The organism is Streptomyces sp. NPDC059092 (genome assembly GCF_042756365.1).
In the GTDB taxonomy this organism is placed as follows: Bacteria; Actinomycetota; Actinomycetes; order Streptomycetales; family Streptomycetaceae; genus Streptomyces.
Window position 1 is genome coordinate 112860 of the sequence record NZ_JBHZEJ010000009.1, and the last position, 46671, is coordinate 159530.

The window sequence follows — 46671 nt, forward strand, 5'->3', positions numbered from 1 at the left end:
GGCGTGCACCCACGGCGATTCGCGCTCGGTGTGCCCACGGAGGGTGTGCACTGGGTGACCGCCGCGGGCGCCAGACCCGGGGTGGACTCGGTCATGCTCGCGGACACGGACGCGGTGGCACGTGCCATCCTCCGGGCCGCGACCAGCGACGGCGCTTCATACACGACGCGAATTGATCCCCGACAGAATGTTGAACTTGCAAGCATAGATTAGGCCAGCCTAACGTTGCGGGACGTCACTCGTCGGTCCAGACCTCGCCCCACGCCGTGGTCCAGACCTCGACCGAAGGAGTACAACCCCCCATGTACACACGTCTGAACGCCGCTCAGCCCTACGCCCTGGGGCTGTTCCGCGTTGTCGTCGGGCTCCTTTTCACCTGCCACGGCGCCGGCTCCCTCTTCGGCGCCTTCTCCCGCGAGACGGTCGCCGCCGGCACCTGGCCCGGCTGGTTCGCCGCCGCCATCGAGCTGGTCGGCGGCGCTCTGGTGCTGCTGGGTCTCGGCACCCGCGCCGCCGCCTTCGTCTCCTCCGGCGCCATGGCGTACGCGTACTTCACGGTCCACCAGCCCGAAGGGCTGTTCCCCATAGCGAACAACGGTGAGCTGGCCGCCATGTTCTGCTGGTCGTTCCTGCTGATCGTCTTCACCGGCCCGGGCGCGTTCGCCCTGGACGGGTTCCTTCCGTCGCGGGGCTCGGCCACCGCGGCCGAGGAGGAGAAGCGGGACGAGCGGACGACGGTCGCCGCCTGACCGTCCCGTTCCAACCTGTCCGTCCGCCCGTCCCGTCCCCCGCCACCTCCCGTCCCGCCCCCTCCCGTCCTGGTGACGGTCCGACGCCCCGGCTCCTCCCGTTCCGATCACGTCGTCGACCAGTCTCTCGATCACGTCTTCGCTCATGGGTCCGGGGCGCCGACATGCCGCCCCGGGCAAACGCTCCGTACCGCACACGCGTACGCTGTGTGGCTCAGCAGCCGCTGCCGCCCACCATGCGACATCGAGGTGCTGCCACGGGACGGTCGGGGGAGTCGGAAAGTGCTGGAGAGTCTGGGGTCGCTGACCGGCAGCCCATGGATCTACGCCGTGGTGGCCCTCTCCGTGCTGCTGGACGTGTTTCTGCCGGTGCTGCCCAGCGGCGTACTGGTGATCACCGCCGCCACGGCCGCGGCGGCCGGTTCCACGACGGCGACGGTGGCGGGCGCGGCCGGAAAAGTGGCGCAAGTGCCGCAGGAAGTACCGTCGTTGATCCTGCTGATGCTCTGCGCGTTCAGCGCGTCCGTGCTCGGCGATCTGGTCGCGTTCCGGCTCGGGCGGCGCGGCGGGGACCGGCTCGGCCGGGCCATCGCCCGCTCCCGCCGGCTCACCACCGCGCAGGAACGGCTCGGCAGCGCGCTCAGCGGGGGCGGCGGCATCCTGGTGGTCATCGCGCGCTTCGCGCCCGCGGGGCGCTCGGTGGTCTCCCTGGGCGCGGGGGCGGCACACCGCAAGGTGAAGGAGTTCCTGCCCTGGTCGGCGCTGGCCGCCGTGGCCTGGACCGGATACAGCGCGGGACTCGGCTACTTCGGCGCCCAGTGGGTCGGCTCGTCCTGGGTCGGCGCGGCCCTCTCCGTCCTGGCGCTGTTCGCGGCGGGCTCGGTGGCCGCGTTCGTGATACGCCGCCCGGGGTCCGGCCGGGGCCCCGCCACCGCGTAGAGTCGCACACCGCGTACGCCCGCTCCCCGCGTAGCCCCGGGCGCCGTGTAGACCCGGCCCCCCGGGCTGACCGGAGCGGTCAGGAGGCCGTGCGGGTGGCGGCGCCCCGTACCTCCAGGTCCTGGAGCAGCCGTGCGGTCGCCCCGGCGATCTCGTCGACGGCGCGGTCGAAGGCGTCACGGTTGTGCGCGGCGGGGGCGCGGAAGCCGGAGACCTTGCGCACGTACTGGAGCGCGGCGGCGCGGATGTCCTCCTCGGTGGCCTCTTCGGGGAGGACGGGCGGACGGAGGGTCTTGATGCTGCGGCACATGCCTCCAGTGTGACCCCGGGGCCGGGTGCGAGGCCAGGGGCGGCGGCGACGGGGCACCGGCGACGTCAGGGGCGCGGCGACGGGGCGAGCGGCGCCGTGCTGTCCCGTACGACCAGCCGCGTACCGAACTCGATACGGGTGTCCGCCTGCTCCGCCTGCCCTGCCTGGTCGCCCTGCCCCTGGTCGGCGCGGCGCAGCCGCAGCAGCATCCTGGCCGCCTCCTCCGCCATCTCCACCAGCGGCTGATGGACGGTGGTGAGCGCCGGGCTCGACCACTGGGCCAGCGGGATGTCGTCGTACCCCACCAGTGAGAAGTCCTGCGGGATCCGCAGGCCGAGCACGCGCGCCGCCTCCAGCACGCCGAGCGCCTGGAGGTCGCTGCCCGCGAAGATCGCCGTGGGCCGGTCGGGGCCCTGGAGGAGTTCCACGGCGTGCGCGTGACCGGCGCGGACGTGGAAGTCGCCGAAGCGCACCAGCGCCGGGTCGACCTCGACGCCCGCCATGCCCATGGCCGAGCGGAAGCCGTCGAGGCGCGCCAGGGAGCAGAGCATGTCCTCGGGGCCGGTGATGACGGCGATCCTGCGGTGGCCGAGGTCGAGCAGGTGGCGGGTGGCGGCGAGGCCGCCCGCCCAGTTGGCGGAGCCGACGGACGGTACGTCGGGCTCGGGGTCGCCGGCCGGGTCGATGATCACGAAGGGGATGGCCCGGGACCACAGCTTCTTCTTGAGGTCGTCGGGGAGCGTGGAGAAGACCAGGACGACTCCGAGCGGGCGGCGCCGCAGGACGCCCTCGACCCAGTCGGCGCCCGGGGAGTGCCGGGTGCCGGTCTCGGTGAGGACCACGCTGAGGCCGGTCTCCTTGGCGACGTTCTGGACGCCCCGGATCAGCTCCATCGCCCAGGTGCTGTCCAGTTCGTGGAAGACGATCTCGATGAGCGGGGCCTCGGGGGCGGTGGGGGCGGAGCGGCGGTAGCCGTGGGCCTCCAGCAGCTCCTCGACCTTGCCCCGGGTGGGTGCGGAGACATCAGGGCGCCCATTGAGCACTTTCGAAACTGTCGAAAGAGAAACCCCGGCTTGCGAAGCCACCTGAGCCAGGGTGACCCGGCCTGCACTCGTCTCATCTCGCATGGACTGAAGGATAAGGCACCGGATGTCGGGCGGAAATCGGTAACGGTTTGGCTGCGCGCCGACCGCACTGTTGACCGCTCCGTAGCGGAGTCCTACGGTCACACGCCAGATACTTTCGGCAATGTGGCCGATACTTTCGAGAGGTCGACCGATGAAAGCGATGAAGGCGATGAAGACTCGCACGACCCGCGCACGGTTTTCCCGGACCGTCGCCGGCGGAGCGGTGCTCGCCCTGGGCCTGGGCCTCACGGCCTGCGGCGGTGGCGGCAGTTCCTCGGGCGGTGGCGACGAGTTCCACGTACTCGTCTACGGCGATGCCACCAACAAGGTGGAGAAGCAGATCATCGAGACGTTCAACAAGACCTCGAAGGTCAAGGCGGTCCTGGACACGGTCCCCGGCGCCGACTACCAGAAGAAGCTCCAGACCACCATCAGTACCCCGCAGGCGCCCGATGTCTTCTTCAACTGGGGCGGCGGTTCCATCCAGCCCTTCGTGAAGTCGGGCCTGCTGCTGCCGCTGGACGGCCTGGTGGCGAAGAACCCGGAGCTGAAGTCCAACTTCCTGCCGTCCGTCTACAACACCGCGGAGATCGACGGCAAGGCGTACGGCGTGCCCATGCGCGGCACCCAGCCGGTACTGCTCTTCCACAACAAGAAGGTGCTCGCGGACGCCGGGGTCGAGGCGCCGAAGACCTGGGACGAACTGCTCGGCGCGGTCGCGAGGCTCAAGGCGAAGGGCGTCACGCCGATCGCGCTGGGCGGCGGGGACAAGTGGCCGACGCTCATGTGGTTCGAGTACCTGTACGACCGGGTGGCGGGCCCGGGTCTCTTCAAGGAGGCGCTGGCCGGCGACAAGAAGGTCTGGGAGAGCGCCGACAGCAAGAAGGCGCTGGGCATGCTGAAGGAGTTGGTCGACGCGGGCGCGTTCGGCACGAACTACGACTCGGTGAAGTTCACCGACGGCGGCTCCCCGGCCCTGGTCGCGACCGGCAAGGCGGGCTTCGAGCTGATGGGCTCGTGGGTGTACTCGACCCAGCGGGACACCAACCCGGACTTCGCCAGGAACGACCTGGGCTACACCTCGTTCCCGACGGTCACCGGCGGCAAGGGCGATCCGGCGGACATCGTCGGCAACACCAACAACTTCTACTCGGTGCTGAAGAAGACCGAGCACGCGGACGCGATAGCCGAGTTCCTGAAGCTCATGTACTCGGACGAGTTCGTCAAGGCGCAGCTCGCCATCGGCAATCTGCCGACCACCACGACCACCGAGAAGTTCCTGGACTCGGCGGACAACCCGACGTATCTGAAGTACCAGCTCGACATGGTCAGCAAGGCGCCCTCGTTCCAGCTCTCGTGGAACCAGGCGTATCCGCCGGCGGCCGACGCGCCGATGATGCAGGCCGTCCAGCAGTTCTTCAACGGCTCGATGGACGCCGACGGCTTCATCAAGGCCATGCAGGCCCTGTCCACCGACTGACCCGCACAACCGACTGCCCCCCGACTGACCACCGGCCGACCACCGGCCGACCACCGGCCGGTTGCCGACCGATCCCGACCGATCCCGACCGAGAGTGGACGTACGACATGGCCGACACAGCCGACATGGCGGCTCTCACCGACCCGGTCCCGGTGAAGAGCGGACGCACCGGGGCCGGTCCACGGGGGCGCGTACGGTCCGCACCGGGCCGGGGCCCCGCCGGGCATACGGTGGCCAGACCCGGGCTCCTCTGGGCGCTGCCCGCCGCCCTCTTCTTCGCCCTGTTCGCGATGGTCCCGCTGGTGCTGGTCGCGGTCCTCTCGTTCGCCGAGTGGAACGGGCTCGCGGCGCCGGGCTTCGCGGGGTTCGACAACTGGACCGCGCTGGTCCACGACCCGGTGATGATGAAGAGTCTGTGGCTGAGCCTCCTGCTCACCGTGCTCGGTGTGGTCACCCAGACCCCCCTGGCGATCCTGCTCGGGGTCTGGGCGGCCGGGCGGCAGCGCAACCGGGCGGTGCTCTCCGCGATCTTCTTCGTGCCGCTGCTGCTCTCCGCCACAGCCATCTCCGTCCTGTGGCGGGCGCTGCTCGACCCCAACTTCGGGGTGCCGGCGGAGGCGAAGTGGCTCTTCGGTGACGGCAATCTGCTGGGAACGCGGACCGGGGCGATCTGTGTCCTCGTCGCCGTGGCCACGTGGCAGTTCACCCCGTTCCACGCGCTGATCTACCAGGGCGCGGCGCGGGCGGTCCCGCGGGTGCTCTACCAGGCGGCGGCGATCGACGGGGCGGGGCGGGTACGCCAGTTCCTCCACGTCACGCTGCCGCAGCTCCGTAACTCGGTCGTCACGTCGGTGATCCTGATGGTGGTCGGCGGGCTCACCACCTTCGACACCGTACTGATCCTGACCCAGGGCGGCCCCGGTACCGACACCAGTATCAGCGCCTACTACATGTACCAGAAGGGGTTCCGGGAGTTCGACTTCGGCCAGAGCGCGGCCATCGCGCTGCTGCTCGTCGTGGTCGCCACGGTGATCTCACTGATCATGGTGCGGCTCTCGGGCTACGACAAGATGGCCGGCACGAAGGAGGGAATGTGACGGGCCTTCCGACGCCCCGCCCCGTGGCGGAGGACCGTCCCGTGACGCGGGGCCGTTCCCTGGCCAGGGGCCGTTCCGTGACCCGGGGCCGCCCGAACCATCTCGCGGGCCTGGGCGCCCTGCTGTGGCTCGGGCTGGTCGCCCTCCCCCTGTACGTGATGCTCGGCGCGACCGTCCAGAGCCGCACCGAGTACAGCGCGAACGGCCCGCTCGCCTTTCCGCGTTCCTTCTCCCTCGACAACTACGCGCAGGACTTCTCCAACGGCTTCGGCCGCTACTTCCTCAACACCGTGGTCGTCACCGGGAGCGTGGTGGCGATCGTGCTGCTGCTGGTGCCCCCGCTGGCGTTCTCGATCGTACGGAACCGGGGCCGGGGCACCGTCCGGATCTTCCGGCTCTTCCTGCTCGGGCTCGCCATCCCCGCCCAGGCGGTGATCGTCCCGATGTTCTACGCGATCAGCAAGGCGGGCCTCTACGACAACCTCATCGGCGTCATCCTGCCGACCGCCGCGTTCTGTCTGCCCGTCTGCGCGCTGATCCTCACCGGCACGATGCGGGACATCACCAACGAACTCTTCGAGGCGATGGCCATCGACGGGGCGACCACCCGGCGCGTCTTCTTCCAGCTCGTCGTCCCGCTCTCCAGGGGCGGGCTCGCGACGATCGTGGTGTTCTCCGCCCTCCAGGCGTGGAACGGCTTCCTCTTCCCGCTCGTGCTGACGCAGTCCGAGGAGACCAAGGTGCTCACCCTCGGGCTGTACAACTTCCAGACCGAGCACGGCGTCGACATCCCCGGTCTGCTGGCCGCCGTGGTGCTGTCCACGCTGCCCGTCCTGTTCGTCTACCTGTTCGCCCGCCGAGCCCTGGTCCAGGGGCTCATGGGGGTCGGAGGAAAGTGATCGACAACGTGAGCGCCGACACCGACACCACGACCGTCCCCACACCAGCACCCACACCCAGATCAGCACCGGCACCGGCACCGGCACCGGCACCGGGGATCCTCGCCCGCTCCGAGGCGCGGGCGCGCCGGGTCGAGGAGCTGATCGCGGCCATGACCACGGAGGAGAAACTGGCGCAGCTCTACGGGCTGTGGGCGGGCGCGTCCGCCGACGGCGCCGAAGTCGCCCCGCACCAGCACGACATGGACGCTCCGCCCGCCCTGGCGGACCTGCTGCCTCACGGGCTGGGCCAGCTGACCCGTCCGTTCGGCACCGTACCGGTGGATCCCGCGCTGGGCGCCCTCTCCCTCATGCGTACGCAGGAACGTGTCGTGGCGGCGAGCCGCTTCGGGATCCCCGCCATGGCCCACGACGAATGCCTCGCGGGCTTCGCCGCCTGGGGTGCCACCACGTACCCCGTCCCGCTCGCGTGGGGCGCCTCCTTCGACCCGGAGCTGGTACGGGAGATGGCGGGCGCGATCGGCCGCGACATGCGGTCGGTCGGGCTGCACCAGGGGCTCGCACCCGTCCTCGACGTGGTGCGTGACGCGCGGTGGGGGCGGGTCGAGGAGACCATCGGCGAGGACCCGTATCTGATCGGCACGGTCGCGACGGCGTACGTACGGGGCCTGGAGTCGGCCGGCGTCGTGGCGACGCTGAAACACTTCGCGGGGTACTCGGCCTCGCGCGGCGGACGCAATCTGGCCCCGGTCGGCATGGGGCCGAGGGAGCTGGCCGATGTGGTGCTGCCGCCGTTCGAGATGGCCGTACGGGAGGGCGGCGTACGGTCCGTCATGTCCGCCTACAACGACATCGACGGAGTGCCGTGCGCGGCGGACGAACGGCTGCTGACCGAACTGCTCAGGGACACCTGGGGGTTCGAGGGCACCGTGGTCGCCGACTACTTCGGGATCGCCTTCCTCAGGACGCTGCACGGGGTGGCGGGCGACTGGACCCAGGCGGCGACGGCCGCACTGACGGCGGGTGTCGATGTCGAGCTGCCCACCGTGAAGACCTTCGGGCAGCCCCTGCGGGACGCGGTCGCCGACGGGCGGCTGCCTGCGGAGGCCGTCGACCGCGCGGTGCGCCGTGTCCTGACCCAGAAGGCCGGGCTCGGGCTGCTCGACCCGGAGTGGAACGCACGGCCAACCTCCCTGGCAGACAAGGACCTTGAGGACACGGAGCGGCTGCGCGGCACGGTCACCCTGGACTCCCCCGCGCACCGCGGCATCTCCCGCAGGCTCGCGGAGCGTTCGGTGATCCTGCTGCACAACGACGGGACGCTGCCGCTGACCGGGCGTACGGGCGGCTCCGGCCCCGCGGGAGCCGGGGGCGCGGGCCCGGCGCGGATCGCTCTGATCGGCCCGCAGGCCGAGGCGGCCACGGCCGTTCTGGGCTGCTACTCCTTTCCGGTCCATGTCGGCGCCCACCACCCGGCCGTCCCGGTGGGCGTCGAACTGCCCACGTTGCGCGCGGCGTTGGCGTCCGAATTCCCGGCGAGCGAGATCGTCACGGTCGTTGCCACCGGCATCGACGACCCCATCCCCGCCCACTCCTCCGGTGACTTCCCGGAGGCGGTACGGGCGGCACGCGCCGCCGACGTCGTCGTCGTCGCGCTCGGCGACCGCGCGGGGCTCTTCGGGCGCGGCACCAGCGGGGAGGGCTGTGACGCGGAGACCCTCGATCCGCCCGGCGCCCAGGCCCAGTTGCTGGACGCGGTGCTCGACGCCGTACGGGGTACCGGGACGCGGGTCGTGGTCACCCTGCTCGCCGGCCGGCCGTACGTACTCGGCCGGGCGGTCACGGAGGCCGGGGCGATCGTGCAGGCGTTCTTCCCGGGGCAGGAGGGCGCCCCGGCGGTGGCGGGGGTGCTCAGCGGCCGGATCAACCCCTCGGGCCGCCTCCCGGTGAGCGTCCCCCGGCTGCCCGGGGCGCAGCCGTCCACGTACCTGGCGGCGCCGCTGGCCCACGCGAGCGAGGTCTCCAGCATCGACCCGACGCCGGCCTTCGGCTTCGGCCACGGGCTGACGTACACGTCGTTCGCCTGGTCGGAGCTGACGGGCGCCGCCCCGACGGCCACGGACGGTGCTGTGGAGCTGTCCTTCACCGTCAGCAACACGGGCGGGCGTGCGGGCGCCGAGGTGGTCCAGCTCTATCTGCACGACCCGGTCGCCTCGGTCGTCCAGCCCGTACAGCGCCTGATCGGCTACGTACGGCTCCCCCTGGAGGCGGGCGAGCGGGCCAGGATCGCCGTGACCGTCCCCGCCGACCTGGCCTCCTTCACCGGCCGCGACGGCCGCCGGATCGTCGAACCCGGCGCGCTGGAGCTGCGGTTGGCCGCCTCCAGCACCGACGTACGGCTCACCGCCGCGCTCACCCTGACCGGCCCCGTACGGTACGTCGACCACACGCGCGCACTGCACGCGACATTCACCGTCCACAGGTCACCGGCCACGGACGGGCGGGCGTGACGGCCCTGTAGCGCCCCGATCCCCTCCCCCACCGTGTGTCGCCCACCTCCACGAGGAGCTGGGCGACACGCGCCCTCGCTGGGAAGACGACACACCGGCCAGGGGCGTGACCCCCCGGGCGCCCGCTCGCCGCCGCCCGCGGCGCGGATGACACCCGACGACACCTCCGGCCGCCACGCGAGAGCTCCGAGAACGCCCCAAGCGGTGATCTTGCACTGGGTAGGGTGAACAGCCGGGCGCCGCACGACCGTTCGCACGCGCTGCCCGCACCGGTGACGTACGTACGGGCCGCCCGATGACGCGGGGGCCGGAAAGTGGGCAGACAGATGCAACCGACGTTCGTACTGGTTCACGGAGCTTTCGCGAACTCGTTCTCCTTCGCACCGCTCCAGGCCGAACTCGGCCTCCTCGGACACCGTTCGGTCGCCGTCGACCTGCCCGGCCACGGATTCGGAGCGGCCTTCCCGCGCGCCTATCAGGCACCCCAGGACGTCGAAGGGCTCGCGACCGCGCCCGGCTCGATCGCAGGCGTCACACTGGCCGACAACGCCGCGCACCTCATCGGGATCCTGGAACGGGCCAAGCGGAACGGCCCCGTGATCCTCGTGTCCCACAGCCGTGGCGGTATCACGGCCACCGCCGCGGCCAACGCACGGCCGGACCTGATCGACCGGCTCGTCTACGTGTCGGCCTGGTGCCCGGCCGCCCTCGACGTCGGCGACTACTACGCCGAGCCGGAGATGGCCACGGTCGACGCCGCCTCCCTGGCACTGGCGATGGCCGGCAACCCGGCCGAACTCGGGCTGCTCCGCTGCAACTTCCGCACCGCCGACCCGGGCGTTCTCGCGGCGTTCAAGGCGGCCTTCCTCGCCGACGGCACCGACGAGGAGTTCCTGGCCTTCCTGAACACCTTCCAGCCCGACGAGAACCTGGACGCCGGCACCTCCACCGACCGGGCGCAGGCCGCGACCTGGGGCCGCGTCCCGAGGACCTTCGTCCGCCTCGCCGACGACACGAGCCTGCCGCTCGCCCTGCAGGACCGGCTGATCCGCGAGGGCGACGAGCTGACGCCGGACAACCCGTACGACGTCCGCACCCTGGAGGGCAGCCACCTGAAGTGGCTCGTCGCCCCGGCGCCGGCGGCGCGCGTCCTGGGGGAACTCACCACGCTCCTGGACGCGCCCGCCCCCTCGTAGAAGATCCCGGCGAGCGCGACGGACCCCGGCGAATCATGGTGGCGCTCACGCCACCCTCCCCGGCGACTGGACAGCCCGGCAGGGCGTCGGTCGGTGCCCGAGCCACGACCACCGGAACCCGGCTACGAGTATCGATGTCAGTGCCTCCTGCCAGGATGACCGCCATGACGACACCATTGCTTCTCACCGACATCGAGCAGGCCCTCCGCAGCAGTTGGAGCGCCGAGACCTGCACCCCGGAGTTCCGGTCCCGCTGGAGTACGGACAACCCGGCCAGGGACCAGTGCGGTGTGACCGCCATGGTCCTCAACGACCTGCTGGGCGGTGAACTGATCCGCGGCGAGGTCCACGTCGACGGCGAGCGCACGGACTACCACTGGTGGAACCGTCTGGGCATGGGGATCGAGATAGACCTCACCCGGGAGCAGTTCGGCCCCGAGGAGATCGTCACCGGCGGCGATGTGGTCCCCCGCCCGCCGGTGGCCGAGTGGCGTCGGCTCGTACCGGAGTACGAGCTTCTGAGCTCCCGTGTCGCCGAGAAGCTCGACCGCTGAAGCCTCCCACCGGATCTCCGGGGCCCGGCGCTCACGCCGAAGGCCCCCGGCCATGATCGGTCGGAGGCCTTCGGACTGGTGGGCGCGGACGGTTTCGAACCGCCGACATCTGCTTTGTAAGAGCAGCGCTCTACCCCTGAGCTACGCACCCGTGGATGAGGGAACAGCGTACATGGCCCAGGGGACCAGGTCGCAAACCAAGGTCGCGGACCGGAGCCGGCTGCCCCGGTCGCGGACCCGGGCAGTGAGCCCCGGGCTCTGAGCCGCGCGGGAAGATCGCGGGCCGGGGCGCGAACTAACCGGCCCGTGTGTTCGTCATTACAGGTGGGAGAATGAACGAGGGCAGGGCGAACTCGGCACGGGAGAGTGATGTGACGGCGACACACGCACGGCCGTACGCGGGAGCCGACGGACGTGCCGTCAGTGGCGCCGGTGGATCGGCGGAGAGTGGTGCGGGCGCTGCGGGCCGTGGGGCGCTCGTGGGCCTCAGGGACGCGCTGACGCTGGTCCTGCTGCCGTTGCCGCTGCTGGTGGCGGCCGTGCCCGGGGCGTTCGCCGGTGGGGGTACGCGGCGCTGGTTCGGCGGGCGTGGCGAGAGTCTGCGGGCCGACGCGCAGGCGGCGAAGGACGCGGCCGCCGCCTCCTTCTACGAGCTGGACACCGCCCAGCGCGACCTGCGGATCTCCATAGAGACGATCACGGCGGTGGACAGCTCGCCGGGCGCCCGCAAGGCCGTGGCGGACTTCGCCGCGCTGGGGCAGCGGATCGACGAGGTGAGCCACGGCTACATCACCGCCGTGGACGCCCACGACCTGGACAAGGACGATCTGGAGCCGTCGGCCGCCTCGAAGGCGCGCGGCGAGCTCACCAAGGCCAAGGAAGAGCTGGACCGGGTCAAGGGCGATCTCGACCGGTTCGAGCAGGGGCTCGGGCCGCTGCTCGACAAGGCCGAGACACAGCTCGCCCGGCTGGCGCCCGCCGTGGAGCGGGCCCGGCAGGCGCTGCTGGCCGCGAGCAACGCGCTCGACGCGGTACGGGAGGCCGGGCTGCGGGCCGACGACCTGGCGGCCCGCCTCGCCGCGCTCGCCCCCGAGCTGACCAAGCTCAACCAGGGCGCGGGCCGGCACGGCGTCGCGGAGACCCTGCACCGCGCGGACCAGGTCAAGCGCGACGCCGGGTCCGTACGGTCCGAGGCGGAGCGGCTGCCCGAGCGGGCCCGGGAGATCGACCGGCGGCTGGTGTCGCTGCGTACCCGCGCGCAGGCCCTCACCACCCGCGCCGGGACGGTGGACCCGGTGCTCAGCGAGTTGCGCAGACGGTTCGCCGCGGCGTGCTGGCAGGACCTCCAGCAGGTCCCCGACCATGCGGCGGGCAGCGTACGGCAGGCCGAGGAGAAGCTCGCGGAGGCGGCGAAGGCGCGCGAGGAGCAGCGGTGGGCGGACGCGACGTCGCTGCTCAGTACGGCACGGGCGCTGCTGAACGGTACGGACGAGGCGGTCTCCGCCGCCGGTGACCGGCTCCAGCGGCTGAACGCGGTGTCGAAGGACCCGCAGCAGGAGATCGACCGCACACGGTTCGCGATCCGGGACGCGCAGCGCCTGGCCATGTCCGGCCGGTCCACCCCCGAGCCCCGGCACGCCCGCCCGCTGGACGACTCCGTGGCGCGGCTTGACCGGGCGGTGTCCTCGCTGGAGGGCCGCCACCCGGACTACTGGCACTTCCTGACCGAGACCGAGGCGGTACGGCAGCGGGTGGCCCAGGTGGTCTCGGAGATCCGCGAGGAGCGCGGCGCCGGGCAGGGCGGCTGACGCGAGCGGGGCCGCCGGGCTGGGCGGCCGGGCAGGGCGACCGGGCAGGGCGGCTGACGCGAGCGGGGCCGCCGGGCGGGACCGGTCGAGTTGTCGGGCCGTCCTGGTGGGCGGAACATGGTGACGCGTACGGATGCGTACCACAGCGTGCCACCCCATAAGGAGGCCGCCCATGGCCAGCCCAGTGATCCGCCACTCCCCCGGCGCCGTGCCCAGGAACCGGGAAGCCGGCCGCCGGAGGACCGGTCGGCGGAAACCCGGCCGCAGGCACGTCAGGCTCGACGAGCAGCTTCCGCTGGACCACCGGCTCAACCAGGTCTACCGGGTCGGCGCCGGGCTGATGGGTCTGGCCCTGATCGCCTTCGGGATCCTCGGGCTGATGGACCGGATCGGCTTCTTCGGTACGGGCGGTCAGCGCGTGCTGGGTCTCAACGCCAACGGCACGCTGAGCGTCCTGTCCATCTGCGTCGGGGTGCTGCTGCTGGCCGGCATGGTGATCGGCGGGAACACCGCGTCGACCGTCAACATGGTCCTCGGTGTCCTCTTCATCCTCAGCGGTTTCGTCAATCTGGCGCTGCTGGACACCAGTTGGAACTTCCTCGCCTTCCACCTCCAGAACGTGCTCTTCAGCTTCGTCGTCGGGCTGCTGCTGATGTTCTTCGGGATGTACGGCAGGGTCAGCGGCAGCCTGCCGCACGACAACCCGTACTGGCGGGCCCGCCATCCGGAGGAGGCGGAGCGCGAACAGCGGCACAAGGCCATGGGTGACCACGCCCGTGGGCAGCTGGACGTCGGATAATCTGAGACGTATGCCTCGCTACGAGTACCGCTGCCGCTCCTGTGGTGACACCTTCGAACTCAGCCGCCCGATGGCGGAGTCCGCGGCCCCGGCGTCCTGCCCCGAGGGGCACGACGACACCGTGAAGCTGCTCTCCACCGTCGCGGTCGGCGGTACGGCCAAGGGCGGCGCCCCGGCCCCCGCCGCCGGTGGCGGAGGGGGCGGCGGATGCTGCGGGGGCGGCTGCTGCGGCTGAGCCCGTCAGGAAGGGCGGGGCGCCGTCAGGAAACGGCGGCGTCCAGCAGGCGGCGCAGGATCTCCTCGCCCGCCGCGACCCCCGTGTGCGGAACCACGTCGACGTGCGGGGCGTGCCAGTTCCCGTCGGCCAGTTCGCCGTGGCCTGGGCGCCAGGCGCGGTCGGCGGCCAGCAGCAGGTCCGCGTCGAGCAGTGAGTCACCGGCGGCCAGGGTGAGCCCGGCTCCGGCCCTGCGGGCCACTTCCCGCACCGCGGCGCTCTTGGTGAGCGGGCGCGGTACGGCGTAGATCTTGCGGCCCTGGAGCGAGACCGTCCAGCCGCGCTCCCCCGCCCAGCCGGCCAGTTCCTTCACCCAGCCCTCCGGCAGCAGGGCGCGGTCGACCACCAGATAGGCGAACAGGTCCTCGGCGACCCGCTCCTTGAGCAGCCACTCCGGGGCGGCGGTCGCGCTCAGGTGCGCGCGGACCTCGGCGAGCGGCGCGCACTCGGCGGCCAGCCGCGCCGCGACCTCGCGCCGCCAGTCCGGATCGGAGACGCCGTCGACCAGCAGATGTCCGCCGTTGGCGCAGATCGCGAACTTCGGTGCGGGGCCCGGCAGATGGATCCGGCCGTACTGCTCGCGCGTGCGGGTGGTCGTCGGTACGAAGACGGTCGTACGGGCGAGCCGGTCGAGGAGCGCCGCGGCCGTCTCCGTCAGATACGACAGCGGCCGGCTCTCGTACACCTCGACGCAGAGCAGCCGCGGCGCCTCGGCGTCCGGCATCGGTAGCTGGAGGGCGGCGGCCGAGTAGATGAGGGTGCGGTCCAGGTCGCTCGCGACCAGGGTCGGGACACCCGTGGAGGCGGTGGTCACGCGGTCGCCACCGCCTTGCCGTCCGTGCCGGTCGCGCCCCGCGTGTACCGGGGGTGGATCAGCCCGACGCAGGTGTACGGAAGGCCGTCGACCTCCTCCACGGGCACCCCGCGCTGCTCGGCCAGCAGGCGCACATGGTCGAGGTCGGCGCCCGCGCCGCGCCGCGCGAGGATCTTCCAGGGGACGCGGCGGAGCAGGACGCGGGTGGTCTCCCCGACGCCCGGCTTGACCAGGTTCACGTCGTGGATGCCGTACTCCTCGCTGATCCGCGAGACGGCCGCCCACCCTTCCCAGGTGGGTGCGCGGTCCGCCGCGAGGAGTTCCTTGGCCTCGGCGGCCACGGCGTCCGCGACCTCGTCGAAGCGGGCCGCGACGGTGTCGAGGAAGTGCTGCGAGACATCGGCCCCGGCCAGCTCCCGGTAGTGCTTCGCGCCGTGGAAGTCGTCCGGGCCGACCAGGTCGGCGCGGAGCACCGTACGGGAGATCAGCCCGGAGACCGTGGAGTTGAGGCAGGCGGACGGGATGAGGAAGTCCTCGCGGGTGCCGTACGTCCGGACGCAGCCGCCCGGGTCGGCGAGGACCGCGATCTCCGGGTCGAAGCCGTCGAACCCGGCCAGGGCCTCGGCCAGTTCGCGGGTGATGGCGCCCTTGCCGGTCCAGCCGTCGACGAAGACCACGTCGGCCGGGTCGTGGTGGGCGGCGAGCCAGCGCAGGGCGTTGGCGTCGATGCCCCGGCCGCGCACGATGGAGACGGCGTAGTGCGGCAGGTCGAGGCCGTGGCGGTGCTGGGCCCAGCGGCGCATCAGGACGCCGACGGGCGTGCCGGCGCGGGCCAGTGAGACCAGCACGGGGCGGGGCGAGCGTTCGGCGAGGACCGTTTCGGTGACCGTGCCGACGGCCTGGGCGACCCGGGCCGCCGAGATCTCCAGGGCGGCGGCGAACAGCTCCTGGTACCGCTCGCTCGGCTGGTACTCGACGGGCAGGGACTCGGCGTAGTGCGCGCCCCCGTTCTGGATGGCCTCCTCGCGCTCCTCGATCGGGGCTTCCAGCTCGACGTCGGAGAGGTCCTGGAGGAGCCAGCCCACGTCCTGCGGGGCGTACGAGGAGAAGGCGGGGCCCCGGAGGGGTTCGGGCAGCATGAGGGGGTCCTGCCGTTCTGAGAGGTGCTTCTCCGGGCCGGGAGCCTCCGGGCCGGGAGCGGGTACGTACGAGGGGACGACCGCCAGGAGCACGCGGGGCGTGTGCTCGGCGAGGCGGGCGAGCAGGCCGTCGGCGACGTGCAGCGCGGGGGTGTCCGCGACGGAGTCGACCACGGCGACGACGGCGTCGAAGCCGCCGCCCGCGACGTTGTACGCGTACCGGTCGGCGCCGTTCTCCTCACCCCCAGGGAAGGCGTCGGTGTCGTGGGCGGGGAAGACGAGGCGGCTGCGTATCGCGTAGCCGGGGTCGTCCACGGCCAGCACGGGCGAGCGCGTCGTGGTGGAGTAGCGCACCTCGGGGCGCGCCTCGGGACGCCCGTCGGGGCGCGCCGCCGCGCGCACGTCCGGGGCCGCCTCCGTGCCCGCCTGCGGCCCTGCCTCGCCGGCCGCGTACGTACGCTCCAGCTCCCCGGCCAGCCGCAGCGGCGCGTACATCAGCTCCTCGAAGCCGAGGACGAGGACGCGCCGGGCGTCGCCCAGTTCGGCGGCGAGGGCGCGCGCCATCGCGGGCAGCGCCGTCTCCAGCTCCGCCCGGTGGGCCGGGGTGAAGCCGTGCCGGCCGCCGTCCGGGACTCCTGCGGGCCACTCCAGGGCGACCCTGGCCGGCCCGGACGCGCGCTCGGACGTACCGGCCGCCGCACGCTGCCCCGGCACAGGCACAGGCATGGGCGCGGGAACGGCCACCGGCACAGGCGCAGCCACCGGCGTCTCGTGCCGTGCCACCAGCTCCTGGCCCTTCGCCAGGACGCCCTCCGGGAGCCGGACCGTACCGGAGGCCAGGGTGACGAGGTCGACGCGTGCCCCGATCTCCTGGGCGAACTCGGCGAGCCGCCCCTGATCGGCCGGCGACCGCATGTCGACCAGGGCGACGATCACGTACCAGTGCCGGGGATAGCGGTCGTGCAGGGCGCGGATCGTGTTCTGGACGGTGTTGCCGGTGGAGAACTCGTCGTCGACGAGGACCAGCGGACCGGCCGAGGCCAGCAGCCCGGGGTCCTCGGGCAGCAGCAGGTGGGAGGTGGCGTGCGAGTGGGACTCCTCGAAGCCGCCCGCGCGCGCGACGCCCGCGACCGGGCGCCGCGTGGAGTGCAGGTACGGGGCTTCGCGTACGCCGTCGGCGACCGCGTGACCGAGCCCGGTCGCGGTCTCGGCGTAACCGAGCACCACCGCCCGCGCGACCTCAGGGCCCAGCAGCTCCCGTACGCGCTCGCCCAGTTCGACGCCCGTTCCGTGGACGACGGCGGGGCTCTGCGGCACGTGCTTGCCCAGCACGTTCGAGACGAGGAGGTGGGCGCGCTTGGGGTTGCGGCGCAGGGCGAGACCGAGCAGGTCCCGCAGCCCGTCGTCGCCGGTCAGCTCGATGCCCAGCCGCTCGGCGACCCATGTGCCCGACCAGACCATGCCGGTGTTCTCCTCGGTGTCCGTGATCTTCGTAGTGGTGGTGAGGGTGCGCCGTGGTCCGCGCGTCCGTCCCTGCCCGCTCACTGGGCGAGTCCGGCCGTCAGCAGCTCCACGAAGCCGACGTCCTCGCGGGCGACGCCGAAGACCTCGGCCCGCAGCAGGGTGCGCTCGGCCCAGGCGCGGTGGGGCTTCACCTCGTTCATCTTGTTCGTGTACGCGGAGCGCAGCACCCCGCCGCCGTCCCGTTCGGGGCGCAGGATGTCCTGGGCGTCGCTGAACTCCTCGTGGCTGACGACCGAGAGCGCGTGTACGGGCGGGACGTGCGACGGGTGGATGCACGTCTTGCCCATGAGCCCGTTGGCGCGGTCGAGTTCGATCTCGCGCAGCAGGCCGTCGAGGTCGTGCTCGATCAGGGCCGTGCGCAGCTCCTCGGCGCGCCCTTCGAGGAAGGGGCTGCGGCGGAGCTGCGGTTTGAACATGCGTTCCTGGAGCCGGAAGTACTCCCAGACGGGGCCGGTGATCGTGAAGCCGGTGCCGTCGGCGCGGCCGAGGACGTTGACGACGTCCGCGATGACCCCGGCGACGATCCGTACGTCGTACGCCGTCATGTCGGGCGACCGGCGCAGTCCGTACGCCGAGCAGAAGTCGGTGACGCCCAGGCGGAGCGCGAGGACCCGTTCGCGGTACTTGTCGACCGCGTTGGCGATCCCGGTGAGCGTCTCCGTCCTGGTCTCCAGGTGGAGCAGTTCGGGTGATTCGAGGACGGGCATGGCGTAGAGCGTGCGCCCGCAGGCGGCCTCCGCCTCGGCCAGGGCCTCCAGGAAGGCGGTGCCGCGCTCCTCGGTGAACTTGGGGAGTACGAATCCGGACAGCAGCCGGACCGAGCCGCCCAGGCGCCGGACGAGGTCGGGGATCTGGTCCGGTTCGCGGACGCGGACGAAGAGCAGCGGCGTCTCGGCGCCCCGCTCGTCGAGGTCGGCGAACTGGCGGACCAGATTGGCCTCGGCATCCTCGACCTCGGCGTCGTGGATGGAGTCCTCCAGGCAGAGCACCATGGAGACGACTCCGCGCCCGGCCAGCTTCCGTACGTCGTCCGCCAGCCGGGGCCGGGTCGCCGGGCTGTAGAGGGTGGCCCCGAGCGCGGCCGAGAGCAGCCTGGCAGGGGACCCGGCGGTGAACTCGCACGGTTCCTGGTGGAACAGGCCCTTGCGGGCAGCGGGCGGGATATGCCCGAAATGACGCATGTAGATCCCCCGTACCGCCATAATGGCCCGTTGGTCATGTGGCCGGTAATAGTACGTATGGGCGGGTGTCAAGAGTTCCCCGGGCGCATGAAATCCTGGTAACTCGTCTGCTTCTCGGTGGTTCCACCGGCGTACCGGTCGTACGGCCGGCAGGACGGAACGTGGCGGAGGGGCCGCCACGTTGTCCCCGTGGGCGGTGGGAAGGCAGGATGGCCGGTATGACGCACGCGATGCTCAAGGGCTCGAACGTCCCCCTCGACGCCATGGCCGTACGAGCCGTGCTGCGCTGGTCGCCCGGCGCCGGGGTGCCGGACGTGGATGCCTCGGCGCTGCTGCTCGGCTCCGGCGGCCGGGTCAGGTCGGACGAGGACTTCGTCTTCTACAACCAGCCGAGGCATCCGTCCGGGGTGGTGCGCAGGCTGCCCAAGAAGCAGCTCGGCGAGTGGCTGACCGACTCGGTCGAGGCGGACCTCACCGCGCTCGACCCTTCCGTCGAGTCGGTCGTGCTGGCCGCCTCCTCGGACGGCGCGAGCTTCCAGCATGTGAGCGATCTGCGGATCATGCTGTACGACGCGGGCGCGGCCGACGGGGAGCCGCTGGCCGTCTTCGACGTCCAGCCGGAGACCGGCGAGGAGACCGCGATCATCTGCGGCGAGCTGTACCGGCGCGGGGACTCCTGGAAGTTCCGCGCCGTGGGCCAGGGGTATCCGACCGGGCTGATCGGCCTCGCCACCGCGTTCGGCATCTCGGTCGACGACACCGAAGGGGCGGAGGAGGCCGACGGGACGGCCGAGCCGGAAGAAAGCACGGTCTTCACCGACCCCGGCGCCGACACCGTGGTCCACGCGGGTCCTGACGCCACGGCGGCCACCCGGCCCGCGGCCCAGCTCCCGCCGCCCCCGGTGCTGCCTCCCGCGTACGGCTATCCGCAGCCCGACCTGCCCTCGGCCCAGCCGCCCTACGGCTATCCGCAGCCCGTGTCGGCGCCGCACCCGCAGCCCGCGTACGGCTATCCGCAGCCGGCCGCGGCCGCGGCGCCCGCCCCGGACCCGCACTTCCGGCTGCCTCCGATGGGCCCGCAGTTCGCCCACCAGTAGCCCGCCCGGCGACGGTCCACCGGCGGCCGGACGGCCCACCGGCCGTCCGGGGCGCCCGCACCGGTCCTTCCGGCTCAAGGCCGCCTCAGGTCTTCGCCTTGTAGCCGCGGCCCCACTGGAGGCCCCAGCCGTACAGCCGGTCCAGCTCGGCCTGGAAGCCGTACACGTACTTCACCTCGCGGCGCACGACCAGATCGCCCTTGACGTTCTGGAGCGAGAACACCGCGCAGGACCGGGCCTGCGGCTCGTCGTCGTCGAGGTCTATCTCGATCCGCGGGCCGTTGCTCGGGTAGAGCGTCACATGCGCGTGCGTACGGTTGAACGCGGGCGTCTGGTCGTAGATGTAGACGAAGAACAGCAGGCGCTTGATCTCGTCCCGGTTGTCGAGATTGACATAGACGGTCTCCCCCGAGCCCGCCCCGAACCGGTCGTCGCCGCTGAGCTTGACGTACGGCGGGTCGTTGAGGTCCCCGAGGAAGTTGCCCAGGGGCTGGACGACGCCCTTGCTGCCGTCCATCAGTTCGTACATGCAGCCGAGGTCCAGGTCGACGTTGACCACGCCCTGCGTATGGGCCTGGACGACCTCGGGCTTGAAGAGCTTGAGCGGGTTGCCCAGGAGCTTGCCGCTCTGGCGCGAGCGCTCCCCGATGTCGGAGGTGCGCATCTGCCAGGAGAGGTTCACCCGGAGATTGCCGGTCGCCGCGCCCTGCTTCGAGAGCGAGATCGTCGGGCGCCGTTTGGTCAGCTCGATGGAGTTGGACGCGCTGCCCGAATCGAATTGCGATGCCCTTTGCCCTTGCCACAGGTTGTCCCAGAAGGCCATGCCCCCACCCCACTTCTGTCGTCCACTTGACGTCTACTCGCCAACAAACCGTCATATCGGCACGGAAGAACGGGGCGACCGGTAGGCTCCCGCCTCTTGGCCGCCCCGTTCAACAGGGTTCCCTGGATCCGCTCCGTGTCACACCCCTGAGCACCGGCTCACGGGAGGGCTCACCGGAGCATGCGCTCAGACGTGGAGCGCCGTCTTGTCCCCGTCGGGGTCCTTGCCGCCGCCTTCCGCTTCGAGCGCCTTGTTACGGCGCACGGAGGACCAGAAGGAGGCCGCGATGAGAATGACCCCGACCAGACCCGTGATGATCTCGTTGATGGAGTGCTCGATGGTGATGAGCAGGATCGCGGCCAGCGCACCGATCGCGTAGTGCGCGCCGTGCTCCAGGTAGACATAGTCGTCCAGGGTGCCCTGGCGGACCAGGTACACCGTCAGCGAACGGACGTACATCGCGCCGATGCCGAGACCCAGCGCCATCCAGAAGATGTGGTTCGTGATGGCGAAGGCGCCGATCACACCGTCGAAGGAGAAGGACGCGTCCAGGACTTCCAGGTACAGGAAGAGGAAGAACGCCGCCTTGCCGGCCAGGCCGACCGCGGAGACCTGCTTGCCCTCGGCCTTGGCCTTTTCCTCCTCCTCGTGCTCGCGCTCCTCCTCCTCTTCGAGTTTGTCCTCGAAGTAGCTGGAGAGGCCGCCGACGATGAGATACGTGATCAGACCGGCGATCCCGGCCAGCAGTACGGTGGCCGACTTGTCCGCGTACCCGGTACTGGTGTGCGCGTTGGTCGCGAAGGTCATGGCCGTGACCAGCAGGACGATCAGCGCGACGCAGACCGACAGCATGTCGACCTTGCCGAGCTTGGCCAGCGGGCGCTCCAGCCAGGCGAGCCACTTGATGTCCCGGTCCTCGAAGATGAAGTCCAGGAAGATCATCAGCAGGAACATGCCACCGAAGGCGGCGATCGCCGGGTGGGCGTCGGTGACCAGGTCCTCGTAGCGGCCGGGGTTGTCCATGGCCAGTTGGACGGCCTCGATCGGCCCGACCTTGGCGCTGATGGCCACGATGACGACGGGGAAGACCAGTCGCATACCGAACACGGCGATGAGGATGCCGACGGTGAGGAAGATCTTCTGCCAGAAGGCATTCATCTTCTTCAGGATCCCGGCGTTGACGACCGCGTTGTCGAAGGAGAGCGAGATCTCAAGGATCGACAGGATCAGTACGATCCCGAACGCCTCCCACCCCCACTGCCAGGCCGCGAAGGCCAGGCCGATCGCCGTGATGGCGAACGACCAGCCGAAGGTTTTCAGGATCACTGGCTACCCCATCTGGTGATTAACGGGTTTTCCCCCGCGCAGCGTACTGCTTTACGAAACGTTGACCCCGAAGTCTAGAGCGATGCCCCGCAGGCCCGACGCGTACCCCTGTCCCACGGCCCGGAACTTCCATTCGCCGCCGTACCGGTACAACTCACCGAAGATCATCGCCGTTTCCGTGGAGGCGTCCTCGCTGAGGTCGTAGCGGGCGAGTTCCTCGCCGTCGGCCTGGTTGACGACCCGGATGAAGGCGTTGGCGACCTGGCCGAACGTCTGGCCGCGATTGTCGGCGTCATGGATCGAGACCGGAAAAACGATCTTGTCGCAGTGGGCCGGAACCTGGGAGAGATCGACGATCAGCGATTCGTCGTCGCCCTCGCCCTCACCCGTCAGGTTGTCCCCGGTGTGCTGGACGGAGCCTTCGGGACTCGTCAGGTTGTTGTAGAAGATGAAGAATTCGTCGCCGAGTACGCGCCCTGACTGGCAGAGCAGCGCGCTGGCGTCGAGGTCGAAGTCCGCTCCGGTGGTGGAGCGGGCGTCCCAGCCGAGCCCGACCAACACCTGGGTGAGGTTGGGTGCGGCTTTGGAGAGGGAGACATTGCCCCCCTTGGCGAGTGTGACGCCCATGATGGTGAGTCCTCCCCGAGGTGATGTTCGTGCCGTGCTGACAGGCGGGACGCGCCTGACGTCCTGCCCGATCCGTACCCGGACATGCCGTTCGTGCCCGTACCGAGATCATGCCGTCCCCGCCCGTATGCGCACACCCACTCTCCAGGACCGGTACGAACCCGGTACGCGTCCGGCGCCGCACGGAAGGTGCGGCGCCGGAGACGGAGGTACGGACGTGCGAAGTACGACGTTACGGAGGGGCCTGGCCGGTCAGACGTTGACGCCGAAGTCCTGGGCGATGCCGCGCAGACCCGAGGCGTACCCCTGGCCGATGGCGCGGAACTTCCACTCCGCACCGTTGCGGTACAGCTCGCCGAAGACCATCGCGGTCTCCGTCGAGGCGTCCTCGCTCAGGTCGTAACGCGCCAGCTCGTTGTTGTCGGCCTGGTTCACCACGCGGATGAACGCGTTGCGCACCTGTCCGAAGGACTGCTGGCGGCTCTCGGCCTCGTAGATCGAGACGGGGAAGACGATCTTCTCGACGTCGGCGGGGACCGTGGCCAGATTGACCTTGATCGCCTCGTCGTCTCCCTCGCCCTCACCGGTGAGGTTGTCACCGGTGTGCTCGACGGAGCCGTCGGGGCTCTTGAGGTTGTTGAAGAAGATGAAGTTGCCGTCGACGGTGACCTTGCCCTCGGCGTTCGTCAGCAGGGCGCTGGCGTCGAGGTCGAAGTCACTGCCGGTGGTGCTGCGTACGTCCCAGCCCAGACCCACGGTGACCGCGGTCAGGTTGGGCGCGGCCTTGGTCAGCGAGACGTTTCCGCCCTTGCTGAGGCTGACTCCCACGAGTCCTCCCTATGGTGTGAAGCGTTGGCATCCGATCAACGACTGGATCCTAGTGACCGGTTCCCGGCCACGGCGCGTTTTCGGCGCTCGGTACGGGATGTCGCGCCCGGTACGGGGTGTCGCGTTCAGCCCGGGACGTCGCTCTGTACGGGATGTACGGGACGCCGCGTCAGAGCGACGCGAGGGCCTTGACGTACTCGTCGAGGTCCCGGGCGTCGGGCAGGGCGTTGACGACGCTCCAGCGCACGACGCCCTCCTTGTCGATGACGAAGGTGCCGCGCACGGCGCACCCCTTCTCCTCGTCGAAGACGCCGTACGCGCGCGAGACCTCGCCGTGCGGCCAGAAGTCCGACAGCAGCGGGTACTCCAGGCCCTCCTGCTCGGCGAAGACCCGCAGGGTGTGGATGGAGTCGTTCGAGACGGCGAGCAGCTGGGTGTCGTCGTTGACGAACGAGGGCAGCTCGTCACGCAGGGCACAGAGCTCGCCCGTGCACACACCGGTGAAGGCGAAGGGGTAGAAGAGCAGCACCACGTTCTTGGCGCCGCCGGCCGCGTCGGCCCCGCGGAAGTCGGACAGCCGCACGGTCCGCCCGTGGTTGTCCTTCAGCTCGAAGTCCGGGGCAGGGGTGCCGACCTCGATCGCCATGGATGCACGTCCTTTCGAAGGGCTCGGCGGAGCGGTCCTGATGCCAGGGGCGGCATCAGGCCCACACGCCTGTGTGCGTCCGAGCCTACGCAAAACCGCCCGCCGACGGGATCGGCGGACCCGGGGACCGGTGGACCCGGGCGTACGCAAAGGCCCCCGCCGACGAGATCGGCGGGGGCTTTCATGGTCGCGCCGCTGGTGCCGGTGGTGGCACGAGGGGCTACCGCTTCATTGCGCGCCCGAGGCGGCGCGGGGGTCAGCGCTTGCTCTTCGCCGCCTTGGGCGTGACGAGCCGGCTGCCGGTCCAGTCCTTGCCCGCGTTGATGCTCTTGGTCTGGGACAGGCCGGCGGTCTGGGACGCCTCGTTGATGTCGCTCGGTTCGACGTAGCCATCACGGCCGGTCTTGGGCGTCAGCAGCCAGATCACTCCGCCGTCCTCGATCAAACCGATGGCGTCCACCAGCGCGTCCGTAAGGTCGCCGTCCTCGTCACGGAACCACAGGACGACGGCGTCGGCCACGTCGTCGTAGTCCTCGTCGACAAGATCCTGGCCGGTGATGGCCTCGATGGACTCGCGGAGATCCTGGTCGACGTCGTCGTCGTAGCCGATCTCCTGGACCACCTGTCCGGGTTCGAACCCAAGCCTCGCGGCAAGGTTGGTTCGTTCCTCCGCGTGGTCCGCGGTCGCGCTCACGGATTGCCTCCTGATCATGTTTCGAATAAACGCTTCGGGCCGCGCGCGTACGCGGGGCGTTGGCCGTAGTCCACACGGGCGGGGCGGATCGCGCAAGTACCCGGCCGCCGAGACCGCCGAAACGGTGACGTTCCGGGCGCCTTCGCCGCATCTCCAGTCACTTCGACCCTGCCGCGCGTGACCCGGGCCACACGTTTCCTCCTTCTTTGCCATGTTATGCCGTTTCGGTACGTCAATCCGGCCCGAACGACCGAACGAAACGGATGGTCGGGATGGGCGTAAAATTGCGATTTGATGGTCGCGGGAACCCGTCCCGAGCGGCTCCGGACCCAGGAATATCCTGGGGAATCCGGGTTACCCCTCGGTAGAGATGACGTTTCCGTCGTCGCGGTAGCACGATGGATGCGGCGTACGTACCCCCGCGCAGGAGCAGTATCCCGACGGAGTGCACCGCATCGATGCCGTGCGGGGCACGACACGACCCGACCAGCGAAGGACAAGCGTGGCTCCCGGATCCGATCGCAATCCGATCATCATTGGCGGCCTTCCCAGCCAGGTCCCGGACTTCGACCCCGAAGAAACCCAGGAGTGGCTCGACTCACTCGACGCCGCTGTCGACGAGCGGGGCCGCGAGCGTGCCCGGTATCTGATGCTCCGGCTGATCGAGCGGGCGCGCGAGAAGCGCGTGGCCGTTCCCGAGATGCGCAGTACGGACTACGTCAACACCATCGCCACCAAGGACGAGCCGTTCTTCCCCGGCAACGAGGAGATCGAGCGCAAGGTCCTCAACGCGACACGCTGGAACGCCGCGGTCATGGTCTCGCGTGCCCAGCGCCCGGGGATCGGCGTCGGCGGCCACATCGCCACGTTCGCCTCCTCCGCCTCCCTGTACGACGTGGGCTTCAACCACTTCTTCCGGGGCAAGGACGGCGGTGACGGCGGCGACCAGATCTTCTTCCAGGGCCACGCCTCCCCCGGGATCTACGCCCGCGCCTTCCTGCTGGACCGCCTCAGCGAGACGCAGCTCGACGCGTTCCGCCAGGAGAAGTCGAAGGCGCCGTACGGGCTGTCCAGCTATCCGCATCCGCGCCTGATGCCGGACTTCTGGGAGTTCCCGACCGTCTCGATGGGGCTCGGCCCGCTCGGCGCGATCTACCAGGCCCGGATGAACCGCTACATGGAGGCGCGCGGTATCGCCGACACCTCCGGCTCCCACGTGTGGGCCTATCTGGGCGACGGCGAGATGGACGAGCCCGAGTCCCTGGGGCAGCTCTCCATCGCCGCCCGTGAGGGTCTGGACAACCTGACCTTCGTCGTGAACTGCAACCTCCAGCGCCTCGACGGCCCTGTACGCGGCAACGGCAAGATCGTCCAGGAGCTGGAGTCCCAGTTCCGCGGCGCGGGCTGGAACGTCATCAAGCTGGTCTGGGACCGCTCGTGGGACCCGCTGCTGGCCCAGGACCGCGACGGCGTGCTCGTCAACCGGCTGAACACCACGCCGGACGGGCAGTTCCAGACGTACGCCACCGAGACCGGCGCGTACATCCGCGAGCACTTCTTCGGCGACGACCAGCGGCTGCGCGCCATGGTCGAGAACATGACCGACGACCAGATCCTGCACCTCGGGCGCGGCGGGCATGACCACCGGAAGGTCTTCGCGGCGTACGCGGCGGCCAAGGCCCACCAGGGCCAGCCCACGGTGATCCTGGCGCAGACCGTCAAGGGCTGGACGCTGGGGCCGAACTTCGAGGGCCGCAACGCGACCCACCAGATGAAGAAGCTCACCGTCGCCGACCTCAAGGGCTTCCGGGACCGGCTGCACCTGCCGATCACCGACGGCCAGCTGGAGGACGGGCTGCCGCCGTACTACCACCCGGGCAGGGACTCGGAGGAGATCCAGTACATGCACGACCAGCGCCGGTCGCTGGGCGGGTACGTACCGACCCGGGTCGTCCGGGCGAAGCCGCTGGCGCTCCCCGACGACAAGGCCTACGCGGCGGTCAGGAAGGGCTCCGGCCAGCAGTCGATCGCCACCACCATGGCGTTCGTCCGGCTCCTCAAGGACCTGATGCGGGACAAGGAGATCGGCAGGCGCTTCGTGCTGATCGCGCCCGACGAGTACCGCACGTTCGGGATGGACTCGTTCTTCCCGAGCGCCAAGATCTACAACCCGCTGGGCCAGCAGTACGAGTCCGTCGACCGTGAGCTGCTGCTCGCGTACAAGGAGTCGCCGACCGGGCAGATGCTGCACGACGGCATCTCCGAGGCGGGGTGCACGGCGTCGCTGATCGCGGCGGGCTCCGCGTACGCCACGCACGGCGAGCCGCTGATCCCGGTGTACGTCTTCTACTCGATGTTCGGTTTCCAGCGGACCGGCGACCAGTTCTGGCAGATGGCCGACCAGCTCGCGCGCGGTTTCGTCCTGGGCGCGACCGCCGGCCGGACGACGCTGACCGGCGAGGGGCTCCAGCACGCCGACGGCCACTCGCATCTGCTGGCCTCGACCAACCCGGCCTGTGTCGCCTACGACCCGGCCTTCGGTTACGAGATCGCGCACATCGTCCGGGACGGCCTGCGCAGGATGTACGGCCCGGAGAGCGAGGACGTCTTCTACTACCTCACCGTCTACAACGAGCCGATCCGGCACCCCGCCGAGCCCGATGACGTCGATGTCGACGGCATCCTCAAGGGCATCCACCGCTACCGGCGGGGCGACCGGGGCGAGATCCCGGCGCAGATCATGGCGTCCGGCGTGGCCGTGCCGTGGGCGGTGGAGGCGCAGCGGATCCTCGCCGAGGAGTGGAACGTCCGGGCGGACGTCTGGTCGGCGACGTCCTGGAACGAGCTGCGCCGTGAGGCGGTCGAGGTGGAGCAGCACAATCTGCTGCACCCGGAGGAGGAGCAGCGCGTCCCCTACGTGACGCGCAAGCTCTCCGACGCGCAGGGCCCGTTCGTGGCGGTCTCCGACTGGATGCGTTCCGTGCCGGACCAGATCGCGCGCTGGGTGCCCGGTACGTACCAGTCGCTGGGTGCGGACGGCTTCGGCTTCGCGGACACGCGGGGCGCGGCCCGCCGCTTCTTCCACATCGACGCGCAGTCGATCGTGCTGGGGGTCCTCACCGAGCTGGCCAGGGAGGGCAAGGTCGACCGTTCCGCGCTGAAGCAGGCGGTGGACCGCTACCAGCTCCTGGACGCGGGGGCGGCGGACCCGGGCGCGGCGGGCGGCGACGCCTGACCAAGGGCGCGCGCAGGAACGTACGGAGGGCGGCGGGGCCGGAAGGGGTCCGCCGCCCTTCGGCGTACGGCGGAGCCCGGTCATCGCTCCCAGATCTTGAAGGCCCTCACCCGGTACGGCGAACTGGGCAGCCAGGTGCCGGTGCCGGGGTAGGTCTCGAACTCCCCGGTCTCCCCGCAGGTGCCCGACTGGTACGTCGTCACGGGCCGGCCGGTGCGGTTGGCGAGGGAGTGGGCGGTGGTGCCCTCCGGGAGGGGCACACAACTGTCGATGTCGGTCCCGGAGAGTTCGTGGGTCTGCCGGGCGCCCTTGAAGTCGTCCTTCGCCCACAGACACAGCTCGCCCGCCGCGCACGCCCCGAGGCGTGGCGGCGCGGCCGGGGCGGCCGGCGCCGCGGTGACGGTCCGGGGCAGCAGGACGGCGAGGGTGAGCGCCCCGACGGCGGCGCCGACGGTCGCGGTCGTACGGCGGAAGGTGGTCGTGGTGGTACGCGGCTGAGTCATGTCGGTCTTGCCCCCGTGTGTCGTGTCGTGTCGGTCAGGTCGTGCTGGGTGTTGTGTCGTGCCGTGTCGTGCTGGGTGTTGTGTCGTGCTGTGTGTCGCGCTCGTGTCGTGTCAGTCGTGATTCGTGTGGTGCCCGGGTCGCGTGCTGCGACCCCGGCACCACCACTCTGACCTGCGGCCGAGGGCCGCCGGAAGGGGTGTGGCCGCCCGCCACCCGAATAGGCGACAGCCCCGCCGGAACCTTCCGGCGGGGCTGTCGTGGGCGTGGAATTGACGCCGGGTCACCCGGCGGCTGACGTCAGATGTGCACCCCGCCGCCCGCCGCGTCCGCGTTGTCGCCGCGCTTCGTCAGCAGGGCGACGAGGACCGCCACGGCCGCGACCCCGGCCGCGACCAGGCTGGCCAGGCTCATGCCGGACATGAAGGTGTCGTGCGCGACGGTGGTGATCTGCTGGGCGACCGCGGGCGGCATGTCCGCGGTCACCGGGGCCGCGCCGACCTGGACGGCCTCGGTCGCCGGTCCAGCCTGGGCGGCGGTCAGCGGGGGCAGCCCGGCGGCCGTCCAGTTGCCCGGCAGGTCGCTGGAGACCTTCGAGGCCATCACGGCGCCGAGTACGGCCGTACCGAGGCTGCCGCCGATCTGCATGGCGGACTGCTGGATGCCGCCGGCCACCCCGGACAGCTCCATCGGCGCGTTGCCCACGATGACCTCGGTCGCGCCGACCATCACGGGGGCGAGGCCGAAGCCGAGCATGGCGAACCAGACGGACATGGTGAGGCTGCTGGTGTCCGTCTCCAGGGTGGACATGCCGAACATGGCCGCGGCCGTGAACACCATGCCGCCGGCCAGCGGGATCCGGGGGCCCACCTTGGTTATCAGGAGTCCGGCGAGCGGCGATCCCACGATCATCATGCCGGTGAGCGGCAGCAGATGGAGACCGGCGTCGATCGGGCTCATGCCGTGCACGTTCTGGAGGTAGAAGGTGACGAAGAAGAGCCCGCCCAGGAAGGCGATGGCCATGAGGACCATCAGCACCACACCGGCGGAGAGCGGTACGGAGCGGAAGAGCGCCAGCGGGACGAGCGGTTCCCTGACCTTCGTCTCCCAGTAGGCGAATCCGCCGAAGCAGACCACCGCCACGACGATGAAGATCCAGGTCATCCCCGCGCCCCAGCCCCACTCGGGGGCCTTGATGATCGCCCACACCAGGGCGAACATGGCGACGGAGAGCAGCAGGATGCCGAGGATGTCGAAGGACCTCGGCGCGTTCCTGGCACGGTGGTCGAGCAGGATCAGCGTGCCGAGCACGAGGGCGATCACGCCCACCGGCACGTTGATGAAGAAGACGGACTGCCAGCTCACATGCTCGACCAGCACGCCGCCGAGGATCGGTCCGCCGGCGGTCGAGGCGCCGATGACCATGCCCCAGATGCCGATGGCCATGTTGAGCTTCTCGGCCGGGAAGGTGGCCCGGAGCAGACCGAGCGCGGCCGGCATCAGCAGGGCGCCGAAGAGCCCTTGGAGCACCCGGAAGGTGACCACCAGGGAGATGCTGTGGGAGAGCCCGATGGCCCCGGAGGCGGCGGCGAAGCCGGCGACGCCGATCAGGAAGGTCTGCCGGTGACCGAAGCGGTCGCCCAGCTTGCCCGCGGTGATCAGTGCCACGGCGAGCGCGAGGAAGTAGCCGTTGGTGATCCACTGGACATCGGCGAACGACGCACCGAGGTCGGTTTTGATGGCCGGGTTCGCGATGGCGACAATGGTGCCGTCGAGCGCCACCATCATGACGCCGATGGCCACGGAGAAGAGAGTCAGCCAAGGGTGGCCGCGCCGCCCCTTGGAGGGCGTCGGGCCCAGAGGTTCCGCGGGTTCCGGGCTCGGTGGCGCCTTGTCGACAGTGGTCTGACTAGTCATACCGCAGAAAGTAGTGTCAGCGACTGACAGTTGACAAACCATTTCACAAGACAGCAACTGTCATGTTACTCCCGAGTGAGCTCCCAGCTCCCCGAGTGAGAGTGAGGTCTCCGCGGTGACCGGCGGACTGCGCGCCCGCAAGAAACAACGCACCCGGGATTCCCTGCTCCGTGTGGCGCTCGAACTGTTCACCACGCAGGGGTACGAGCGGACCACCGTCGACGAGATCGCGGAGGCGGTGGAGGTCTCCCAGCGCACGTTCTTCCGCTACTTCGCCAGCAAGGAGGACGTGGCCTTCGCCATGGTGGACGTGGTGGAGTCCCGCTTCGTCGAGGCACTGCGCGCCCGGCCCGGTACGGAAGGCCCGTTCGAGGCGATGCGCAACGCGGTCTCGTCCGTCTGGGGCAGCGTGGGGGACACCATCGAGTCCGTCGTGACCGTGGAGCTGTACATGCGGTCGTACCGGATGATCGAGTCGACCCCGGCTCTGCTCGCCACCCATCTGCGCCGCTCCTCGGACCTGGAGGACGGGGTCGCCCGGCTCATCGCGGACCGGGAGGGCCTGGACGTCGACGCCGATCCGAGGCCCCGGGTCGCGGTCGCCGCGTTCACCGGCGTGATGCGGGCCACCGGGCGGCTCTGGAGCCAGGGCGAGGACTGCAGCGTGGCGGGGCTGGGCCGGCTGACCGAGGCGTATCTCGACCACCTCACCCCGCGGCTCCTGAGGGACGACTGGCGCTAGGGCGTGTTTCGAAAGTAGCGCCGTCCGCCCGTAGGGCGGGGCCTAGCTCCAGGGCTCGGCCACCCACACCGTCGCGCGATCCGCAAGGGCCGTTCGGGCGAACATCCCGGAAGGCTCGCGCCCGCCGTTGAGGCCGTGCGGGCACACGCCCCCACGCCGAGCCGCGCTCCGGAGTGTGCGCCCCACCGCACGTTCGGTGAGGTTACCGTCGGTTCAATCCCGCACGGCCGGTGATCTGTCTCACGCTCGTCGCGAGGCCCCCCGCGCGCACTCTAGGCTGAGGAGCAGTGACTTCCTTCGACTCCTCCCCCACTCTGAGCGCGTGGCGCGCGCTGCTCGCCCTCGCCGTCGTCTTCGTGATGCTGGCGACGACCGGATGGACCGCCGTACAGCACCAGCGCGGTCCCGGCGAGCCCTTGACAGCCGCCTTCAGTGCCTGGGAGCGGGGCCGTATAGGCGCCCGTCACCTGCCCGACCCGACCGGGCCCGCCAAGACGCTGACCGCCTTCTTCGCGTCCCTCGACAGCGGGCAGCAGTCACGGCTCGCGTCCCGGTATCCGCTCGCGGTCGGCAATCTCAACGGCGCCCCGGTCACCCTCCGCTACCGCGCCAACCGGATCGCGCTGGCCCAGGCCCGCACGGCCGAGGAGGGCCGGATGCAGGACAGCAGGCTGTCGAGCGACGGCCGTCAACTCGCGGGCCGCCGCATGCACCGGTACGAGTCACTGCTCAGCGGCGACCGGCAGATCCTCGCGTTCGACCCGTCGGGCCAGGGCCGGATCGCCGAGGTCCTGGGCAATCTCGACCGCGCCCAGCGCGTCTCCCTCGTCGTGCCCGGGGTCGACACGAACGTCCTGACCTTCGAGCGTTCGGACCGCTGGTTCTCGGCGACCGCGGGCATGGCCGAGTCGCTGTACTCCGCCGAACGCAAGGCCGACCCCGGCACCCGTACCGCCGTCATCGCCTGGGCCGACTACACCTCGCCCGCCGGCCTCGGCGTGGACGCGGCCATCGGCAAGCTCGCCGAGGACGGCGCCGTACGGCTCACCGCGCTCACCGCCGCCCTGCCCGGCCGGTCGGAGGTCTCGCTCTTCTGCCACAGCTACGGCTCCGTGGTGTGCGGGGTCGCCGCGCGCTCCCTGCCCGCCCGGGTCACGGACGTCGCCGTCGCGGGCAGTCCCGGGATGCGCGTCGAGAACGCCGCGCAGCTCGGGACCCGCGCCCATGTGTGGGCCATGCGGGACCGTGACGACTGGATCCAGGACGTGCCGTACCTCGCCGTCGGCGGGCTCGGCCACGGCGCGGACCCGGTGACCCGGGCGTTCGGCGCCCGGGTGCTCTCGGCGGGGGGCGCGGCCGGCCACGCCGGTTACTTCGAGCCGGGCACCGAGAGCCTGGACAACTTCGCGGACATCGGCGTCGGTTCGTACCGCGCGGTGACGTGCGCGGACACCGCCGGGTCGTGCCGGAGCGGCATCGCCTACGACGGCGAGACGATGGCCGGATAGGCAACGGCCGTAGGCCACCCGCTTCCCTGGACCGCGACGCGCCCCGCGCGGCCCGACGCGCGTAGATTCCCCCTCTTGGGCAGGCGACGCGAGCGCGCGCGCCGCCTACGATGTGGCACATGGGTGATGTGCTTGCGGGGATCCATGCCACCTGGGAGTTCGACAGCGACAGCGTGCTCATCCGGTTCGAACGCGGAATACGGACGCCGAAGCTCCTCTCGGCGCTGGGTGAACGCCGTATCCCGCACGAGGCGTTGTCGTCGGTGACGCTCGCTCCGGGCAGGCGCGGCACGGTCGTGCTGCGCGCCGTGCCGAGACCGGGCGCCGACCCGCTCACGGAGGCCGCGGCCGGACAGCTCAAGGAGAGCGGCGATCCGTACCGGCTGGTGCTGCCCGCCGAGTCCGAGACCCTCGCCGAGTACTACGCCGACGAGTTGCGCGCCGCGCTCACCGCCTCGTGGCTGCGGCGCGGGGGCCGCAGGGGCACGGACGGCGGACCGGAGCCCGACGAGCCCGCGGAACGTTACCTGGTCGCGGCGCCCGGGACGCCGCGGCACTTCAAGGCGTACGACGGCAAGGCGTCCTTCGACGGCGAGACCGTCCTGTTCCGCTGGTTCTGGACGGGCGCGTCCTCCACGAAGTGGAAGGCGGGCGACCAGCGCCTGCCCGTCACGGAGCTGGAAGGGGTCGAGTGGCGCTCCCCCGAGCTCTTCGACGGATATCTGCGCCTGCTGCCGCGCGAGGGCCACGGAGCGGCGGGGTCCGGGGCGGCGGGGTCCGGGGCGGGCCAGGCCGACCACGACCCGGCCGCCGTCGTCTTCGGGCTCGGCTACGGCCCGGTCCACGAGTCGCTGCCGTTCGCGGCGGCCGTCCTGGAGGCGGTCCGCGGCGCGGCGGCGAAGCGGGTGGCGGCGCCGGTCCCCGCGATGGTCTCGACGGGCCGGCGCGACCCGGCCGATGTGGCGGACCGGATCAGGCATCTCGGGGAACTGCACCAGGCGGGTCTGGTGACGGACGAGGAGTTCACCGCGAAGAAGACGGAGCTGCTGGCGGAGCTGTGAGCGTACGGCGGCGGGAGGACGAGGGCTGTGCGCGTACAGAGGCAGGAGTACGGGGCGGGAGTACGGGACCGGATGGAGGCGGGCGGGGTGTCATACCTGGGTATGAGACGGGGACCGGCTCCCCGGTATGACGCCGTCCGGGCGGCGGCTGCCTAGGCTGACCAGGTCATGAGTACCGCTCCCCCGCCACCGCCGCCGTCCCCGCCGCAGTCGAACCCGCCGCCGTCGTCCCCGGCCCCGCACTTCGCCTCCTCGCGCCGTGCCCTGTGGGCTCTCGCCGCCTCGCTGCGCACCCCCTCGGAGTCCACCGAACCGCTCCTCTCGCACGCGCCCAGGCAGTGGCAGCGGCTCTTCCCCTACGTGGTCCTCCTCGGCTTCGCCGTCACCCTGCTGCCCGTCACCGCCACGGTGCTCACCCAGGACTACCGGCTCGGCGGCGGCTGGTCGGGGGCGCTGGCCGCCGCGCAGGCCGCGCCGCTGCTGCTCGCCGTGAGCCGGCCGCTCCAGGCGTGGTGGATCATCTTCCCCGCCGATGTCGTCGGGGGGATCCTGCTCCTGAGCGCGGACGGGATCGACGGACGGCCGTGGCCCTGGCCGCCCATGGTGATCGTGGGCTACCTGGTGCTGATGATCTGCCTGGGGCTGCGCGAATCGCGCCGCACCCTGCTCGCCGTCTGGCTGGCCACCGGCCTCGCCGGGTTCCTCTTCGAGCTGATCTCGCAGAGCAGCAGCGACGGCACCCATCTGCTGCTCTTCGTCCTCAGCGGGCTCTTCCTGGTGCTCAGCGCCGCCCTGCGCGAACGCGGTGACGCCCAGCGCAGACTGGTGGAGCAGGAGACGATCAGCGAGGCGGAACGGGCCCGGCGGACCCTGCTGGAGGAGCGCGCCCGGATCGCGCGCGAGCTGCACGACGTGGTGGCCCACCACATGTCGGTGATCACCGTGCAGGCCGACTCGGCGCCGTACCGGATCGAGGGGCTGCCGGACGCCGCGCGGGAGGAGTTCTCCACGATCGCCGCCGGTGCCCGGGAGTCCCTGACGGAGATGCGGCGGCTCCTCTCGGTGCTCCGCAGCGACGGTACGGAGGGCGAACGGGCTCCGCAGCCGGGGCTCGACCGGGTGCAGCAGCTCGTGGAGGCGACCGTACGGGCGGGGGTCCCCGCCGAGTTGTCGCTCCCGGCGCGGCTGGGGCCCGTACCGCCGGCCGTGGACCTCTCCGCATACCGCATCGTGCAGGAGGCGCTGGCCAACGTGGTACGTCACGCGCCGGGCGCGCGGACGCGGGTGTCGGTGGTCCTCCACCCGGACCGGCTCACCGTACTGATCGTCAACGGCCCTGCCGTCGCACGGACTTCGCCGCTGGAGACCACCGGAACGGGCCACGGGCTGATCGGGATGCGCGAACGCGTACGGTTGACCGGCGGCACGCTGGACACCGGGCCGCTGCCGGACGGCGGCTTCCGGGTCGCGGCCCGCCTCCCCCTGACCGACGGTCCGACGGGCGCTTCCACGAACGCGCCGAAGGGCCCGGCCCCCGAGGACACCCCTTGACCATCCGCGTGATCATCGTCGACGACCAGGCCATGGTGCGCGCGGGGTTCGCCGCGCTGCTGTCCGCGCAGTCCGACATCGACGTGGTGGGCGAGGCGCCGGACGGCCGCAAGGGCGTGGAGGTCAGCCGTACCGTCCACCCGGACGTGGTGCTGATGGACGTCCGGATGCCGGAGATGGACGGACTGGCCGCCGCCCGCGAGCTGTTGAGCCCGCCGGTGGGGGTGATCCACCTCCCGAAGGTGCTGATGCTGACCACCTTCGACGTGGACGACTACGTGTACGAGGCGCTGCGCGCCGGCGCGTCCGGCTTCCTCCTCAAGGACGCGCCCCCGGCCGACCTGATCGCGGCCGTACGGATCGTCGCGGCCGGCGAGGCGCTGCTCGCGCCCTCCGTGACCCGCCGGCTGATCGCGGACTTCGCCCAGCGGCGGCCCGCCCCGCGCACGGACCGGAGCCAGCGGCTGCGCGGGCTGACGCCCCGGGAGACCGAGGTGCTGGAGCTGATCGCGCGCGGCCTCTCCAACCTGGAGATCGCCGGACGGCTGGTGGTCGCCGAGCAGACGGTGAAGACCCATATCGGCCGGGTGCTCTCCAAGCTCGGGCTGCGGGACCGCGCGCAGGCCGTGATCTTCGCGTACGAGTCGGGCCTGGTCACCCCGGGCGACGCGCCCGCCTGAGCCGCGCCGGGCGCCGGGCCCGCCCCGCACCACAAAGGTCCGACCCGCGCCACAAAGGTCCGACCCGTACGGGGCCCGCCCCCAGTACCCCCACTACCCAGGTATGACGCGGTAGTTGGCTCCCGGGTGTGACGTCCGGCCGTACACCTTCTTCCTACCTTCCTCCTCGCCACCTCGACGGGCGAGGACGGGAAGAGGGAGACGTACATGCGCCGCTACAAGAGGACTCTGGTCGCCGCCGCGCTGGCGACGACCGTGGCCGGGGGCACTGCGGGCTGGGCCTCCGGCGGTGCGCAGCAGGCCGTCACCGGGCCGCCGCCGGGGAGCGCGGCCTGGCGGGCGGACGGTGTGCTGGGCCGGCCGCTGCCCGATCCGGCCACGGCGAGCCCGCGCGACGTCGCCTCGTTCTTCCGTACGGTGACGCCCGGCCGGCAGCGGGAGCTGGCGCACCGTCACCCTTCGGTCGTCGGCAATCTCGACGGGGCGCCGGTGGCGCTGCGCTACGAGGCCAACGCGCTCGCGATCCGGACCGCGCACGATCCCCGGTACGGGCGGCTCGCCGCGCCCGGGCGGCAGATCCTGGTCTTCGACCCGCGCGGCCGGGGTCAGGTGGCCGAGGTGTACGGCGATCTGACGGCCGCGCCCCATGTCTCCGTCGTCGTGCCGGGCTCGGACATCGACGCGGGGAGCTTCGACCGCGCGAAGGACCCGTACGGCACGCCCGCCGGGATGGCCACGTCCCTGCGGGCCGCGGCCGGCGACCGTACCGCCGTCGTCGCGTGGGCGGGTTACACCACCCCGGTGGGGGTCGGTCTGGACGCGGCGACCGGGGGCCTCGCCGAGGCGGGGGCCGGGCGGCTCGCGCGGTTCACCCGGGGGCTCGTGGCGGCCGGGGCTGCGAAGCCCGCGCTGTTCTGCCACAGCTACGGCTCGGTGGTCTGCGGGCTCGCAGCCCCCGAGGTGAACGCCACCGACATCGTCGTGTGCGGCTCGCCCGGGATGCGCGCCGACCGGGTCGCCGACCTCCGTACGGAGGCGCGCGTCTGGGCGGCGAAGGACCCGTCCGACTGGATCTCCAAGGTCCCGAACGTCGAGTTCGCCGGGCTGGGCCACGGCCCCGACCCGGCCGGCGCGGAGTTCGGCGCCCGCCGGGTGCCCGCCACCACGGCCCACGGTCACACCGGCTACTTCGTCCCCGGCACGGACTCGCTCCGCGCCTTCGCCGCCATCGCGCGCGGCGACAGCGCGCGGGCCCTCACGGCGGGAGAGAACCGGTGATCGCCGGGACCGTGGCGAAGATCGAGGCGCGTACCCCCGCCTCCCGCGACCGCGCCGTCGACGGGCTCCGCGCCCTCGCGCTGCTCGCCGTACCCACCGGACACTGGCTGCTCGGCGGCTTCACGCTCGACGCCGACGGCGCGCTGCACAACGCGAGCCCCCTCACCTCCTTCGGCGGCTTCGCCCCGGTGAGCTGGGTGCTCCAGATGCTCGGCATCTTCTTCCTCGTCGGCGGGTACGCCTCCGTCCTCTCGTACCGGGGAAGGCGCTCCACGACGGCCGCCTGGCTCCGCGGGCGCGTGGTGCGCCTGGGCAGGCCGGTGCTCGGGGTGACGGCGGTGTGGGCGGTGCTGCTGCCCCTGCTGTACGCGCTCGGGGTGCCCGGTACGACGCTGCGGACCGCGTCGACGCTGGTGATCCAGCCGCTGTGGTTCGTGGGGATCTACGTGATCGTGACCGCGCTGACCCCGTGCTGCGTCGCCGCGGCGCGCCGGCTCGGCGGCTGGGCCGCCGCCCCGCTGCTGGTCTCCGTCGCCGCCGTCGACCTGCTGCGGTACGGGCCGTACGCGCAGGCGATGCCGTCCTGGCTGAGCGTGCTGAACGTCCTGCCGGGGTGGATCTTCGCGTACCAGCTCGGTGTCTCGTGGGGCGAGGGGCGGATCGGGCGGCGCGGGGCGCGTTTCCTGCTCGTCGGCGGCGCGCTGCTCTTCGCCGTACTGCTGGCGGTCTTCCACTACCCGGCGTCGATGGTCGGGGTCCCCGGGGAGGTCCGTACGAACTCGCATCCGCCGTCGCTGCTGGTGCTCGCCCTCGCCGCCACGCAGAGCGGTGCGGCGATCCTGGTACGGGACCGGCTGGGGCGGCTGCTGGCACGGCCCGCGCTGTGGGCGCCGGTGGTGGTCGTGAACCTGTCCGCGATGACGATCCTGTGCTGGCACCAGACGGCGATGCTCGCCGTCGCCGTGCCCGGCTCCTTCGCCGGCGAGCTGGCCGGGCTGACGACCTCGCCGGACACCCTCGGGTGGATCCTGGCCCGGCTGACGTGGCTGCCGCTCTTCGCGACGCTGCTGGTGGTCGTCGGCCGGTACGCGCGCGGCTTCGACGGGCCGTGGGAGAGCGGGACGCGCGGTGCGCGGGCCCGCCGCGCGGCGGCGGGGCTGCTCGCGGCCGGCTTCGCGGTGTTCGCGCTGGGGCTGGCGTGAGCCACGGGGCGGGTGGTCGAGCCGCGGCGGCGGGTGCCCCTCCGGGGAGTACCCCTCCCGGGAGGGGTACTCCCCGGAGGGGCAGTGCTCCCGGGCGGGTCACTCCCGGGCGGTCGAGGTGGAGCTCATGTCGGCGTACCGGCCGCCCGCCACCCGTGCCGCGATCGGCTCCAGCAGGCTCAGCTCGCTCTCCGTGAGGATGAGATGCGTCGCGGCGGTGTTCTCCTCGATCCTGGCGCGGCTGCGGGTACCGGGGATCGGTACGACGGCCAGGCCGTGCAGCGGCGCCCGCTGCTGCACCCAGGCGAGGGCGACCTGGCCCGGGGTGGCGTTGCGCCCCTCGGCGATCTTGCGGACCGGCTCCAGCAGGGCGGCGTTGGCGGCGGCGTTCTCCCCGGTGAAGCGCGGCTGCTGGCGGCGGAAGTCGTCGGCGCCCAGCTCGCGCTCCGCGTTGACGAACGAGCCGGTCAGGAAACCCCGGCCGAGCGGGGAGTACGGGACGAGCCCGACGCCCAGCTCGGCGGCGGCCGGGACGGCGGTCCGCTCGACGTCGCGGCTGAAGAGCGACCACTCCGACTGGAGCGCGGTGATCGGGTGCACGGCGTGGGCCGCGCGCAGTTCGGCGCCGGTGACCTCGCTCAGCCCGAGGTACTTGACCTTGCCCTCGTCGATCAGCTCGGCCATGGCACCGACCGTCTCCTCGATGGGGACGTTCGTGTCGCGCCGGTGCATGTAGTAGAGGTCGATCCGTTCCACGCCGAGCCGCCGGAGGCTGGCCTCCACGCAGCCGCGCAGATAGGCCCGGTCGTTGCGGATGATCCGCCTGGTGGGGTCTTCGGGGTCGACGCCCAGCGAGAACTTGGTCGCGAGGACGATCTCGTCGCGGTGCGCCCCGACGAACGGCGCGAGGAACTTCTCGTTCTCGCCGTTCCCGTACATGTCCGCCGTGTCGTACAGCGTCACGCCCAGCTCCAGAGCGCGCTCCAGGGTGGCCCGCGCCTCGTCGGCGTCCGTGGGCCCGTACGCGAAGCTCATGCCCATGCAGCCGAGCCCCTGGGAGCCGACCTCCGGGCCGCCGGTGCCGAGGCGTACCTTCTCGATCCTGCCGTCGTTCGCGCCGTGACCCGCGCTGTGGCTCTTGTTGTCGCTCATCGGGGTTCAGAACCTCTCCGACGCCGTGCGGGCGTCCGCGTAAAAGCTGATCTTGTGGTCGAGTACGGACACGGTGTCCTGAAGCTCCGCGATCCGGCGCAGGACATCGCGGCGTGTCCGTTCCAGCAGCTCCTGGCGCTCCTCGAACGTGTCGTCGCCTACCCGGAGAAGCTCGGCGTAACGGACCATGTCCGCGACGGGCATCCCGGTCAGCCGCAGTTTGGTGACGAACATGAGCCAGTCCAGGTCCCGGTTGCTGAAGCGGCGCTGCCCGGTGTGCGACCGGTCGATGTGCGGCATGAGCCCGATCCGCTCGTACCAGCGCAGGGTGTGCGCGGTGAGTCCGGTGAAGGCGGCGACCTCACTGATCGTGTAGCGGTCCTGGCCGTTGGGGCGCGGATGCGCGGGCGGCGGGGCGGCGCAGCCCTCCACGCGGGCTGTCCGTACGGGGCTGGTCTGGATCAGCGTCATGTCATCAACGCTAGATCCTTGGAGTGCACTCGAAGCAAGTCCTTACGCCCGAATGGCCAGGGGCCGGCCCGTCCCCCGGCCGGACTGTACGGCGGCCCCCGGTGCGGCCTCCACAGAGTCCCCCGGCACGGTCTCCGGAGGGTCCCCGGTACGGCCTCCAGGGCGGCCCGTGGGGATGTCGTACCCGCCCAGTAGGCTCGTGCGCATGCAGAGCCTGGCGATGATCGAGAACTGGCCCGTGCCGCACGCCGCGGCCGTCGTCGTGCGCGCCGACGGGAGCGTCGCGGGGACGTACGGGCCCACGTCGCGGCGTTTTCCGCTCGCCTCCGTGACCAAGCCGCTCGCCGCGTACGCGGTGCTCGTGGCGTACGAGGAGGGCGCCGTCGAGCTGGACGAGCCCGCCGGGCCCGAAGGGGCCACCGTGCGGCATCTGCTCGCGCACACCAGCGGGCTGGCCTTCGACGAGCACCGTGCGGCGAGCGCGCCAGGCACCCGGCGGCTCTACTCGAACGCGGGGTTCGAGGTGCTGGGCGACCATGTCGCCAGGGCCACCGGCATCCCCTTCGCCGACTACCTCCGCGAGGCCGTGCTCGAACCGCTCGGGATGGCCGACACGGAGCTGCCGACGGAGGGTTCGCCGGCCAAGGACGGGGTGTCGACCGCCGACGACCTGGCGCGGTTCGCCGCCGAGGTGCAGGCGCCCCGGCTGCTCGATCCGCGTACGGTGCTGGAGGCGATGAGCGTGGTCCACCCGGGGCTCTCCGGCGTACTGCCCGGGTACGGCAGTCAGAAGCACAACGACTGGGGTCTCGGCTTCGAGATACGGGACGGCAAGTCGCCGCACTGGACGGGGAGTTCGTCGTCGCCCCGCACCTTCGGCCACTTCGGGCAGTCCGGTACGTTCCTGTGGGTCGACCCGGACGCGGGGGCCGCCTGTGTGGCCCTGACGGACCGGGACTTCGGGCCGTGGGCGATCGAGGCGTGGCCGCCGTTCACGGACGCGGTGCTGGCGGAGCTGGCCGGATAGCGCCCCTCGGGACCGCGCGGGACGCCGGGAAGAGGCGCCCTGCCGGACCGCGCGGGGCGGGGCCGGGTCAGGCCGGCATCTCCCAGAGCAGCACCTCGGCCGCCTGGTCCCCGGTCCCCGGCCCCGCGACCAGTTCGAGCCCCCGCGCGTCGGTGATCCGCGCCGAGTCGCCGGGGCCCAGCTCCCCCGTGCCGCCGGCGCCCTCGGTCCGGTCGGGGCCGTCGAGCCGTACCACGCCCCGCACCACGTGCGCGTACACCGACGGCGCGTCCGGCACGGCGGAGCGCTCGCCGGCCCGCAGCCGCCGCACGTGCAGCAGCGCGCCCGCCCCCGGGAGGGCGTACGGCGTGGCGTCGGCGATGCCCCGTACGACCTCGTACGCGGGCTCGCCGCCCGGCTCCAGCGGTGTCAGCCACATCTGGACGAAGACCAGCGGGACCGCCCCGTCGTTGCGCTCCACATGGCGCACCCCGCCCGCGGAGCTGAGCCGCTGGACGTCCCCTGGCCGGACGACCGTGGCGTGTCCGGCCGAATCTCGGTGGGTCAGCTCGCCCTCGACGACCCAGGTGACGATCTCGGTGTCCCGGTGGGGGTGCTCGCCGAACCCGGCACCGGGCGCGAGCCGTTCCTCGTTGCAGGCGAGCAGCGCGCCGAAGCGGAGGTTGTCCGGATCGTAGAAGTGTCCGAAGGAGAAGGCGTGCAGCGACGCGATGCCCTCGGCGGTGTCGCCGCCCGCGTAACGCTCCGCTGCGTACCGTACGAGAATCACGTTTCCACCGTAGTCCCGCCCCATGGCCCCGGCCCCACGGGCACCCGACCCGATAAGGCAGTCTTGTCCCGTGCCTGAACCCTCGAACGAACCCCATCCGCACCCCGCGACACTGCGGCGGCTGGAGCAGTCCTCAGGACGGCTCGCCGCGAACGCCATCGCCCGCATGGACGGGACGCTGCCGTGGTACCGCGCGATGCCGCCGGAGAACCGGTCGTGGATCGGGCTCGTCGCGCAGGCGGGCATCGCCGCGTTCACCGAGTGGTTCCGTCACCCGGAGACCCCGCAGGCCATCTCCACGGACGTCTTCGGTACGGCGCCGCGCGAGCTGACCCGGGCGATCACCTTGCGCCAGACCGTCGAGATGGTGCGGACCACGATCGAGGTCATGGAGACGGCGATCGAGGAGGTCGCCGCCCCCGGCGACGAGTCCGCGCTGCGCGAGGCGCTCCTCGTCTACGCGCGGGAGATCGCCTTCGCCACCGCGCAGGTGTACGCGCAGGCCGCCGAGGCGCGTGGCGCGTGGGACGCTCGGCTGGAGTCCCTGGTCGTCAACGCGGTGCTCTCCGGTGAGGCCGACGAGGGCGCGGTGTCCCGGGCGGCGGCGCTGGGCTGGAGCTCCCCCGAACATGTCTGTGTGCTGCTCGGCACGGCCCCCGACGGGGACAGCGAGCTGACCGTGGAGGCGATCCGGCGGGCCGCGCGCCACGCCAAACTCCAGGTGCTGACCGGGGTGCTGGGCAATCGGCTCGTGGTGATCGCGGGCGGCAGCGACGATCCGCTGAAGGTCGCCAAGGCGCTGATCGGCCCGTACGCGGCCGGTGCGGTCGTCGCGGGCCCGGTGGTGCCCGACCTGCTGGCCGCCACGAAGTCCGCGCAGGCCGCGGCGGCGGGTCTCAAAGCGTGTTTCGCCTGGCAGGACGCCCCGCGCCCGGTGCTGGCCGACGATCTGCTGCCGGAGCGCGCGATCGCCTCCGATCCTGCGGCGCGCGAGCAGTTGGTGGAGGAGATCTACAGACCGCTCGAAGAGGCCGGTTCCGCGCTGCTGGAGACTCTGAGTGTCTATCTCGAACAGGCGAGCAGTCTGGAGGGCGCCGCGCGGATGCTCTTCGTCCACCCGAACACCGTGCGCTACCGGCTGCGACGTGTGACTGACGTCACCGGATGGTCACCCTCCGATGTCAGGTCCGCGTTCACGCTGCGGATTGCGCTGATCCTGGGGCGCCTGGCCGACGGCGATCCCCAGTCCTAGACTTTTGTCGTACCCCAACAATTCCCCTCACGGTTCTTCGTTCCTGTCCCCACGGGCGGTGAGGACCGTACACAAGAGAGAGTGTGAGTGTGCTCGTACTCGTCGCTCCCGGCCAAGGCGCTCAGACGCCCGGCTTCCTGACCCCCTGGCTCGATCTGCCCGGTGCCGAAGACCGGCTGCGGGCCTGGTCGGCCGCCATCGACCTGGATCTGGTCCACTACGGCACGAAGGCCGACGCGGACGAGATCCGCGACACCGCCGTGGCGCAGCCGCTGCTCGTGGCTGCCTCGCTGCTGTCGGCGCGCCAGCTCTTCCCCACCACCGGTGACCTCGCGCCGCACGTCGGCGCGGTCGCGGGCCACAGCGTGGGGGAACTCGCCGCCACGGCGCTCGCCGGAGTGTTCACGGACGACGCGGCCATGGGCCTCGTACGGGCCCGGGGGCGGGCGATGGCCGAGGCCGCCGCCGTCACCGAGACCGGTATGTCCGCGCTGCTCGGCGGTGACCCGGAGACGACACTCGCCCATCTCGACACGCTCGGCCTGACCCCGGCGAACGTGAACGGCGCCGGTCAGATCGTGGCCGCCGGCACGCTCGGCCAGCTCGCCGCGCTGGCCGAGGACAAGCCCGAGGGCGTACGGCGTGTCGTGCCGCTGAAGGTCGCCGGGGCGTTCCACACGCACCACATGGCGCCCGCCGTCGAGAAGCTGGCGGCTGCCGCCGCCTCCGTCGACACCGCCGACCCGGCCGTTCCGTACGTCTCGAACAGCGACGGCACCGTCGTGCCCACCGGCTCCGAGGTGGTGGCACGGCTGATCGGCCAGATCGCCAACCCGGTGCGCTGGGACCTCTGCATGGACACGTTCCAGGAGCGGGGGGTGACCGCGCTGATCGAGCTGTGCCCCGGTGGCACCCTGACCGGGATCGCGAAGCGTGCCCTGCCCGGAGTGCGGACCCTGGCGCTGAAGACCCCCGACGACCTCGAAGCGGCCCGCGCGCTGATCGCCGAGCACTCCTCCGCACCGTCCTTGCACGCCTCGCACCAGTCCTCGCACTCCTCCACGGCTGAATAAGGAGCCAGAGAGCATGTCGAAGATCAAGCCCAGCAAGGGCGCCCCGTACGCGCGCATCATGGGCGTGGGCGGCTACCGCCCGGTCCGGGTGGTGCCGAACGAGGTGATCCTCGAAACGATCGACTCGTCCGACGAGTGGATCCGCTCCCGCTCCGGTATCGCGACCCGCCACTGGGCCTCCCCCGAGGAGACCGTCGCGGCGATGTCCGTCGAGGCCGCCGGCAAGGCCATCGCCGACGCCGGGATCACACCCGGGCAGATCGGCGCCGTGATCGTCTCCACCGTCTCGCACTTCAAGCAGACCCCGGCCATCGCGACGGAGATCGCCGACCGGATCGGCGCGGGCAGACCCGCCGCGTTCGACATCTCGGCGGCGTGCGCGGGCTTCGTCTACGGTCTGACCCTGGCCAAGGGCATGATCGTCGAGGGCTCCGCGGAACACGTCCTGGTCATCGGCGTGGAGCGGCTCTCGGACCTGACCGACCTGGCGGACCGCGCGACGGCCTTCCTCTTCGGTGACGGCGCGGGCGCCGTCGTCGTCGGCCCCTCGAAGGAGCCGGAGATCGGCCCGACGGTGTGGGGGTCCGAGGGCGACAAGTCCGACACCATCAGGCAGACCGTGCCGTGGGACGATTTCCACGCCGGTTCCCAGGAGAAGTTCCCGGCCATCACGCAGGAGGGCCAGGCGGTCTTCCGCTGGGCCGTCTTCGAGATGGCGAAGGTCGCCCAGCAGGCGCTGGACGCCGCAGGCATCACCCCGCAAGATTTGGATGTCTTCATTCCGCATCAGGCCAACATGCGGATCATCGACTCGATGGTGAAGACTCTGAAGCTGCCGGACAGCGTCACGGTCGCCCGCGACGTCGAAACCACCGGCAACACCTCGGCCGCCTCGATCCCGCTCGCTATGGAGCGGATTCTGGCGACCGGGCAGGCGAAGAGCGGTGACACCGCGCTCGTCATCGGCTTCGGGGCGGGTCTCGTGTACGCGGCGACGGTCGTTACCCTCCCCTAGGCACACCGGATCCTTCCGGAACGCCTTCCGTAACCCTCTGCTCCATATCTGCTCAATATCTAAAAGGAGATCGCCCACCATGGCCTTCACCCAGGAAGAGATCGTCAAGGGTCTCGCCGAGATCGTGAACGAGATCGCCGGGATCCCGGAGGAGGACGTCAAGCTCGACAAGTCCTTCACCGACGACCTGGACGTCGACTCGCTGTCCATGGTCGAGGTCGTCGTCGCCGCCGAAGAGCGCTTCGACGTGAAGATCCCGGACGACGACGTCAAGAACCTGAAGACGGTCGGCGACGCCGCCGACTACATCGCCAAGCACCAGGCCTGACAGCTACGAGGCACGACTCCGGATCCGTCCGGAGAGATCCCTCCGGGCACGTCTGACGCCTGACGTTCGACCCGTTCATCGCGGCAGACGCCACCCGGTGGTGGCGCCGTAACAAATTCAGCACCCTCTACACGTGGAGAAGAATTCCAGTGAGCCAGACCAATCGCACCGTGGTCGTCACCGGTATCGGCGCAACCACACCACTGGGTGGCGACAGCGCTTCGACCTGGGAGGGTCTGCTCGCCGGCCGCTCCGGTGTCCGGCCCCTGGAAGGCGAGCGCTTCGCCGACCTGCCGGTCCGGATCGCCGCCACCGCTGCCGTCGACCCGTACGACGTACTGCCCCGGCCGCTCGCCCGCAAGCTCGACCGCTCGGCGCAGTTCGCGCTGATCGCGGCCAGGGAGGCGTGGGCGGACGCCGGTTACACCGCCAAGGCGGGCGACGACCCGACGGTCGACGCCGACCGGCTCGGCACCGTGATCGCCTCCGGCATCGGCGGCGTCACGACGCTGCTCGACCAGTACGACGTGCTGAAGGAGCGCGGCGTACGCCGGGTCTCCCCGCACACCGTGCCGATGCTGATGCCCAACAGCCCCTCCGCCAACGTCAGCCTGGAAGTGGGCGCCCGCGCGGGCGTGCACACCCCGGTCTCCGCGTGCGCCTCGGGCGCCGAGGCCGTCGGCTACGCGGTGGAGATGATCCGTACCGGCCGCGCCGACGTGGTCGTCGCCGGCGGTACGGAAGCGGCCATCCACCCGCTGCCCATCGCGGCGTTCGCCAACATGATGGCGATGTCCAAGAACAACGACGAGCCCACCAGGGCCTCGCGCCCCTACGACAAGGGCCGCGACGGCTTCGTCCTCGGTGAGGGCGCCGGCGTCGTCATCCTGGAGTCGGCCGAGCACGCGGCCAAGCGCGGCGCGCGCGTCTACTGCGAGATCCTGGGCCAGGGCCTCTCCTCGGACGCCCACCACATCGCGCAGCCCGAGCCGACCGGCCGCGGCATCGCGAAGGCCATGCTCAACCTGCTGGACTCCTCGGACCTCAAGCCGTCCGAGGTCATGCACCTCAACGCGCACGCCACGTCGACGCCGCAGGGCGACGTCGCCGAGATCAAGGCGCTGCGCCACGTCCTGGGCGAGGACCTGGACCACGTCGCGATCTCCGCCACGAAGTCGATGACCGGCCACCTGCTGGGCGGCGCGGGCGGTATCGAGACGGTGGCCACGGCGCTCGCGCTGTACCACCGCACGGCCCCGCCGACGATCAACCTCGACGACATCGACGAGGAGGTCGACGCGGACGTGGTGCGCGGCGAGCCCCGCACCCTGCCGTCGGGCACGATCGCGGCGATCAACAACTCGTTCGGCTTCGGCGGCCACAACGTGGTGCTGGCGCTGCGCACGGTCTGAGACCACGAAGAGGTGGGGGGGGGCGGCGAGGCGGGCGGGCCCCACCCCCAGGTTTG

Annotated in this window: 43 protein-coding genes and 1 tRNA gene (1 of these 44 cut by a window edge); 27 read left to right on the forward strand and 17 right to left on the reverse strand. The window is 71.3% G+C overall.

Features of this window, described 5'->3' with window-relative positions; all coding sequences use genetic code 11:
* The 3 genes from ACFXPL_RS08380 to ACFXPL_RS08390 all read left to right on the forward strand — a co-directional run.
* A protein-coding gene (locus ACFXPL_RS08380; RefSeq protein WP_384914488.1) for an FAD/NAD(P)-binding protein crosses the window boundary here: on the forward strand, positions 1-213 show its 3' end. Its footprint begins 1821 nt before the window's first position; only the last 213 of its 2034 coding nucleotides appear in the window; the start codon falls outside the window, past its left edge; its stop codon occupies positions 211-213.
* Positions 214-302: 89 nt separating this feature from the next.
* Positions 303-749: a DoxX family protein gene (locus ACFXPL_RS08385; RefSeq protein ID WP_384914490.1), complete on the forward strand. Its 447-nt coding sequence runs from the start codon at positions 303-305 to the stop codon at positions 747-749.
* A 282-nt stretch (positions 750-1031) separates the two neighbouring features.
* Positions 1032-1688, forward strand: coding sequence for a DedA family protein (locus tag ACFXPL_RS08390; RefSeq protein ID WP_384914493.1), 657 nt, complete (start codon positions 1032-1034; stop codon positions 1686-1688).
* Between the two features lie 79 nt (positions 1689-1767).
* Here ACFXPL_RS08390 and ACFXPL_RS08395 read toward each other — a convergent pair whose 3' ends face one another.
* Together ACFXPL_RS08395 and ACFXPL_RS08400 are read right to left on the reverse strand one after the other, a co-directional pair.
* A complete protein-coding gene (locus ACFXPL_RS08395; RefSeq protein WP_384914496.1) occupies positions 1768-1998 on the reverse strand; it encodes a DUF2277 domain-containing protein in 231 nt (76 codons plus the stop codon).
* Positions 1999-2063: 65 nt separating this feature from the next.
* Complete coding sequence (locus ACFXPL_RS08400; protein WP_384914499.1) at positions 2064-3125, reverse strand: LacI family DNA-binding transcriptional regulator; 1062 nt, start codon at positions 3123-3125, stop codon at positions 2064-2066.
* Between the two features lie 169 nt (positions 3126-3294).
* On the opposite strand from ACFXPL_RS08400, the gene ACFXPL_RS08405 reads away from it, so the two are divergent.
* The 6 genes from ACFXPL_RS08405 (at position 3295) to ACFXPL_RS08430 (ending at position 10861) form a co-directional block, all read left to right on the forward strand.
* Positions 3295-4605: an ABC transporter substrate-binding protein gene (locus tag ACFXPL_RS08405; RefSeq protein ID WP_384914502.1), complete on the forward strand. Its 1311-nt coding sequence runs from the start codon at positions 3295-3297 to the stop codon at positions 4603-4605.
* Between the two features lie 107 nt (positions 4606-4712).
* Entirely contained in the window at positions 4713-5702 is a 990-nt protein-coding gene (locus ACFXPL_RS08410) for a carbohydrate ABC transporter permease (RefSeq protein WP_384914505.1), read from the forward strand.
* Between the two features lie 77 nt (positions 5703-5779).
* Complete coding sequence (locus ACFXPL_RS08415; RefSeq protein ID WP_384914628.1) at positions 5780-6601, forward strand: carbohydrate ABC transporter permease; 822 nt, start codon at positions 5780-5782, stop codon at positions 6599-6601.
* A 152-nt stretch (positions 6602-6753) separates the two neighbouring features.
* On the forward strand, positions 6754-9111 hold the full coding sequence (locus tag ACFXPL_RS08420) for a beta-glucosidase (protein ID WP_384914631.1): 2358 nt from the start codon (positions 6754-6756) through the stop codon (positions 9109-9111).
* Positions 9112-9437: 326 nt separating this feature from the next.
* Positions 9438-10307: an alpha/beta hydrolase gene (locus tag ACFXPL_RS08425; protein WP_384914507.1), complete on the forward strand. Its 870-nt coding sequence runs from the start codon at positions 9438-9440 to the stop codon at positions 10305-10307.
* A 164-nt stretch (positions 10308-10471) separates the two neighbouring features.
* Complete coding sequence (locus tag ACFXPL_RS08430) at positions 10472-10861, forward strand: hypothetical protein (RefSeq protein WP_384914510.1); 390 nt, start codon at positions 10472-10474, stop codon at positions 10859-10861.
* A 76-nt stretch (positions 10862-10937) separates the two neighbouring features.
* On the opposite strand, the gene ACFXPL_RS08435 is transcribed toward ACFXPL_RS08430, so the two are convergent.
* Positions 10938-11012 (reverse strand) — tRNA-Val (locus ACFXPL_RS08435).
* 220 nt (positions 11013-11232) lie between these two features.
* Here ACFXPL_RS08435 and ACFXPL_RS08440 point away from each other — a divergent pair.
* The 3 genes from ACFXPL_RS08440 to ACFXPL_RS08450 all read left to right on the forward strand — a co-directional run bounded on the left by ACFXPL_RS08440 (position 11233) and on the right by ACFXPL_RS08450 (position 13703).
* Entirely contained in the window at positions 11233-12669 is a 1437-nt protein-coding gene (locus tag ACFXPL_RS08440; protein ID WP_384914513.1) for a hypothetical protein, read from the forward strand.
* A gap of 172 nt (positions 12670-12841) precedes the next feature.
* Positions 12842-13468: a DUF4383 domain-containing protein gene (locus tag ACFXPL_RS08445; protein WP_384914516.1), complete on the forward strand. Its 627-nt coding sequence runs from the start codon at positions 12842-12844 to the stop codon at positions 13466-13468.
* Between the two features lie 10 nt (positions 13469-13478).
* Positions 13479-13703 carry a zinc ribbon domain-containing protein gene (locus ACFXPL_RS08450; RefSeq protein ID WP_384914519.1) on the forward strand — a complete coding sequence of 75 codons (225 nt, stop codon included), beginning with the start codon at positions 13479-13481 and terminating at the stop codon, positions 13701-13703.
* 25 nt (positions 13704-13728) lie between these two features.
* Here ACFXPL_RS08450 and ACFXPL_RS08455 read toward each other — a convergent pair whose 3' ends face one another.
* The 3 genes from ACFXPL_RS08455 to ACFXPL_RS08465 form a co-directional block, all read right to left on the reverse strand.
* Positions 13729-14556 (reverse strand): HAD family hydrolase, encoded by an 828-nt coding sequence (locus tag ACFXPL_RS08455; RefSeq protein ID WP_384914522.1) that lies wholly within the window; start codon positions 14554-14556, stop codon positions 13729-13731.
* On the reverse strand, positions 14553-17156 hold the full coding sequence (locus ACFXPL_RS08460) for a phosphoribosyltransferase (protein ID WP_384914634.1): 2604 nt from the start codon (positions 17154-17156) through the stop codon (positions 14553-14555). The genes ACFXPL_RS08455 and ACFXPL_RS08460 overlap by 4 nt, the downstream gene beginning before the upstream one ends.
* 80 nt (positions 17157-17236) lie before the next feature.
* Entirely contained in the window at positions 17237-18400 is a 1164-nt protein-coding gene (locus ACFXPL_RS08465; protein ID WP_384914525.1) for an HpcH/HpaI aldolase/citrate lyase family protein, read from the reverse strand.
* A 218-nt stretch (positions 18401-18618) separates the two neighbouring features.
* Between ACFXPL_RS08465 and ACFXPL_RS08470 the strand changes: the two genes are divergently transcribed.
* Positions 18619-19497 (forward strand): TerD family protein, encoded by an 879-nt coding sequence (locus tag ACFXPL_RS08470; RefSeq protein WP_384914528.1) that lies wholly within the window; start codon positions 18619-18621, stop codon positions 19495-19497.
* Between the two features lie 85 nt (positions 19498-19582).
* On the opposite strand, the gene ACFXPL_RS08475 is transcribed toward ACFXPL_RS08470, so the two are convergent.
* The 6 genes from ACFXPL_RS08475 to ACFXPL_RS08500 form a co-directional block, all read right to left on the reverse strand.
* Positions 19583-20320, reverse strand: a complete 738-nt coding sequence (locus ACFXPL_RS08475) for a Tellurium resistance (RefSeq protein WP_384914531.1) — start codon at positions 20318-20320, stop codon at positions 19583-19585.
* A gap of 186 nt (positions 20321-20506) precedes the next feature.
* Positions 20507-21646 carry a DUF475 domain-containing protein gene (locus tag ACFXPL_RS08480; protein ID WP_384914534.1) on the reverse strand — a complete coding sequence of 380 codons (1140 nt, stop codon included), beginning with the start codon at positions 21644-21646 and terminating at the stop codon, positions 20507-20509.
* A gap of 51 nt (positions 21647-21697) precedes the next feature.
* On the reverse strand, positions 21698-22273 hold the full coding sequence (locus ACFXPL_RS08485; RefSeq protein WP_384914537.1) for a TerD family protein: 576 nt from the start codon (positions 22271-22273) through the stop codon (positions 21698-21700).
* A 252-nt stretch (positions 22274-22525) separates the two neighbouring features.
* Positions 22526-23101, reverse strand: a complete 576-nt coding sequence (locus ACFXPL_RS08490; RefSeq protein WP_384914540.1) for a TerD family protein — start codon at positions 23099-23101, stop codon at positions 22526-22528.
* A gap of 169 nt (positions 23102-23270) precedes the next feature.
* On the reverse strand, positions 23271-23747 hold the full coding sequence (locus ACFXPL_RS08495) for a peroxiredoxin (protein WP_384914542.1): 477 nt from the start codon (positions 23745-23747) through the stop codon (positions 23271-23273).
* Positions 23748-24003: 256 nt separating this feature from the next.
* Positions 24004-24441, reverse strand: a complete 438-nt coding sequence (locus tag ACFXPL_RS08500; protein ID WP_384914545.1) for a DUF3052 domain-containing protein — start codon at positions 24439-24441, stop codon at positions 24004-24006.
* Positions 24442-24943: 502 nt separating this feature from the next.
* Here ACFXPL_RS08500 and aceE point away from each other — a divergent pair.
* On the forward strand, positions 24944-27676 hold the full coding sequence (gene aceE, locus ACFXPL_RS08505; RefSeq protein ID WP_384914548.1) for a pyruvate dehydrogenase (acetyl-transferring), homodimeric type: 2733 nt from the start codon (positions 24944-24946) through the stop codon (positions 27674-27676).
* Between the two features lie 80 nt (positions 27677-27756).
* On the opposite strand, the gene ACFXPL_RS08510 is transcribed toward aceE, so the two are convergent.
* Positions 27757-28179: a peptidase inhibitor family I36 protein gene (locus tag ACFXPL_RS08510; protein WP_384914551.1), complete on the reverse strand. Its 423-nt coding sequence runs from the start codon at positions 28177-28179 to the stop codon at positions 27757-27759.
* 298 nt (positions 28180-28477) lie between these two features.
* The gene (locus tag ACFXPL_RS08515) at positions 28478-30094 is read right to left on the reverse strand and encodes an MFS transporter (protein ID WP_384914554.1); all 1617 of its coding nucleotides are present in this window, start codon (positions 30092-30094) and stop codon (positions 28478-28480) included.
* A gap of 115 nt (positions 30095-30209) precedes the next feature.
* Between ACFXPL_RS08515 and ACFXPL_RS08520 the strand changes: the two genes are divergently transcribed.
* The 7 genes from ACFXPL_RS08520 to ACFXPL_RS08550 all read left to right on the forward strand — a co-directional run bounded on the left by ACFXPL_RS08520 (position 30210) and on the right by ACFXPL_RS08550 (position 38116).
* Positions 30210-30836, forward strand: a complete 627-nt coding sequence (locus tag ACFXPL_RS08520) for a TetR family transcriptional regulator (RefSeq protein WP_384914557.1) — start codon at positions 30210-30212, stop codon at positions 30834-30836.
* A gap of 287 nt (positions 30837-31123) precedes the next feature.
* Positions 31124-32344: an alpha/beta hydrolase gene (locus ACFXPL_RS08525; RefSeq protein ID WP_384914560.1), complete on the forward strand. Its 1221-nt coding sequence runs from the start codon at positions 31124-31126 to the stop codon at positions 32342-32344.
* Positions 32345-32463: 119 nt separating this feature from the next.
* Positions 32464-33405, forward strand: coding sequence for a DUF4429 domain-containing protein (locus ACFXPL_RS08530; protein ID WP_384914563.1), 942 nt, complete (start codon positions 32464-32466; stop codon positions 33403-33405).
* Between the two features lie 168 nt (positions 33406-33573).
* Positions 33574-34956: a sensor histidine kinase gene (locus ACFXPL_RS08535; RefSeq protein ID WP_384914566.1), complete on the forward strand. Its 1383-nt coding sequence runs from the start codon at positions 33574-33576 to the stop codon at positions 34954-34956.
* Positions 34953-35636 (forward strand): response regulator, encoded by a 684-nt coding sequence (locus tag ACFXPL_RS08540; protein WP_384914569.1) that lies wholly within the window; start codon positions 34953-34955, stop codon positions 35634-35636. Before ACFXPL_RS08535 ends, ACFXPL_RS08540 begins: the two co-directional genes overlap by 4 nt.
* 207 nt (positions 35637-35843) lie before the next feature.
* Complete coding sequence (locus ACFXPL_RS08545; protein ID WP_384914572.1) at positions 35844-36914, forward strand: alpha/beta hydrolase; 1071 nt, start codon at positions 35844-35846, stop codon at positions 36912-36914.
* A complete protein-coding gene (locus ACFXPL_RS08550; protein WP_384914575.1) occupies positions 36911-38116 on the forward strand; it encodes an acyltransferase in 1206 nt (401 codons plus the stop codon). Before ACFXPL_RS08545 ends, ACFXPL_RS08550 begins: the two co-directional genes overlap by 4 nt.
* Positions 38117-38215: 99 nt before the next feature.
* Here ACFXPL_RS08550 and ACFXPL_RS08555 read toward each other — a convergent pair whose 3' ends face one another.
* Both ACFXPL_RS08555 and ACFXPL_RS08560 read right to left on the reverse strand, forming a co-directional pair.
* Positions 38216-39268 carry an aldo/keto reductase gene (locus ACFXPL_RS08555; RefSeq protein WP_384914578.1) on the reverse strand — a complete coding sequence of 351 codons (1053 nt, stop codon included), beginning with the start codon at positions 39266-39268 and terminating at the stop codon, positions 38216-38218.
* A 6-nt stretch (positions 39269-39274) separates the two neighbouring features.
* Complete coding sequence (locus ACFXPL_RS08560; RefSeq protein ID WP_384914581.1) at positions 39275-39739, reverse strand: MerR family transcriptional regulator; 465 nt, start codon at positions 39737-39739, stop codon at positions 39275-39277.
* Positions 39740-39944: 205 nt separating this feature from the next.
* On the opposite strand from ACFXPL_RS08560, the gene ACFXPL_RS08565 reads away from it, so the two are divergent.
* Positions 39945-40766 carry a serine hydrolase domain-containing protein gene (locus ACFXPL_RS08565; protein WP_384914584.1) on the forward strand — a complete coding sequence of 274 codons (822 nt, stop codon included), beginning with the start codon at positions 39945-39947 and terminating at the stop codon, positions 40764-40766.
* Between the two features lie 67 nt (positions 40767-40833).
* On the opposite strand, the gene ACFXPL_RS08570 is transcribed toward ACFXPL_RS08565, so the two are convergent.
* Entirely contained in the window at positions 40834-41559 is a 726-nt protein-coding gene (locus ACFXPL_RS08570; protein ID WP_384914587.1) for a pirin family protein, read from the reverse strand.
* Between ACFXPL_RS08570 and ACFXPL_RS08575 the strand changes: the two genes are divergently transcribed.
* The 5 genes from ACFXPL_RS08575 to fabF all read left to right on the forward strand — a co-directional run bounded on the left by ACFXPL_RS08575 (position 41558) and on the right by fabF (position 46615).
* Positions 41558-42787, forward strand: coding sequence for a PucR family transcriptional regulator (locus ACFXPL_RS08575; RefSeq protein WP_384914590.1), 1230 nt, complete (start codon positions 41558-41560; stop codon positions 42785-42787). The genes ACFXPL_RS08570 and ACFXPL_RS08575 overlap by 2 nt on opposite strands.
* A gap of 89 nt (positions 42788-42876) precedes the next feature.
* Complete coding sequence (locus ACFXPL_RS08580; protein WP_384914637.1) at positions 42877-43860, forward strand: ACP S-malonyltransferase; 984 nt, start codon at positions 42877-42879, stop codon at positions 43858-43860.
* Positions 43861-43873: 13 nt separating this feature from the next.
* Positions 43874-44875 carry a ketoacyl-ACP synthase III gene (locus ACFXPL_RS08585; protein ID WP_384914593.1) on the forward strand — a complete coding sequence of 334 codons (1002 nt, stop codon included), beginning with the start codon at positions 43874-43876 and terminating at the stop codon, positions 44873-44875.
* A gap of 79 nt (positions 44876-44954) precedes the next feature.
* On the forward strand, positions 44955-45203 hold the full coding sequence (locus ACFXPL_RS08590; protein WP_384914594.1) for an acyl carrier protein: 249 nt from the start codon (positions 44955-44957) through the stop codon (positions 45201-45203).
* A gap of 149 nt (positions 45204-45352) precedes the next feature.
* Positions 45353-46615 (forward strand): beta-ketoacyl-ACP synthase II, encoded by a 1263-nt coding sequence (gene fabF / locus ACFXPL_RS08595; RefSeq protein WP_384914597.1) that lies wholly within the window; start codon positions 45353-45355, stop codon positions 46613-46615.
* The last annotated feature ends 56 nt before the right edge of the window (positions 46616-46671 follow it).

What these genes read in the sequence shown, in the direction of transcription:
- ACFXPL_RS08565 (WP_384914584.1), top strand. Translation starts at nt 39,945, where the DNA reads ATGCAGAGCCTGGCGATGATCGAGAACTGGCCCGTGCCGCACGCCGCG.
- ACFXPL_RS08475 (WP_384914531.1), bottom strand. Translation starts at nt 20,320, where the DNA reads ATGGCCTTCTGGGACAACCTGTGGCAAGGGCAAAGGGCATCGCAATTC.
- ACFXPL_RS08545 (WP_384914572.1), top strand. Translation starts at nt 35,844, where the DNA reads ATGCGCCGCTACAAGAGGACTCTGGTCGCCGCCGCGCTGGCGACGACC.
- ACFXPL_RS08575 (WP_384914590.1), top strand. Translation starts at nt 41,558, where the DNA reads ATGGCCCCGGCCCCACGGGCACCCGACCCGATAAGGCAGTCTTGTCCC.
- ACFXPL_RS08555 (WP_384914578.1), bottom strand. Translation starts at nt 39,268, where the DNA reads ATGAGCGACAACAAGAGCCACAGCGCGGGTCACGGCGCGAACGACGGC.
- ACFXPL_RS08535 (WP_384914566.1), top strand. Translation starts at nt 33,574, where the DNA reads ATGAGTACCGCTCCCCCGCCACCGCCGCCGTCCCCGCCGCAGTCGAAC.
- ACFXPL_RS08395 (WP_384914496.1), bottom strand. Translation starts at nt 1,998, where the DNA reads ATGTGCCGCAGCATCAAGACCCTCCGTCCGCCCGTCCTCCCCGAAGAG.
- ACFXPL_RS08445 (WP_384914516.1), top strand. Translation starts at nt 12,842, where the DNA reads ATGGCCAGCCCAGTGATCCGCCACTCCCCCGGCGCCGTGCCCAGGAAC.
- ACFXPL_RS08485 (WP_384914537.1), bottom strand. Translation starts at nt 22,273, where the DNA reads ATGGGCGTCACACTCGCCAAGGGGGGCAATGTCTCCCTCTCCAAAGCC.
- ACFXPL_RS08530 (WP_384914563.1), top strand. Translation starts at nt 32,464, where the DNA reads ATGGGTGATGTGCTTGCGGGGATCCATGCCACCTGGGAGTTCGACAGC.
- ACFXPL_RS08450 (WP_384914519.1), top strand. Translation starts at nt 13,479, where the DNA reads ATGCCTCGCTACGAGTACCGCTGCCGCTCCTGTGGTGACACCTTCGAA.
- ACFXPL_RS08420 (WP_384914631.1), top strand. Translation starts at nt 6,754, where the DNA reads ATGACCACGGAGGAGAAACTGGCGCAGCTCTACGGGCTGTGGGCGGGC.
- ACFXPL_RS08470 (WP_384914528.1), top strand. Translation starts at nt 18,619, where the DNA reads ATGACGCACGCGATGCTCAAGGGCTCGAACGTCCCCCTCGACGCCATG.
- ACFXPL_RS08430 (WP_384914510.1), top strand. Translation starts at nt 10,472, where the DNA reads ATGACGACACCATTGCTTCTCACCGACATCGAGCAGGCCCTCCGCAGC.
- ACFXPL_RS08495 (WP_384914542.1), bottom strand. Translation starts at nt 23,747, where the DNA reads ATGGCGATCGAGGTCGGCACCCCTGCCCCGGACTTCGAGCTGAAGGAC.
- ACFXPL_RS08405 (WP_384914502.1), top strand. Translation starts at nt 3,295, where the DNA reads ATGAAGACTCGCACGACCCGCGCACGGTTTTCCCGGACCGTCGCCGGC.
- ACFXPL_RS08460 (WP_384914634.1), bottom strand. Translation starts at nt 17,156, where the DNA reads ATGGTCTGGTCGGGCACATGGGTCGCCGAGCGGCTGGGCATCGAGCTG.
- ACFXPL_RS08590 (WP_384914594.1), top strand. Translation starts at nt 44,955, where the DNA reads ATGGCCTTCACCCAGGAAGAGATCGTCAAGGGTCTCGCCGAGATCGTG.
- ACFXPL_RS08400 (WP_384914499.1), bottom strand. Translation starts at nt 3,125, where the DNA reads ATGCGAGATGAGACGAGTGCAGGCCGGGTCACCCTGGCTCAGGTGGCT.
- ACFXPL_RS08425 (WP_384914507.1), top strand. Translation starts at nt 9,438, where the DNA reads ATGCAACCGACGTTCGTACTGGTTCACGGAGCTTTCGCGAACTCGTTC.
- ACFXPL_RS08515 (WP_384914554.1), bottom strand. Translation starts at nt 30,094, where the DNA reads ATGACTAGTCAGACCACTGTCGACAAGGCGCCACCGAGCCCGGAACCC.
- ACFXPL_RS08510 (WP_384914551.1), bottom strand. Translation starts at nt 28,179, where the DNA reads ATGACTCAGCCGCGTACCACCACGACCACCTTCCGCCGTACGACCGCG.
- ACFXPL_RS08560 (WP_384914581.1), bottom strand. Translation starts at nt 39,739, where the DNA reads ATGACGCTGATCCAGACCAGCCCCGTACGGACAGCCCGCGTGGAGGGC.
- ACFXPL_RS08410 (WP_384914505.1), top strand. Translation starts at nt 4,713, where the DNA reads ATGGCCGACACAGCCGACATGGCGGCTCTCACCGACCCGGTCCCGGTG.
- ACFXPL_RS08465 (WP_384914525.1), bottom strand. Translation starts at nt 18,400, where the DNA reads ATGCGTCATTTCGGGCATATCCCGCCCGCTGCCCGCAAGGGCCTGTTC.
- ACFXPL_RS08385 (WP_384914490.1), top strand. Translation starts at nt 303, where the DNA reads ATGTACACACGTCTGAACGCCGCTCAGCCCTACGCCCTGGGGCTGTTC.
- ACFXPL_RS08570 (WP_384914587.1), bottom strand. Translation starts at nt 41,559, where the DNA reads ATGGGGCGGGACTACGGTGGAAACGTGATTCTCGTACGGTACGCAGCG.
- ACFXPL_RS08585 (WP_384914593.1), top strand. Translation starts at nt 43,874, where the DNA reads ATGTCGAAGATCAAGCCCAGCAAGGGCGCCCCGTACGCGCGCATCATG.